This is a genomic window from Psychrobacillus sp. NPDC096389, from assembly GCF_044762855.1.
Classification (GTDB): domain Bacteria; phylum Bacillota; class Bacilli; order Bacillales_A; family Planococcaceae; genus Psychrobacillus.
Genome location: NZ_JBIWFB010000004.1, coordinates 115,344 through 173,014, shown reverse-complemented (window position 1 = coordinate 173,014; position 57,671 = coordinate 115,344). Strand labels below are relative to the sequence as shown.

The following is a 57,671-nucleotide window of genomic DNA, read 5'->3' as shown; positions in this document are numbered from 1 at the left end:
TTTTTACTCACAAATGTTTCTACCACATCGAAGCCAAATTTAATATTTAGCAATAACATTGCGCGCCTTTTGTTTCGGGAAATAGTCCGGACTTTTGGATAGCCAAGAGATTTTATTTTCTCATGTTGCCGGTGCATAAGTTCAGATGCAATGCCTTTTCCACGATAATCTGAATGTACCCCACCTAGCCAGCTATAAAACGTGTGATCATTAAACTCATATCCCATTTTAAAACCTATAACACGTTTACTGTCTATTGCTACAAATATTAATAAATTCTTCTTCTCGGTTAGCTCTTCTAACTTTAGCTCTGCACCTTCAAAAACATGCTTAGGAAGCTCCATGATGCCGTTCAGCACATCAGTCTCTGGCGTCTCTTGATAATAAGTATATTCCATCTATTCGTTCTCCTTTAAAATGGGTGCTATATTTTCTTTTCTGCTATTTTCTTTAATTCGTTAGCTCTGGAAATAATAAAATTCTTCATGTATCTTTCTAAAAATAAGTGATCGGCTACCTTTCCTAGTATTCCAAAGGGGGCTCTATACGTAAATGTATCTTTCATCATTGTTCCGCCACTATTTTCAGTGAATGTATGGATATGTGTAAAAGAATGAAAAGCTCCTCGAATCATTACGTCCGTAAACGTATGTGGTGCTTCCATGGCTATAATTTTTGCGGTTAGTTTTTGTGTCACACCAAAATGTGTTGCTTCCCACGTAACACTATCTCCCAGCTGCAATAATCCAGTTGTTACACCTGCAACTGCTCTTTCGTTTGTATGTGAAGTTGTTTCCATATGCTTTTCCACGTTTCGGGCAAGGTCAAAACATTTTGCTATCGGGGCTTCTATATATGTTTCGTGAGTTATCTTAGGCATCTCCCTTGTCCCCCTTTTATTATTTTTTCTTCATGTCCCTCTTGTCCGTCTTGATGTGTATCCAATCAATTATTTCCCCAGATTGCTTTAATTTCATTCCAGTTAACTGATTACCAAATACGGCGGCTGTGTCAATATTCCAAGAATTACTTTGTTTATCGTATATAGGCCAATCACAAGGTGTATGACCAATAATTTGTAGTTTTTGTATATCTCTCAATGGGCTTCTGTTCCATAAAATACCGTATTCGCTTGTTTCATGGAATGGTTTATTTGCTTTTTCAGATATACCCGCATGGCTGATAAAGATGTGATCATTTCCCCAATATAAAGGCATAGTTTGCAACCATCTTACGTCATCTTTTATATCTCGACCAGCCGCTAAGTATTGATGCATTGTTTCTGAACCACCTTGTTTTAACCAATTATTATTTGGTGGGTTTGTTATATGTTCTATCATCTCATATTCATGGTTACCTTTTATAAAAAATGCTTGGTCCGCATATGCTTTCTTTAAGTGCCTTGCTAATTTTACAACTTCTGGCGATCCGTTTCCTCGATCTATTAAATCTCCTAGCTGAATCAGAATTTCCGTTTTTCTATCCCATCGATCTATCATCTTCAAAAATGTTGCGTAACAGCCATGCACATCCCCAATGACAAATAAATTCAATTCACTGTCTCCTCATCCTCGCATTTTTAACACTTTCTAACTTGTATGAGACGCTCTTATTTTCTATTCTTTTTCATTAATGAAAAAGAGCCATCATTTAGACAGCTCTTTGTGTTCTGTTTTCATCTTATCTAATAATGCTTGGCAACCTTCTAATACCAGATCATACGTTTCTTGAAAATCAGCTGTATAGTAAGGATCCGGCACGTCTTTTCGATGTTCAGTTAAATCTAAGAAACGTATAACTTTTGAATGATCTGGCTGTCCAAGTATTGCTCGAATATTGATCACATTACTCTGATCCATTCCAATAATATACTCAAATTTCTCGAAGTCCTCTTTTTGCAACTGCCTTCCAGCCATTCCTTTCGTAGAAATATTATATTCCGCAAGCTTCATAATTGTTCCGCGGTGAGGTGGTTCCCCTATATGCCAAGCACTTGTTGCTGCAGAGTCTACTTTAATTTGATCACTTAATTTCTCTTTCTCTACTAAATTTCTAAAAACTGCTTCTGCCATAGGGGAGCGACAAATGTTCCCTAGACAAACAAATAATACGTTGATCATTCTAATACTCATATCTTGTTTGATCGCTTTTGCGTTTCCAAGGTTACATAAAAAAAGTTCAGGTCTTTGTTGGATTTCCACTATCTCCATATTAACTCTTATCCTTTAGTTTGATATATAATCATACTAGTATGAGTTAGAATGTTCTGTCTACTATTATTAGATTGGAAGGTGTATTTATATAAGAAACAGAGGAGCAACTGTCATCATTGAAAACGGTCGAATCGCCTTAATCAAACGAACGAAGCCCCATAAGACCTACTATGTCTTTCCAGGTGGAGGGATTGAGGATGGGGAAACGCCAGAGCAAGCGGCAATTCGAGAAACGTATGAAGAACTAGGTGTTCATGTACGAATTCAGCGTCCTTTAAAAGTATTAGAGTATAACGGAAGACAACATTTTTTCTTTGCTGATATTATCGGTGGCAAATTCGGAACTGGGACAGGAGAAGAATACTTTCATACTTCCGTTCAACGAGGGAGCTATGAACCTGTATGGATTAATATGGATGATCTTTCTTCATTAGATGTTCGCCCGAAAGTAATTGTGGAACTTCTTTTAACCGAATAAAAAACAGTCCAAAGTGAGCAGATAATGACAGGATTCAGTAATAGTTAAAGTTTATGATGTATAAGGGGTGAGGGTCATAGGATGGGTTGAGTCGATTCAAAAAACAATTAATTATATAGAAGCAAACCTACTGGATGAGTTGACGATGGATCAAATCGCAAAAGTGGCAAATTCGTCGGTATTTCATTTCCAACGAACGTTTTCCATATTAACAGATATGTCCATCGCCGATTATATTCGTCGTAGAAGATTGACATTAGCAGCGCAGGAATTAATAAATAGCGATATCAAGATAATCGACCTTTCCTACAAGTATGGCTATGACACGCCTGAATCTTTTACGAAGGCATTTCGCAAGCAACATGGCGTGACGCCCAGTGATGCACGAAAGAATCTAGGTAAACTACAATCGTACAACCGCCTAGTAATACAGGTGAATTTGAAAGGAGCCGAACCAATGAACTATAAAATTGTAGAGAAAGAAAGTTTTCAAGTAGTGGGGATAAAAAGAACGTACAATTGTAAAACAGGTGAAAATTTGAAAAACATCCCACTATTTTGGGATGAAGTGAATGCGAATGGTACAGATGATTTGCTATTCCAATTAAACAATGGAGAAGTTGAAGGTGTATTAGGCGTTTGTGTGGTAGATGAAAGCCAGAAAGATAGTGGCTTAATGGACTACTGGATCGCTTCTGCGCATGTTGGAGATGTTCCGGAAAACCTATCTTCACTAGAAGTCCCAGCTTCGAAATGGGTTATTTTTGAAGTACATGGTGCAATGCCACAAGCCATGCAAGATACATGGAAACTAATTTATTCCGAATGGTTCCCTTCAAATCCGTATGTTCCAGCGGGAACTCCTGAGTTAGAAGTGTATTCTAGTGGGAATGCTTCTAAAGATGATTACTATTCTGAAATCTGGATACCGATCAAGTAAAAGACAACCCGAAGAGCAATTTAGTTGCTCCTCGGGTTGTCTTTTAGATACTTTAATTAGCTAGATTTAATTGCCATGAAACTCCAAACTTATCTTGCACCCAGCCGAACTTTTTGCTGAAGCCGTAATTGTTAATAGGCATTAAAGCTTGTCCACCTTCCAAAAGCTGTGCATATGCTTCATCAAGTTCCCCTTCAGAATCACATTCCACGAACATTGAAATCGATGGTGTAAAAGTGAATGCATGTTGGATGGAGCTATCATGACATAGAAATTCTTGTCCATTAATGGAAAATACCGCTTGCGATACTTCCCCTTCTTTCCCTGGTCCTTCCGCTCCGTAACGAGCTAAACGAATGATCTCCGATTCTTTAAAGATAGATGTGTAAAAATTAATAGCTTCTTCTGCTCGTCCTTCGAACATTAAAAATGGCGTAAGTTTAGACATATAGTTTCATACCTCCAGTTTTTACTTTTCTATTACCACTATAGCTTATTTAAACAGACATATGAAAACTTTCTGTTTTTATGTTACTGTCTTCTTATGAAAAAAATTATTCCTTTACTCTTTTTACTCGTCATTGTTTTTATTTCGTCTGGCCAAACAGCCGAACAGCAATCTCTTATACCAGTGCTTGAAAAGTGGCTCCCGAATAAGCCGCTGGAATCTTTCCTTTCCTATTTTCAAATTCCTTACTGGGGCATTCTAGTTTCTATTGAAGAACGGGGATACTATGCATTCGTCGAGTTTTTGATTCGAAAAGGGACACATTTCTTTTATTTTGGAATAATCTCCCTTGCCATCTACGCTGCTTTGCCTAAATTTAAATATCGAACAATTACAGCTGTTGTTCTCACTATGCTTTTTGCAGTAGCGGATGAAATCCATCAATCATTTACAAGTGGACGCACAGCTTCTGCTCAAGATGTAACACTGGATACTGCTGGTGCTATAACTGCGCTTACTTTATTGACTTGTATACGAGTATTAAAACAAAGAAAATCCGCTAAGGAGCAGTCCTAGAGCGGATTTTCTTCTATTCAAATATTCCTTACACGCAATGCATACTTAACGATTTTGAAGATAATGGAAATCGGTATAAGTGAACTAAGCAATAACATTCCTAAAAAAACTTGATCCACGGTACTTCTTTCATTTACATAGAAATTCGAAAGATTAATCCACCAAGCATAAGATAGAATCACTAATAGATATCCAACAAAACTAGCATTCACTAACATTACTTTGCGAACTTGTCTTTTTTTCTCCGCAGAATCATATGTAAAGCGTGGTTGCTCCTCACCGATTTCATACTCTTTTTGCCATATAGAATACTTAGCAAACCAAGAGGAAGAAGTGAATACTAACTTCCATCCTGCATTTTTATGAATATCATAGTAATTCGGAGAAGCTTTTAATTGATAGTCATAGACGTAAGATACAAGTTTCGGAGTACTCTTCTGAAAAACAAATTCTGATCCTAATTTACTTACACGGACGAGGCGATTTCCTTGCATCGCCATGTCTGAAAGCCAGTTTTCCAGTAGATCTGGTGCATGCATCCAGCCAAATCTCCATTTAGAAAATGTATTCCCAACAGACGGTAATGTGTCAATAGATGCCCTAAAAAACTTAACATTGAATGCTCGTAATTTTTGGGTCATATATATCGTCAGAACAATCACTGCGATTACTTGTAAAAAATAAAGAATAGTAATAGACCATAATGGACTCGGCACAAAGGTAGATTCTTCCGGAAAGAATAACAGGGACAACATCGCTACAATAAATGATGTCAGCTGAATTCCATACAATATAGCAATACATGACAACACGAGAGAATGAATTCTATTCCTTTTCAAGACTCCTTCACGAGATGGGTACATATGAATTGCCTGATTACTATTTTTAACGAATTTCCATTTCTTCTGGGTCACGGAGTTTTCCCATCCGGCACCTTCAAGCCTTCCTGCCAATTTGCTTTTGGAAGCATCATATATGATTTGGTATTCTACTTCTTCCTTTTCTGCTTCTTCAAATAAAAACTTACGTGAAAGTAAATTGACACCGACTAGTTTTTTTCCTTCTAATGCATATGAGGATAAAAAGCTTTCCGTCTTTTCCAAATCATAACTCCAAAAAGGCCTCCATTTTTTAATCATAGAATCCCTCCTCAAACTTTAAAGCATTCGCGTGTAACTCTTTCAATCTGCTTATTTCGTTCCTCATTAGTTCTTTCCCAATAGGCGAAACTTCGTAAATTATTTTTCTGCTTTCATCTGCATACACGGTAACAATCTCATCTCGTTGCATTTTCTTCAAAGTTCCATAAATGGTTCCGGATCCAAGGATAATTCGTCCGCCCGTTAACTCTTCCACATGCTTAATAATTCCATAGCCATGTCGGGGCGTGGTCAGCGACAATAAAATATAAAATGCCGTCTCTGTCATTGGAATATAGGATTTAATCACTTTATCGATTTTCAATCAGATCACACTCGCTCTAGTTATTCACTATGTCGTACCGCTACTGTATCACGTCGCGACATATCATGTCAATATTGCTCTTATGTTTGGGAAGAAGACTTAGAGCAGTAAGGGAACACCACTGCGGGCCTATACTAGACTCGCTGCTTATAGCATCATTGCTTACATATTCAGAATGGACTCACTAAAGATAAAACTTTATATAGCATTTCTGATTGCTTGTATCCAATAAACGTCTTAGAGCAACAAACCAATGTTCTAAAGCAACTAATTCAATAACGAAAGCAATCAAAATAAGCACGAGAGCAACTAAATTGCCGATGAAAGCAACTAATTCTCATAACAACTCTTTACTTGGAGAGAGACGACAAAGACTACGACGCACTTTCCCTATAGTACGTACAAAATCAAAAAGAAAATCCGCTAAGTCTCAGTTCTTCAGCGGATTTTCTATCTATTATTTATTTTCGAGATCTCTTCAATAAAAAACCAAGTCCAAGCGTAACCATACTAAAAACCGTTAAAATGAAATAAATATTAATAACCGGTTTAAACTTCACTTTTTCAGATGTGATTTCAAAGACACCTACTGGTTTAATTGCAAAATGGCCCCCTCCACCTTCACCTTGGGCAGCAGAGGTTTTTTCATTCGCATCTGAATAACCACCGCCACCCCCAACATAATAATTTACTTTTGCAACGGGGAGCACTCGTTTATTTTCAAGTTCAATAGGTTCTCCATAAACTAATGAAGCATCTTTTGCACGAGAAAATTTATCGAATATAGACCGAATAGGAGAATGGTAAATCGCGTGCTTTTCGCTCATATTTGAGCTATCCACTAACTTTTCTGTTCCTATAACCCTCTACCTCCTTTGAATAATTCGATAACTACTTCGACATTTTTCATATAAACCCTTCTATTTCAACCTAAGTGCCATATGGTTTTCATCGTAATATGTATTGGCCACTTTTAATGCTTTTTCCTCTACACCAAAAACTTTAAATCCTAATTGGCTATATAAGTTCTTTGCTTTCTCATTTGTTGATACGACAGACAAATTTATCTGTTCGATTTCTTCTATTGATTTAGCTTTATTAACCGCTTCTATAAGCAATGCTTTACCAGCTCCTAGTCCACGAGCCTGTGGGCTTACATACATGGCAAAAATATTTGCACGATGCTTCATTTTAAGATAGCTTTCCTGAGTCAATGTAACCATTCCAACAAGCTTGTTTTGATGGAATGCTCCGAACGTGTAGTTTCCGACTGTTTGAAGATTTTTTTCTACTTGTTCGATAGGATTGGCTCTTTTTATAGCTTCCTCGTAGCTTGTTGCAAATGCTTCCGGGCTTTGCTGTAATGCTTCTAGCCTTAAATCCCAGTATGCACTTGCATCAGTTGGTGTTAATAGTTTGATCTCCATTTCTTACTCCTTTTTTACAGAAAACTTTGTTCATCTATATTCTTCTTTTAATATGGAACATATAGCTGCGTCACAAAAACGTCCTTTTTCAAAGGATGACTTTCGTAATACACCTTCGTATATAAATCCAGCTTTTTCAAGCGTCTTTTTGGAAGCTGTATTTTCCGGGTCATAAAGGGCTTCAATGCGGAAGAGTCCCATTTTCTCAAAGCCGTATTCCAATACATGCTTTAATACTTCCGTCATAACTCCTTTTTGCCAATATGCTGGTGTCACTTCAAATCCTACTTCTGCTTTGAAATGCTCTTTTTCCCAACTATGATAACCACAGCTACCGATTATTTTATTGTTATCCTTTGTCGCAATTCCCCAGCGAATGCCCTCATTAACTTCAAAGCGTTTTTGCCAGTTTTCAATTAATTGAATGGCTTCACTCTTACTCGTAAACGTGTCCAAATCGTAATACTTTGTCACTTCATCTTGTGAAAAGTAATGGAATACTTCATCAGCATCGTCCACTTCTATTGGTCGCAATAGAAAACGCTCTGTTTCTAAACGCGGAAAATTATTAAAAGTTTTCATAGAATCCCCTCCTACAAAGATTATTCGTGAAGAATATGCGAAAATCCTTTGTAGGAGAAGATTCCTTTTTAAATTTAGCGCTCGCTTTTTAAATGCCCCAGCAATTCATCCATGCCCATTTCACCAATAACTCCAACTTTATGTTTTCTCACGGAAAGCTTGCCATGCTCCATTTCTAAATCTCCTACAATGAGCATATACGGATGCTTTTGTAATGCTGCTTCTCGAATTTTCAATCCAATTTTCTCTACACGATCATCGACTTCCACACGATAGCCTTCTTGTTCAAGTTGTTGCTTCACCTTTTCTGCATAGGAAACATGTGCGTCTGCTATCGGTATAATCTTCACTTGAACAGGAGCTAACCAAAGTGGGAAACTTCCTTGAAAATGCTCCAGAAGAATTGCCATAAAGCGCTCGATGGAACCATAAATCGCTCGGTGAATCATAATTGGTTGTCTGAGCTGATTGTTTTCATCTATATACTGACATTCAAACTTTTCTGGCATTTGAAAATCAAGTTGTACTGTTCCACATTGCCAGCTACGGCCAAGAGAGTCTAAAATATGAAAATCGATTTTCGGACCGTAAAATGCCCCGTCTCCTTCATTTACTTGATAATCTAGCCCCTTATTCTTTAGCACAGATTCAAGTGCATGTTCCGCTTGGTCCCACGCCTCCTCAGATCCCATAAAATCTTCCGGTCGAGTAGAAAGTTCTATTTTATAACTAAAGCCAAACTCAGAGTAAAATTCATCCACTAAGTCGAGTACTTTATCGATTTCACTTTCAATCTGATCTTCTCGCACAAAAAGATGCGCATCATCTTGTGTGAATGCCCGAACTCGTAAAAGTCCATTTAACGATCCGGATAACTCATGACGGTGAACTAATCCGAGCTCAGCGTAACGAATCGGAAGCTCTCTATAACTTCTCTTTTTGCTGTTGAAGATAAGTACTGCCCCCGGACAACTCATCGGTTTTATAGCATATCTTTGATCATCCACATTAGCAAAATACATATTTTCATGATAATGATCCCAGTGACCTGACTGCTCCCAAAGCTCTTGCTTCATCATAATAGGTGTTTTAATCTCCTGGTAACCCGCTCTTTGATGCTTTACTTTCCAAAGGTTCTCCAGTTCATTTCTTAACACCATACCTTTTGGTAAATAAAGCGGCATTCCTGGTGCTTCTTCACTGGACATAAATAACTCTAATTGTTGACCTAACTTTTGATGGCTTACTCTTTCTTCTGCTTTAATTGACATGTAAATTCCTCCTATAAGTTAAAAATCAAATTTGCCTCGAGGTATATGTGCCTAGATTTTTTAAAGCTTGCTCGATAGATTCCAGTAAAAATATCTGGCATCCATTTTATTCAGCTAGGCTTTTCTTCCTCTCCAAAAAAAATAAAAAAGACCACACCCATCCCTGGTAAGGGACGAGTGTGGTCGTGGTTCCACCCTAATTTTGTAGCACAAAATTTGTACTACGCTCATAAAAAGATAACGGTTCTCCCGATTAAGGTTAATTGCAAATATTGCTTTCCCCTTAATAGCTCCAAGGTGGTAAATCATTCATTTTTCTTTAAGGGCTCCCAGCCAATGACCCTTTTCTCTGATAAGAATATACCGAATAATTCATGTCCTTTTCACAGCTTTACTATTTAATTTTGGATACAAAAAGACCACACCCATCCCTGGTAAAGGGACGAGTGTGGTCGTGGTTCCACCCTAATTTTGCAACACAAAGAATTGCATTGCGCTCATACAAGATAACGGTTTTCCCGAATGTGGATAATCGCAAAGTTCACTTTCCCCACAATAGCTCCAAGGTGGTAAATCATTCGTTTTTCTTGAAGGGCTCCCAGCCTATGACCCTTTTCTCTAATAAGAAAATGAAAATGATTCATGTCCTTTTCTTCGCTTGTTTATGCTTTATAAATTATTTTGTTTAGTATATGCAATAAATTTTAAATAGTCAACGCAAATTATTCATTTTAATTTATAATGACAGTAGAATCTTTCCAAAAGAGGTGTTGTATTGAATTTTATTGCATGGACAATTATCGCTTGTGAAGTAGGATTTTGGGTTGTTATTTTACTAGGTCTCGTGACTAGATACATTTTTAAAAAAGAACGTCTCGGATTATTCTTTCTTGCGTTAACACCAGTCATTGATCTAATTTTACTTGCCATTACATCTATCGATTTATATAACGGAGCGACCGCAACCTTAGCACATGCGATTGCAGCTGTATATCTTGGTTCTTCAATCGCCTTCGGTAAAAGTATGATTCGCTGGGCAGATGAAAACTTTCGGTACTATGTACAAAAGGAAGGCACAAAACCAGCACGCAAAACAGGGATGGATTATGCGCGACATTCTTTAAAAGGAACCTTTCAACATCTACTTGCATTTATCATTGGCGGTGGGCTGCTTCTCCTTTTAATTTATTTCATTGATGACCCTTCCAGATCAGAAGTATTGTGGGGTACATTGAAACTTTGGGGTCTAGTTCTGGGCATTGACTTTGTCATTTCCATTTCCTACTTTATATGGCCAAGGATTTCCAAAACAAAATAAAAGGCATGTCCCTAGTTTAGGGGCATGCCTTTAAAGTTTTCTATACAGCTCGTTTCCAAAAACGATGCTCAGCAATCGCTTGGATAAAACTTTCTACAAAGTTATTTTCCTGTTCTCCAGTAATTACACCAGCCTGACCTTTTAAACCGAGCTCATCGAGCAGTTGGTCTCCATGAAACGAGGCAGCAATCGGTTTGAAATGAGCATATGCTTCCTTCACAAAGTATGCGGCTTCTTTTTGGTATGCCGGTGTTATACCTTGTGGACTTGCGACAAACACTGCATCAAATAATACGGAATCTGCAGTAGCAAAAGTATGATTTGCCTCCAGTGAAGATCCATCTGCTCCTTGAATCGTCCCCTGATGGTCACTGACTGTTTCAATCAGAGTCCCATTCGCTTTTAAGTTATCTAAAATCGAAGGCAATTGCTCATCAAACCCTTCTGAAACTAATACAGCAATTTTTCTTGTATCTGGTTTTTTTGCCGAATTGGATTGACTTAAGGCTGGAGAAGTTTTGCTATTGTTAGTCAGTGCATTAGTCGTCTGTACAGTCAGTCCCAAATTTTTGGCAACTTGAGATGCCAAGTCTACATCCACATTTACAAGCATCTCTACAACTTGCTCGCGAACAGTCTTTTCTTTACACATGCCAAGCTCGAAACTAAATGCATTTACAATGTGAAGCTTTTCCGGTTCACTCATACTGTTCCAAAACATCGTTGCTTGGGAGAAATGATCCTTAAAGCTTTCGCTTCGAGCACGAACTTTATGACCATCGACTTTTTCCTGATAATGTGTGTAACCCCCGTCTTCCTTGCTAACCGGAGTCGGTGTATTACCTGCAAGTGAGTTATTATGATAGCTGACCTGTCCAACATTTATCGTTTGTCTGCCATATCCATCACGCTGATTATTGTGAAAAGGACAAACGGGTCGGTTAATCGGTAGCTCATGGAAGTTCGGACCTCCAAGTCGGATCAATTGTGTATCTGTATACGAGAATAATCTTCCTTGTAAAAGCGGATCATTAGTAAAATCAATACCAGGCACTACATTTCCAGGATGAAATGCCACTTGCTCCGTTTCCGCAAAAACATTATCTACATTACGATTCAAAGTCATTTTACCAATAATATTTACCGGCACATCTTCTTCTGGCCATAACTTCGTTGGATCTAAAATATCGAAATCAAATTGGAATTCATCTTTTTCTTCGATTATTTGCACACCTAATTCAAATTCCGGATAATTTCCACTGTCTATTGCATCGTATAAATCCTGTCTATGGAAATCTGGATTTTTACCATTCAATTTTTGCGCCTCATCCCACACGACTGAGTGCACTCCTAAAACCGGCTTCCAATGGAACTTTACAAAATGAGATGTCCCTTGATCGTTAACGAAACGGAATGTATGTACACCGAATCCTTCCATCATCCGAAAACTTCTAGGAATTGCACGATCAGACATTGTCCACATGACCATATGAGCGGTTTCCTGATTGTTAGCTACGAAGTCCCAAAATGTATCATGTGCGGTTGCCGCTTGTGGAATTTCATTATGTGGCTCTGGCTTAACCGCATGAATTAAATCTGGAAACTTAATGGCATCTTGAATAAAAAAAACTGGAATATTATTTCCTACTAAATCGTAATTGCCTTCTTCTGTGTAAAACTTTGTTGCAAATCCACGAGCGTCTCGTGCTAGTTCACCAGATCCACGGGAACCTGCAACTGTTGAAAACCTTACAAAAACTGGTGTTTTCGTTCCCGGCGTTTGCAAAAATTTCGCTTTTGTATAGGCATGCATCGATTCATATAATTCAAATTCTCCATGAGCACCATATCCTCGTGCATGTACTACCCGTTCAGGAATTCGTTCATGATCAAAATGGGTCATTTTCTCACGGAAATGGAAATCTTCTAAAAGAGTAGGTCCTCGTTCACCGATTTTTAAAGAGAATTCATCCTCTGAAACTTTTAGTCCCTGGTTCGTAGTCATCGCTTTGTTTTGATCATCCGCACGAAACTGTTCTAACTGTTCATTTTTGCTGTTTCCATTCACTTTATTATCCAAACTAGTTCCTCCTTCATCATTTATGCCCTCCATTACTTGCATACCCTATTTTTCTATGAAAAAACTTTTTTAATTAAACCATATTAATTTAGTAGGATTTATTATTGACTTCAACTAGTTAGAGTAGTAAGATAATTTCAATAACTGGCTTCAAAATTTTTTATTTACCTACAATTCCAAGCATTCCTATATGCTTTTATTAATTGATTTGAAGGAGACGAATATTTGTGCCTAATTTATTTATCAAAAATGAAAAACAGCAAGAATGGCTCCATCATTTAGCTGGATTAGAAGAAAAATTTAAAAGTAAATCTGCTGAAATTGATGAGCTTTCTATTTTTCCGAAAGAAAATATAGAAGATTTAGTGAAGCTTGGCTATACGAGTATTACATTACCTAAGGAATATGGAGGCGAGGGACTTTCCGTTTATGATATGGTGCTTCTACAAGAGACAATAGCGAGCTACGATGCAAACACTGCATTATCGGTCGGCTGGAGTTTAGGTGTAGTCGGTGACCTTTTTGAGAAGAAGCTTTGGACTAAAGAGAAATTGGATTTCTTTTCTAAAGAAGTTTTGAATGGTGCACTGATAAACCGATCTGTTAGTGAAGCGCAAACAGGAAGCCCAACACGTGGTGGACGTCCAGGAACGTCAGCAGTAAAAAATGGAGACACTTGGATACTGAATGGGCGAAAAATTTTCACGACAGCTTCTCCTGTACTCACTTACTTTTTAACTTCTGCATGGATAGCAGAAAAAGAAAAGGTTGGGTTTTTCCTTATTCACCGTGATACAGAAGGAGTTTCCATAGAAGAAACATGGGATGTTGTTTCTATGCGTGGCACTAGTAGTAATGATTTAGTACTTACAAATGTCGTGGTCGACCAAACTGACTTAGTGGAACTTCCTGAATTAGTAAGCGGTGGTAAAGTGAACGGATGGTTACTCCATATTCCTGCTACTTATTTAGGGGTCGCTCAAGCTGCTCGTGATTATGCTGTTCATTTTGCTAACACGCATTCTCCCAATAGTTTAAATGGAACAATTGCACAGCTACCAAATGTCCAACAGCTAATTGGTGAAATTGACTTGGAGCTAACGAAAGCACGTTTTGTCATTTACGGAGCTGCCTCTGCTTATGACAACGAAGCCTCCAGAGATTTACTAGCAAATGAAGTATCAGTTGCCAAGCATGTCGTAACGAATTCAGCTATTACGATTGTTGATAAAGCAATGCGCTTAGTCGGCGCAAAAAGCTTACAACGAACAAATCCATTGCAACGCTATTACCGAGACGTTCGTGCAGGCCTACACAATCCGCCAATGGACGATATGACGATTAAAAAATTAGCGCAGTCTGCATTAGAAGAAGATAAAAATAAAAGTCTTATGAAACACCAGGAGGAACATACACGATGAAAAGGTATTTACAACTAGCTGCTGTAGGTTTAGCTTCTATAACAATTTTAGCCGCATGCGGTTCAGATGAAGCTTCCCCTTCTAGCGAAAATAATGATGTTCGAAAAGTAAAAATAGCATATGACCAAGCTACCAAACCAATTTCTTGGTCAGACGAAAAAGGAAATGCAACCGGCTATGACGTAGAAGTAATGAAATTAGTTGATGAGTTATTACCGGAGTATGAATTTGAATATATAGGAACGACAAGCGATGATTTGTTAATAGGAGTTGAACAAGGTAAATATCAGGCTGGGGTTAAAAATGCATTTTGGACAGAAGAGCGTACAGCGAAATTCATCTTCCCAGAAGAATTCCTTGGGTTAAGTAGCACAGGTCTTGTCTTGAAAAAAGAAAATGAGAATATCAAGACTTTGGAAGATTTTGCTTCCAATGACTTGTCTCTTGCTCCTATTGCAGCAAACAATGCACAATATACCATTATTGATGAGTACAATAAAGCAAATCCCGAAAATCCAGTAAAACTACAAGCTGGCGATGCCTTCTCTGTAGACGTAGTCCAATGGGTAAACGAAGGGCGTGTAGATGGTGGTATCACACTTGAAGGCGTATTTGAAAAGCAAGTACTGGCAGAAGATGGACCATATTACAATTTAAAAGATGAAGTTGTCTACAATGAATTCGCAGTAATAAAAACATGGCCGTTATTTAACAAAAAAGAGCAAGAATTTGCAGACGCATATGACAAAGCTATTAAACAATTAAAAGAAGAAAAGAAAACAAATGAGCTCAGCACAGAGTTTTATGGCCGTGACCTATTTGAAGTTTTAGATAGTGTAAATCGATAAAGTGAAACTTCAATCAGTGGGGGATTTCTTCATCCCCCACTGATTGTTAGTTGAACCATTCGGGCTTTTACGGGCATTTGATCTCCCACTTATCTTTTCGCTTTTCTTAAATCTTGAAGCGGGAGTCTTACTGCCCGTTAATGCGGGATAATCTGCAAATTGCCGAGAGAGGCTGCCTACGCGTCGGATACGCCGGTAGCCTTTCATCATTTTAGAAAGGGGAAAAATCTTTTATATGGAAAAGTATTTTGATGCATCCTACATCTGGAGTTCACTTCCGGCATTGCTCCCATTTTTAAAAGTAACCTTCTTCGTTGCGGGGCTTTCCATTGTTTTCGGTACATTTTTTGGATTAATACTAGCTGCAATGAAACTTGGAAAAAATCAACTAGCAAAGAAGCTTGCAAACTTCTATACGACGATTTTAAGATGTACGCCTTCCATCGTCTTATTATTTTTGGTCTATTATGGTGTTCCTGCACTTGCCGATAATGTTGGTCTTTATTTACATGATATCGATACAGCCATATTCGTCATCATCACCTTTACTTTGCAATTTGCTGCCATCATGTCGGAAGTTATTCGCTCCGCTTATGAATCCATTGAAAAAGGTCAATATGAAGCCGCAGTTAGTGTTGGCTTAAGCCCTTTTCAAGCATATCGACGTATTATTTTCCCACAAGCCCTTGTTGTAGCACTTCCTAACTTTGGAAATGGCATGATTGCATTACTCCAAGAAGGCTCATTAGCATACACCATTGGATTAATCGATGTCGTCGGGAAAGCAAATTTAATTATTGCAACAAATTATAATACACATGCCCTAGAAATATTTATTGCATTAGCGATCATTTATTGGATCTTGTCTATCCTGATTGAGAAAGCTTTTAAAATGCTAGAAAAAATGTTCAGTAAAGGTAAGCAAACGATTAAAACGTCTTGAGGAGTGTAAAGAATGTCGGAAGGTTTAAATTTCCAATTTTTAGTGGATACATTTTTTGTTGCATTATCCGGTGTACCAATCACTCTTTTCGTCACTGCTGTAGCTTTGCTTGTCGCATTGCCGTTAGGATTCTTATTGGCACTAACGAGGATCAACCAAATACCAATATTAAATAGATTTTCACAAGTGTATGTTTCTTTTGTCAGAGGTACACCGATCATTATCCAAATTTTCATCGTTTATGCAAGTGTTCCGTTAATCTTAACTGCTATGACCGAAAAATATAATTGGAATTTCAAAATATACGAGATTAATCCAATCTGGTATGCCTTTATCGTCTTTTCTTTTAGTACTACAGCCATTTTAATCGAAGTATTTCGATCTGCGCTAAGTACAGTAAATAAAGGTCAATTAGAAGCAGCGCAATCTGTGGGTTTAACTAATTTTCAAGCTTATCGACGCATTATAATTCCGCAAGCATTAGTAGTAGCATTACCTAATATTTGTACAGCAACGGTGAACTTGATAAAAGCAACGTCTCTAGGCTACGCCATGTCATTACAAGAAATTACCTTAAAAGCGAAAGTTGCAGCAAATGTCGGTTATAACTACGTGGAAGCGTATCTTGATATCTTCCTTGTTTATATTATCTTGTGCAGCTTAGTAGAGTATGGATTTAAATTGTATGAAAAGCGACTACGAAAATACCAATATGCAAGTAGCTAATGAGGAGGTTTGACCATGTTAGAAATTAAAGATATTCATAAGTCGTTTGGGAAAAATGAAATATTAAAAGGCGTCGACTTAACAATAGATAAAGGCGATGTAGTAGTCATTCTTGGTCCAAGTGGTTCCGGTAAAACTACTTTACTACGCTGTATAAATTTTTTAGAAAAAGCGGATAGCGGAAAAGCAACTTTTGGCGAACTAAAAGTAGATTTACATAATGCTTCCAAAAAAGACATTCATGCTATCCGTCAAAAAACGGCTTTCGTATTTCAAAGTTATAACTTGTTCAACAATAAAACGGCTCTAGAAAATGTAACAGAAGGCTTGATTATCGGGCGTAAAGTACCAAAAGCAGAAGCAAATGAAATTGGAAAAAAAGCACTAGATAAAGTAGGATTATCCGATAAATATGATTCTTACCCTAGTCAGCTATCCGGTGGACAACAACAACGTGTTGGAATCGCTCGTGCAGTAGCACTGAATCCAGATATTATCTTATTCGACGAACCGACCTCAGCTCTCGATCCAGAATTAGTAGGTGAAGTACTAACCGTAATGAAGAATATTGCAAATGAGGGTACTACTATGCTTGTCGTCACGCACGAAATGTCCTTTGCAAAAGACGTGGCAAAACGTGTTATCTTCATGAACGGTGGGGTTGTCGTAGAAGAAGGAACTCCTCATGAAATATTTGTGAGCCCTAAAGAAGAGCGAACAAAGAAATTCTTGAAGCGTGTATTACCGGAGGATTATACGTTTTATATTTAGGAGGCATTGCATGGGACACTGGACTAAAAAAGACCGATTTAATGCAATTCTTTCAGGGGAACGAGCCGATCGACCAATCGTTATTGGTTGGCGGCATTTCATCGAAGTGGAAAACCAACCTTTATTGTCGGCTAAAGCACAAGTCGATTTTACGAATAAATTCGATTGGGACATCGTCAAATTCACTCCTCGAGCAACTTATTATAGTGAAGTTTGGGAAAACGAATATGATTATAATGATTACCAAGCAATTGTACCAAAGATGATAAAACCAACCATTCAGTCCATAGAAGATCTGTGGAAAATTGATGAGCGGAATAGTTCTGCTAGTCCATTAGCTGAACAGGTAGAGGCAATTCGTCGAATAAAAGAGCTCGAGCCGGAGCGCCCAATCGTGCAGACCGTTTTCTCTCCCCTTTCCGTCCTATTCTTTTTGGCTGGGCACCTGCCTTTTGCCAATGGTTCCTTATATGGAAGTACAAATCCGCTTCCGGTAAAAGAGTTATTAAACGGAAAAGGTCTACATCATGCATTACGAGCAATTTCCTTGTCCCTTGCAGACTATGTTATGGCACTCGGACGAGCGGGTGTTGATGGAATTTTCTATTCTACAATGGGAACTGCCCATCCAGCTATATTAGATGACTTTTCCTTTCACGAACTTTCACAACAATATGACCTAATTGTTTTGGAAGCACATGAAACAAAGAAAACAATTCTCCATACTTGCGGAGCGCACTCACAACCAAATAGATTTCTCCAATATCCAATTCAGGGGTTAAGTTGGGATACCAATGCCCAAGGGAATCCTGATTTATCCACGCCATTTAACAAAGTTAAAGTTTGTGGATTAAATCAACAATTATTTGCAGAAAATAATGTAGAAGAAATAAAAGAGCAAGCAAAAAGCGCATTAATCTTAATGCAAAACACACCATTTATTTTAGCGCCTAACTGCTCCATTCCTAATAATGCAACAGAGGAAGCGCTGTATGCATTTCGAAATAGTATACATGACTAAAAGCTTAATCCCAAGCCACTATAAATTTTATAATGTCCTCTAGCAAAAATAAAACCGGATGAAGATTTCCTGATCTTCGTCCGGTTTTATTTCTGTATATGCTGCAAATGACTGCTCGTTTTAGTACGGGCTATGATTTACTGGCTCATTTCTCCCCCTTTTAATTCACAATATTCCAAAAAACATATTGACAAAAGAAACCGTTTGCAATATTCTGAATAACAATTAGAGAAAACGTTTTCGTAAAACGTTTTCCTAACAAGTAGGAACAGGTGATTATAGATGGAAAAGTTAACAATCAAGGATATAGCTAGGGAGGCAGGTGTTTCGATCACAACAGTTTCACGAGTATTAAACAATAAGGAAGATGGAATGACCCAAAAAACGCGGGAGAAAGTCCTGAGAGTAATGGAAGAGCTAAATTACCAACCAAATAAGTTAGCTCGCGGTTTAGTAACAAAACGCTCCAATATGCTCGGATTAATAGTCCCAAATATTACTAATCCCTACTTTCCTGAACTTTGTAGGGGTGTAGAAGATGAAGCAAACAATAGGCAATATAGTCTCATTATTTGTAATTCAGACGATCAATCCGGGAAAGAAGAAAATTATATACGTTTGTTAAAAGAGCAACAAGTAGATGGCATATTACTTTCTAGTAAGGATCGTTTATCAAAGACTAGTAAAAATCAGTTACAAAACGGCAAAATTCCTTATGTACTATTTGACCGTGGAGAAGATGGAACCGACTATTCAGGTGTCTTTTTAGACAATGAAAAAGGTGGTTATCTAGCAGGGAAACACCTGACAGATTTAGGTCACTTTCAAATTGCCTGTATGACGGGACCAAGTGAAATTCAAAATTCCAAACAAAGACTTTCTGGGTTTCAACGAGCACTAAAGGAAGCTACTGTAGAACTTCCTACCTCCTCCATCTTGGTTGGTGACTTTCAAATGGATACCGCTTATCGAGTAGCTAAAAAGTTTCTACAGGATAATATGGTAACCGCTATATTTGCCAGTAACGACTTAATGGCCTGTGGTATTTACCAAGCTGCACATGAATTAGGAATTCAAATACCTGATCAACTATCCATCGTTGGTTTTGATGATATTCCATTAGTAACCGCATTAATCCCCAAATTAACTACTGTTCGACAAGATACATACGAAATGGGGAGAAAAGCAACAGAACTACTTATTAACAAAATAGAAAATAAGACTTCAGAAAGTGTAATATTTGAACCTACTTTAATAATCAGAGAAAGTACAAAAAAATTATAATGAGGTGGAAACAAATGACAATACCAGTAATTATCGATTGTGATCCAGGAATAGATGACGTAATGGCGCTAACACTCGCTTTTGCTCATCCCGAACTAGACATCAAACTCATCACAACAGAACCAGGAAACCAAACACAAGCAAAAACAATTTACAACGCACTTGCTTTTACTAGTTATATGAAAAAAGATATCGAGATTGCTAGAGGTTTAGATAATCCTTTTTTCCGTCAGCTTGAAATCGCCGATGAAGTACATGGAGACAATGGACTTGGGGATGTCCATTTTCCAGAACCAACTATCCAATTAAGTAATAGAACAGCTATAGAAGCAATGAAAGAAACACTTTTATCTAGTGATGAACAAATCGTTCTCATTGCGACAGGACCTTTGACAAATGTCGGTGCCCTACTCCTAGCACATCCAGAAGTAAAATCAAAAATTAAATATATCTCTTATATGGGTGGAGCCGCAGTAGGTGGAAATATGACCCCTACTACAGAATTTAATGTGTACGTCGATCCACACGCTGCAGACATTGTCTTCCGTTCAGGCATTCCAATTATTATGAGTGGATTAGACGTAACCCATAAAGCATACGTTACAAAAGAAGAACTCAATCGAATCGAAGCAATTGGCTCTGATTTTGCACAAAAAGTTGTTCAGATGCTTCGTTTTTATGTACACGCAGCTAAACAGACTGCCTTTCATGAGGAGGGCTTTGAAGATCATATACGTTTACATGATCTATGTGCAGTATCTTACGTCTTGACACCTGAATTATTTGAAGGGGATGACTGTTATGTAGCAGTTGAACTGGAAGGCAAGTTGACAGCTGGAACAACTGTCGTAGACTATGCACAACGAACTGGGCTTCCGCATAATGTGAAAGTATTACATACGGTTCACAGAGAGAAGTTTGTTGAACAATTTCTGAGTGCCGTTCAAACAATGAGCCGACAAATCGGTTAAAAAAAGCAAAGGGGGAAAAATTCATGAAACGTAGCTTTAAAGATGATTTTAATATGATGGCAATGCTGTTAATTCCGATTGCAGTAGCAGTGAACCTAGTAGGATTTCAGTTAGCCAATGTACTTCGCTTACCAATATTCTTAGATACGATTGGCACAATTATAGTTGGGGTTATTGCAGGCCCTTGGGTTGCCCTACTTACAGGACTTATTACAAATTTAATTAACGGTATTTTTAATCCTGTTTATTTTCCTTACGCATTAACTTCTATAGCAATTGGGGTTGGCGCAGGTTACCTTTCTAAATACGGTTTTTTCAAAAGTGTACCAAAAACAATTATTTCTGGAGTCATTATTACTTTTATAGCAGTTATTGTTTCAGCACCTATCACGGTGTTTGTCTTTGGTGGAGTAACAGGAAATACTTCATCCCTTATTACTGCAGCTTTCTTAGCTTCAGGACAGGAATTATGGTCCGCAGTCTTCTCTTCTAGCTTTATCACAGAGGTTGCAGACAAAGTTGTTTCTGTTTTAATCGTTTACTTTATCGTAAAAGCCATGTCAGATCGTTATTTATCCAAGATGAATTATGGGGACTTGTACATGAAACGAAATAACAGAAAATAATTCTTATTCTTCCCGTTTAACTATTCATTTCTTGAACGGGAAGAAATTATTTTTATAAGGGGCGTATGTAACTTGAAACAAAATATATTACTTCAACTTCATCCTATGACAAAGTTCTATTTCACTCTCTTTATCTTTGCGGTAGTGCTCATATCGCCTGGATATATATTTTCTTTTGCCATCTTCCCTATTTTAATACTAATAGCAATGCTTGCCGGTGTTGCAAAAGAGTTCCTCAATATCGTTATTAAAGCTTTGGTTACTGTTTTAATCTTCATCTTCATTATGCAAATGTTTTTCTATCCTGGGGAAAATGTGCTTTGGGAATGGGGCATCTTTGAAATAAAACAAGAAGGAATAAAATATGGTCTATTACTCACATCCCGGATTCTTGCAATTGGATCTGCTTTTATTCTATTTTTCCGCATGACAGAAGTACGTGATTTCGTGAAATCATTAGAAGATATAGGATTGCCACCAATGGGAGCATATGTCGTATTATCAACCCTTCAAATCATTCCAGAAATGCGTCGCCAGGCAAATACCATTATGGAAGCGCAAAAAACACGTGGTGTCGAAACGGAAGGTTCCATATTTGTACGTGCTAAAGCGTTTATACCAACGCTAACTCCGCTTATCTTATCTTCTATCGCAGGAACAGAAGAGAGAGCAATTACATTGGAATCTAGGGCATTTTCTGCTCCCGTTAAAAAAACAAGCTTACACCAACTATCGAAAAGTAACATGGACCGAGCTCTTCCAGTTGTCTTTGCATTGGTTGTTATTGGTCTAATTGTATGGAGGTTTTTCTTATGACAGCTATGATTGATTTAAAAAATGTATTTTACCGCTATCCAGTCAGCGATGACTCCGTGTTAAAAAGTATTTCATTTTCAATTGAAAAAGGAAAATTCACTGCAATTATCGGCAATAATGGCTCTGGAAAAACAACATTATGTAATACAATACGAGGCTTTGTCCCCCATTTTTATAAAGGAGATTTGGACGGAGAAGTAATAATCGATCATACAAAAATAACAGATTACCAGTTAGGGCAACTTGGAGAAAAAGTAGGATATGTATTTCAAAATCCATTCATTCAAGTATCGGGAGTAAAAGACAATGTATTTGAAGAAGTAGCCTACGGTTTAGAAAACCTAGGTATTCCGGTCGAAGAAATTAAAACTCGAGTAGAAGAAGTACTAAAACTTGTCAAAATCGAATATTTACGAGACAAAAATCCATTTGAACTTTCAGGTGGACAAAGGCAAAGAGTAGCCCTTGCGTCTATTATTGTAATGGATCCAGAAATTTTAGTAATAGATGAACCAACTTCTCAACTCGATCCTATTGGTACACAACAAATATTTGAAATTATACGGCTGATGAAAGAGCGTGGAAAGACAATTGTTTTAGTAGAACATAAGATGGATCTGATCGCAGAATATGCGGATGATCTGCTTGTCATGCACAAAGGAGAACTTGTAATGCAAGGTCCTGTTCGTGAAGTATTTGCAGATCCTGAGTTTGAAAAATATCAAATTCAATATCCACATGTTACAGAAATTGCTCTTCAATTACAGAAATCAGGTATCCCCCTTTCTTTCCTACCGATTCGTGATGAAGAACTAGCCGATGCTTTAAATAGAACGGAGGTAGCTGCACATGACTGAACTTCATCTAACTAATGTGAGCTTTTCATATCCAGATGGAACAAAGGCGCTAGAAAACCTTACACTCTCTGTCACATCTGGAGAACGTGTAGCCATTGTAGGACAAAATGGGGCAGGAAAAACGACAGCAGTCAAGTTAATGAATGGATTATTAAAACCTACAGAAGGCTCTGTTCTAGTAGGAGATTGGGATACAAAAAATCACACAACAGCACAAGTTTCGAGAAAAGTAGGCTATGTTTTCCAAAATCCGGATGATCAAATATTCCATAATGATGTAGAATCTGAAGTTCGTTTTGGTCCTAAAAACATGGGATTTGAACCTGAACGAGTAAATGAACTTACTGATTGGGCGATGAAATTATGTGGAATCTCTGAGTTCGCAGAAGAAAATCCTTATAACTTACCCTACTCTGTTAGAAAGTTTGTAACAATAGCATCGGTATTAGCTATGGATTCAGATATTATCATTTTGGATGAACCTACTGCTGGACAAGATAAAATTGGTTTACAAGTTTTAGGGAATCTACTTCAAGCGTTAGATGAAAAGCAGAAATCTGTTATTACAATTACGCACGATATGGAGTTTGTAACAGACTATTTTACACGCATTATTGTAATGGCAAACCGACAATTAGTAGCCGATGACAATGCACAAAAAGTCTTTTATAATACGGAAGTTTTAGAAAAAAGTATGTTAAAACCTCCCGCTGTTGCCCAAATGGCAAAATTACTTGATTTCTCTCCAGGCATTTTATCAAAGCAGCAATTAATCGAAGCAATTTTAGCACAGCGCAGTTTATGAAAGGAGCGAAATAATACGTGAACATTACTGTTGTAGGCAGTACAAATATAGACCTTGTATACACGGTACCACATATCGTGAAAGCCGGAGAAACATTACACAGCACAGAACATGAACTGTTTTTCGGAGGAAAAGGTGCCAATCAAGCGGTAACTGCTAGTCAATTAGGGGCTAATGTCGAATTTATAGGTAACGTCGGAGCAGATGATTTTGGGGAACAAGTAAAGCAAAACTTACAAGTAAAAGGGGTAAAGACCGAAGCTGTACAAAAAATCGGATTAACTGGTCAAGCCATTATTCAAGTAGCCGATTCGGGAGAAAATTCTATCGTACTATTTCCTGGTGCAAATTTTCTTGTTACAAGAGAACAAATATCTGCAGCAAAACACAAAATAGAAGCAAGTGACGTTCTTCTCTTACAATTGGAAATCCCTATACCTGTGGTCGAGGCTGCTGCAGACATCGCTTCACAAAAAGGGATACATATTATTTTAAATCCAGCACCTGCCCAACAAATAAGTGATTCATTACTAGGTAAAATTTCCATACTAACACCAAATGAAACCGAGTTAGAGATGCTAACTGGGTTAAAAACTAACACAGAAGAGGGTCTGTTCCAAGCTTGTTCTCTATTGATTCAAAAAGGAGTAGGGGCAGTTGTAGTGACATTAGGTGAAAAAGGTTCCTATTATATGAATAACAATGAACATGGATATGTACAAGCAAATCAAGTAGAAGTAAAAGATACAACAGGCGCGGGTGATGCGTTTAACGGTGCATTAGCAGTAGGTTTACGTCAAGGAAACTCATTACGTGAAAGCATTTTATACGCATCAAAAGTTGCAGGATTTGTTGTTACACAAATGGGGGCACAGCCTACTATCCCTCCTTCTTTTCGAGTAAACAAATAATGAAATCGATCATTTATTTAATCGTTCTCAGTTTTTTATGGGGGTCTGCATTCATGTGGACAAAAGAGCTTTTAGATGTTTTTAAGCCCCCTACTATTGTTTTTTTTCGTTGCTTATTTGGTTTAGTTGCTCTTTTACCGTTTGTATTACTCAAAAAAAATCGAATGCATCTGAAAATTCGTCCATTTTTTGTATTCGTGCTAGCTTTAGGCGCTGCCATCCCTTGGAATATTATGGCCTTCTCTCTTCAAGGAATTGATACAAGTTTAAGCGGAATATTAAACGCCACTACACCTTTATTTGCTTTATTGTTTTCCATAATTATTTTGAAAACAAAGCCTTCTTGGAACCAAACAACTAGCCTGTTAATAGGATTTGTGGCAGTTACCGTGTTAATACTTTTTTCTAGTCAATCTACTGGCGTTCAGTTTTCCATTTTCCACGCTTTTCTTATGTTCGCTGTTACAATGGCATACGCATTAAATTCTATATGGATAAAAAAGTATTATACAAATATCCCTACTATTCTCTTAGGTTTCTGGACACTACTTATCTCGGCAATATTAAATGGTGTTATCAGTGTCTTTATGGAACCGTATGCATTTAAACACTTAGGAACTTGGGAAATAATCTTACCACTTCTTGTATTAGGTTGCCTGTGCGCTGGGCTTGGCTATGTTATTTTTTATCAAATCATTTCCATTGGAGGACCTATTCTAGCATCAATGGTTACCTTTATCAGTCCTTTTGTCACAATCGTTCTAGGTATTTTCTTTTTACAGGAACCATTCCATTTAGGAATAGTAATTGGGATGCCATTGATGATTTTAAGCTTACTGCTCATGAATATACATATATTTAAAAGAAATGTTCCATTGATAGAATAGGATATATCCGACCAAAAATAATAAATGAGAACAATACACGTAATAGGGATACTGCGTCTTAAATTATCCGCTAAGATTTTTGCTACGGGGTGGACGCTTTCCGTGGGGTGAGTGATAAGCCATCACTGGAGACGTCACCCCTACGCAAAAATCAATAGAATTGCTAACTTTGGGAGTGACGATATTAACAATAGATGGTTGAACGAGTCAATATAATCTGCCAATACGACGAATAACACTGTTGAATACGACAAACCTGTCTAGAGATGCCCACAAGCGAGTTTAGAGGGCTTGTAGGCATATTATTCCTATAATATGCCTAAATCATAGTCGTCTCACTTCAAGTAAAGAGCTATTGTAAGAATTAGTTGCTTTCATTTGTGGTTTAGTTGCTCTCGCATCCATTATAGTTGCTTTCAGACTAAAAATAGTTGCTCTCAATAGCTGTTTGATTGCCCTTAGCCATTCTTTGTAATCTCATACGATGACACGAGATCTTCAGGAGCGTTAGCGACTTAGTGGCTCTTTGCTCTTTCGGTGGATTTCGTTGCTTCTAACCAGTTACCCTCAGAAAAAAAGCTATCTCCGAGAATATATTCCCGAAGAAAGCTTCCATTTGTTTTAGGTTAACCCATAATATTGTAGCCAGAGTCCACGTAAACGACTTCCCCTGTTACTCCACGAGATAAGTTTCCTAGAAGTCCAACTGTCATGTCGCCGACTTCTTCCGCCGTTACATTTCGTTTTAGTGGAGAAGTTTCTTCGATCTTATGCAGGATTGTGTTAAAAGAAGAAACTCCTTTTGCTGCTAGTGTGCGTACTGCTCCCGCTGAAACAGCATTCACGCGAATATTATGTTTCCCTAGATCAAGAGCCAAATATCTAACAGATGCTTCTAACGATGCTTTCGCAATTCCCATTACGTTATAGCCTTCTAATACGCGCTCTGCTCCTAAGTACGTCATCGTTACAATAGAACCGCCTTCAGTCATAAATGGAGCTGCTTCACGAGCTGCTGCGATTAGAGAGTAAGCACTTGTATCTTGTGCAAATGCATAACCATCTCTCGTTGTTTGAAGGAAATCATTTTTCAAATCTTCAGCATGTGCAAATGCTACGGAATGCACAACTCCGTGAATTACCCCTACTTCGCTTCCAATTTTTTCGAAAGCAGTTTTAATGCTTTCATCGCTATTAACATCGCATTCCACGATTAATTTTGCTTCAAAGTCATTACTCGCTAATGCTTTTTCAAGTTTTCCTAAAGAACGTTCTTTACGGTAGGTGAAAATAACATTTGCGCCTACATCGAATAATGATTTTGCTACTCCCCATGCAAGACTACGCTCGTTCGCCACACCCATTACTACGATATTCTTATCTTTTAATTGGATTAAATCTTTCATATGAACCTCCATTTTATTATGCTAATATACTATACCTATTATTAGTACCTGTTACTAATTTTATCATACCATATTTCTCCCCTTTTGCACTATTCTCTCTTAATTTCAGTTTTGGTTTTTCAAATGATTGATGTTTTATAATGTAAATTAATAAAGTAGATATGAAGAAAGAAGGCTACGGAATATCGTTAGCCTTCTTTTCGTAGTAGCAATTCAAAGCATGTGCCTTCATCTGTACTCTCAACTAAATATAAGTCACCTTTCATCGATTGTGCCATCATTTTACTCAAAGGCAATCCTAAACCAAGCCCCCGAATACCATACTTTTTATTTTCTCCTCTAAAGAACCGCTCGAAGATAAAAGCTTGCTCTCCAATTCGTATTCCTGAGCCTGAATCTTTAACGAGTACAGATACATACTGCTCTTTTTCAGAAAGCGATATTGTAATCTCACCTATTCCCGTTATTGCTTGTTCTGCGTTTTTTAATAAATTGGTCATGATTTGTTGTAAACGAACTGTATCAGCAGAGATCATTACTTTTTTATGAAGTAATTGTTGTTTCACCACTACATTTGTTTGCTCCTGTATCGCTTTCCACTGTGTAGTAAAATCTTTCATAAAGTTATCAATATCTAGCCGAGAAATTTTCACGGGCACCGCATCTACTGCAAAGGAGTTGAATGCTAGTAAATCACCAACCATTGTTTTCATCTTGGTCGTTTCAACAAGCGCCATTCGAATAAACTCTTCTGCTTCTTGTCCAGTAACCACATCATCATTTACTGCTTGCAATAATCCACTAATCGACGTTACTGGCGTTTTCAGTTCATGTGTCACACCTGCTAATAATTCAGTTCTTGTTTTTTCTAATTGCTCTAACCGCCCTGCCATTTGTTTAAATGAAGAAACAAGCTCGTATACTTCTTTCTCCTTAATATGGTCAGATAAATTGATTTCATAGTTACCACTTTGCACTTGCTTAGCTGCTTCTGCTACTTGTTTTATCGGATGCGCTAATTTTCTTGACAGAAAATATATAGCCCACCAGCCAAGCAATGCAAGTCCAACTATTAGTATAGCTAGCTGACCATACTCTTGTTTAACCATCGTTAATTTTTCTTTTGACTCAACCATCAATATCCAGCCAACAAGCTCATCATCTATCTCAATTTTCTTTTTTACCGAATAATATTTTTTGTTGTTTTCGGGAGAAATAAAGGTTTCAATTTCATCTTTTCCACTTATTAACTGACTAAATGTCCTTTGCTCCCCTTGTTTTAATGGCAAACTACTTGATATTACTTTTCCATCCGTATTAACTATGTACATGGATGGGTTAATATTTTGTATCCTAAACCGATCTTCAGCAAAGTTTGGCACTCTTTCATTTGGAGGAATTCCAGGCATATTTACATCTGTAATCCGATTCACCATCTCTTCTGCCATAAACTCCATCATTTCTAAACGATTTTCGAGTGTCGTATGTCTTATCCATAATGCTGAAATAAAAGAGATTATTAACAATCCTATTATTAATGTTAATAAATATCTACTTGTCCAATACGACAACAGAGTCACTCTCTTATTTTTGTCTAACATTGAATTGATACCCCAATCCTCGTAATGTCCTAATCTCACCTTCATCTCCCGACCAATCAGCTAGCGCTTTTCTGAGACGCTTTATAGATAAATCAACTGCTCGATCACTTCCGTCGTAATCCCATCCCCAAATATGTTCAATTAACTGATCTCTAGTAAATGTTTGGTTCGGTTGCTTAGCCAAAAAAAGCAATACTGACAAATCCCTTGGTGTGAGAAATATTTCTTTCCCATCCAGCATTACAGAATGACCAGTAAAATCTATATGAAGCTTACCAAAGTTGATAGTTGATGGTTCTTCACCAGATATCCTTCGCAATACTGCCTTCACTCTTGCGACAACTTCATCAGCAATAAATGGCTTTGTAATATAATCATCTGCCCCTTCGCCAAAACCTTCTAGGCGATAGTTAACATCTCCTAATGCAGTTAACATAATAACTGGGCAACTCCCTAGAGAACGAATTTCTTTTAAAATAACCCAGCCGTTTTTTCCAGGTAGCATTATATCTAACAGTACTAAATCAGGATCTTCCTTTTCAAATACCTCGATTGCTTCACTGCCAGTGTAACACTGCACTACTTCATAATTTTGATTCGTTAAATACGCTTTCAACACTTGGCTAATGGCAAATTCATCTTCGACTATTAATATTTTTTTCATCCGCCTAGCACACCCTTAACTGAGAGTTTCTAAATTTCTTACATTATACCACCTCTTTAAGTCAGAAAAATGTCGGCCAGAATCTCACCCATTTAAATTATTTACATACATTGAATTCCTCAAGTTGGCAGCTTATCTACTAAAAAGAAAAGCTCCCAAATCGAAATTTTCGACTTGGAAGGCTGTTTTTTCATGAAATCATTCTTATACTTCATTGAGTTTACATAATTGAAACTACATTGAACTACTCATTTGTAGCATCCTCAGTTTTATCAGGTTGTTGCCGCTCTTGGCCCCTACCAAAACCACCTCCACCTTGCATATTACCTCTCATTCCACCACCCATCATAGATGAGCCTTCTTCTGTCACTCCACTACTATTTAAATAAGTCATAACTGTTGTGGCTGAATAGGTCACACTATTTGTTGGATCTGTTGTAGTTGCATTCGTATAGACCCCATTAACAACTTCACCTGTTAAAGTACCTCCATGACTTAAAGTTGTTTCTTCATTTATCTCTAAGTCTGGAGAGCTAATTACTATCATTTGATAATTTTTTTCAGGTGCTACCGTGATAATTTGTTCACCATCACTATTTGTTACAGTAACAGGCGTGTTTGCTTCAAGTGTCTCATCAAACGTCATCATAATCGTATTTTGTGTTGATCCATCAGATACACCTAACGGCATTCCAGCACTACCAGAAGCTATTAATGTTCCGCCTTGCATTAAAAATGTTCCATCATAATCTAATGTCCCATTCATATTCTCAGTTGGACCATAAACGATAGCGGTACCACCCGTCATCGTAATATTCGTATTGGAATCTAATCCATCACCATCTGCATCGACATATAGATATCCTCCAGAAATCGTAAGCTGGCCATCTTCTATTGTAGAGTCATCTTCTTCTATTTCCTCAGTCTCCGTTGTAGTTAAGGCTCGATCGAAAGCCCCAAACATCTCATTCATACTACTACCACCATTTACATTGACACCATCATCTGTTGCTTTAAGATGAATGGTACCATCTGAAATTTCAATATTAGTACCTTCTATACCCTCAAGGCTTTTTAGTATCTTAATATTACCACCAGCAATAAATACATTACTATCCGCATGTATACCATCATCACCCGTTGAAAGAGTTACTTCTCCACCTTGAATGGTCAAATCTCCATTACTATGCAGTGCATCATCTACTGTATCAACTGTGATTGTGCCACCTATGATATGTAAATTTGTTCCTGCTTTTATTCCCTTTTGACTTGTAGTATTAACATTTGAAGCATTAGTGTTATTATCTTCTGTATTTTTTTCTACTGGAGTATTTTGGTCAGCACTTACACCAGGAAATTTTCCACCTTCAGGTAATTCACGATCCTCCGGCATTCCACGATCCTTTCCACCACCACCTTGAGGCATCATAGATTCCAAAGTCGTTGTTAAATACTCTCGAATTTCTTCTGTTGTCATGCCTTCAATTTCAGTTGAAATATCAATCGGGAAATTCATACTTTCCATATTCTCAACAAATGCTTCTACTTCGTCATCTGTCATTGAACTGAAATCCATCCCCATCCCTGCACCCATATCCGGCATCGTTCCTGCACCTAGTCCTCCGCCCATTCCCATGCCTGATTCTGATGAAGTCACAACTTCTGGACTTCCATCACCTGTTTTAATGGAATACTCTCCATCGATTACTATAATTTCCTTTTCGGCTTGTATGCCGTCACCCTGTGCTACAACTGTTAAATAGCCACTTTCGAGAACAATATTTCCTCGACCTTCATCCTCATCATGGGATGATTTTACACCATCGCCATCTGCAGTTATATTAACTGTCGCATTAGACATTGCAAACACATCGCGACCGACAACACCATCATCGACTGCAGTTACATTTATAGTACCACCTGTAATAATCAAATCATCACGGCTCGTTATCCCGTCTTTGAACTGACCATTAACCGTCAATATACCGCTACCATTGATGACTAAATCATCCTTGCTAAAAACAGCTGCTCCGACTTCTGTGTTTGCTTCGTCTTCATAAACATAGGATGTTGCATCAGTTAAATTATTTTCTGTATCTTCTTCAAGTGAGATAATCGTTTTATCTGATTGCTCGATATTAATTGTTGCACTAGTGGATGAAGCAATATCTACACCATTTAATATTAAGCGTACATTTCCAGTATCCTCTGTATTAACCTTAATTTGACCATCAGAGAGGGTTCCTTCTAATACATAAGTACCTGATGTATGAATCTCTACATTTTGCCCATTTATAATAACGCCACCAGAGCCGTCAAATGTTGTTGCCTCATCATTTAAAGTTATTTTGGTAAATATATCATCTTCCCAGGGAGTGTAGTAATCTTCTGAATCATAATCTACATATTGAGAAATTAGTGCTTCCTTATCCACTGATGTCTCTGTATTACTCTTTTCATTACATCCGCTAGCAATTAAAACTACTGATAATATTAGCGATATTGCTATTTTTTTCTTCATCCTATTACCTCCTATAAAACAAAGGTCTGTAAATTTACAGACCTTTTTCAACTATGCTGTAAAATTACCATCGTAGCTTAGCATTACTGCTGAAGATACACCCTTTACTTGTGAAATATCTGAAACTATTTTTGTATCATTTTCTTTCACACGTATTTCATACGTTACTTCCGTTTCATAATCCAAAATATGAGATTTCGATTTTAATGCATATTTCTTCGTTGAATTTCTTAATAGTTGATTAATAGAATCTGCTGCTTCACCATTCGAAAATTTCACAACTAATAAATATGGATTTTCCACTACAATTTTATTTGCAAATATGATAATGACCAAACTTATTAAGATTGTGCCGACGATTCCCAACAAGATAAAACCTGCACCACATAAAATCCCTACAATTATTGACCAAAATAAGTAAACTAAATCCATTGGATCCTTAATCGGCGTACGGAAACGAACGATAGATAACGCTCCAACCATACCAAGTGATAATAGAACATTTTGACTGATACCCATGATGACTAGCGATGTTGCCATTGTCATAATCATCAGTGAGATATTAAATGTATGAGAGTAAATTACTCCATTAAATGTTTTCTTATAAACTACATAAATAACTATCCCCAATAGAAATGCTGAAATAAGACCTATTAGTGAATCAGTTAAAGAAAATGTAGTTGTTTTTTCTATAAAGCTTGATTTGAAAATATCTGTAAAAGTTGTTGATGTTGCCATTTTATTTCCTCCTAATTTTATCTAGCTGGGGATAAAGAATCCCCAATCAGTTGAATTTTCACTTTATATATACATGCGGCTTAACTGATATTTGGAATAAGCCTCATGTTTGGTATTAATACCTTGAAGCATCATTTTCACAACATCTGGTAAATACTCGTCAAACTTTACCTCTAAAATGACCTCTGTCGGATCAAGCACATCTACCATCGGTAAATGCTTATTGAACATATCTGTGTTGCGTATGCTTGTTTGCACTTTACTATCAAACGTCACTCTTACATTCCCATATAAATAAACGTAAGCCTCTCTTTCGTAATCTACTACTGCCATTGGTTTAATTAAGTTTCCTGTCATTTCTGAGTACAAGTCACAAATTAACGAGCGGTCATCTTTTTCCATCCACTGAATATCACCGATACGAATTTTTTCAAATTCTGACTTCGTCATAATACACTTAGATTTAAAAGTTAGATTATTACGCTTACTTTTCCGTTCAAGATTAATAATCCCATCACTTTTTCCATAAATACGAACACGGTATTTATCTCTACTTAAATAGCCTTCCTTTTTTTCGTTCATTACTTTGTTTTCAAAGTTATCAAAGTAACACGAACGAATTAAATATTTCCCGGTTGGACCAGAATGGGTATCTAAACTCATCACATATTTCAGTCTATTTTTTAATAACATATAATCTATATATGTGATACCGTATTTCAGTTCTTGTCTACCATTGGGATTAAATGATGTATGAATAGGCATGAATACACTCCTTTTTTTAGATTTGCAACGCTTTGGAAAAGATCAACTAACTTGCTGATAAACATACTTTAACTAAGGAATATGTCAGCAATGCGTCAAGTAAATATTTTGTAAATTTTATTAGTAGTACAGAATTCAGCTTTTGGCATAGTATTTCTAGTTATTTTAAATTTCTCGTGATTATATTTAATTGAAAAATTTAAAAGGATGGGAGTGACTAACATCGCTTCCATCCTCTTTTTTGATTAATAAAAGTATCCAACCAACTATATACTCCAAAGCAGTAAGCGTAGTTTTGTTACTATTGTCCATCTTTGGAGATAGCCTATTTAAACGGCGTAAAGCATAACAATCCTACTAGTAAGACTAATCAGCCATAACCTAAGACATGATAAAAAAACAGAAAAAATCATCATTGATTGGTCTGTTTTCAATTATGTAGGCAAAATACTCGAAAATAAATTGACAAACGGAATCACCTGCAATACTCTAAATCTTTAGGAAAGCGCTTGTCTGACTTAGGTTTTTCTCAAATCGCAGGCATGATCAGAGCATCAGAAAATTAAGAGGTGTATATAAATGACAGTACCGGTAATTATTGATTGTGATCCAGGAATAGATGATGTAATGGCGTTAACACTTGCTTTTGCACATCCGGAACTAGATATCAAACTAATCACCACTGAAGCAGGTAACCAAACGCAAGAAATAACCGTCCACAATGCACGCACATTTACGAGTTATATGAAAAAAAATATAGAAATTGCCAGAGGCCTAGATCAACCGTTTTTCCGAAAACTTGAAACTGCTGATGACGTACACGGTGAGAATGGACTTGGCAATGTAGAGTTTCCAGAACCAACTATTCAAGTAAGTAATCGTCCAGCAATTGAAGCGATGAAAGAAATTCTGTTATCTAGTGATGAACAAATAATACTTATCGCGACTGGTCCCCTTACAAACGTCGGGGCTCTTCTACTTGCGCATCCAGAAGTAAAATCAAAAATTAAATATATCTCTTATATGGGCGGAGCTGCAGTTGGAGGAAATATGTCTCCTACAGCAGAATTTAATGTATATGTAGATCCACACGCAGCAGATATTGTGTTTCGTTCAGGCGTTCCCATTGTCATGAGCGGGCTGGATGTTACGCATAAAGCATACGTTACATTAGAAGAGATAAAAGAAATTGAAGCAATAGGCTCTGATTTTGCTTCTAAAGTTGCCAATATGCTTCGCTTCTACATATATTCAGCTAAGCAAACCGCTTTTCACGCACCTGGCTTTGAAGACCAAATACATTTACATGATTTATGTGCAGTGTCTTATGTATTAACCCCGGAGCTGTTTGAAGGCGATGACTGTTATGTTGCAGTAGAATTAGAAGGAAAATTCACTGCCGGAACTACGGTTGTAGATTATGCGCAACAAACAGGGCTTCCACATAATGCGAAAGTATTGCACACAATCAATAGAGAAAAGTTCGTGGAACAATTTATAGATGCAGTCCAAAAAATGAGTCTTTAAATAGGCTAGCAACAGCCAATTCTAGTAAAATGTAATTATAAGGAGCGGAACAATACATGAACATCACAGTTGTAGGTAGCACCAATATGGACCTTGTATACTTGGTTCCGCATATTGTAAAAGCGGGCGAAACGTTACATAGCACCAAACACGAGCTATTTTTCGGCGGTAAAGGAGCAAACCAAGCAGTAACTGCTGGTCAATTAGGTGCAAATGTTCATTTCATAGGTAATGTGGGAGCAGATGATTTTGGAGAGCAGATAATACAAAATTTGCAAAACAAAAACGTAAATACTGCCGCAGTACAAAAAGTTGGAATGACGGGGCAAGCCATTATCCAGTTGGCAGATTCGGGCGAAAACTCGATTGTTCTTTTTCCAGGGGCAAACTTTCTTGTCTCAACAAAACAAGTAGAAGAAAATACTGAAAGAATAGTATCAAGCAATGTCCTTCTCCTACAATTGGAGATTCCAATGCCTGCAGTCGAAACCGCTGCTACTATTGCTTCACAAAAAGATGTAAAAATCATTTTAAATCCAGCCCCCGCACATCAAATTAGTGATACATTATTGAGTAAAATATCTATATTAACACCAAACGAAACAGAATTAGCAATACTAACAGGTTTGAAAACAGAAACGGAAGAGGACCTGTTTCAATCATGTTCCCTCCTCCTCCAAAAAGGCGTTGGAGCGGTAGTAGTAACATTAGGCGCAAAAGGCGCTTATTATATGGATCACTATGAGCATGGGCATGTTCAAGCCAACAATGTAGGTGTAAAAGATACAACTGGTGCGGGAGATGCTTTTAATGGTGCTTTAGCAGTAGGATTATGCCACGGAAACACGCTAAAAGACAGTATACTTTACGCGTCGAAAGTAGCCGGATTCGTTGTCACTCAAATGGGAGCACAACCATCGATCCCCTCTTCCTTCCAAGTAAATAATGTATAAATATAAACTTGCAAAATGGAAATACGCTAGATTCTCCCTACTTATTTCACTATCATTGCATATAAAAAAGCCAACTATTTCCCATATAATAGTTGGCTTTTCATATTAGATTTTCTTTTTAGCTTCTGTTTCTTTGTCATCTAATTTAAATTCTTCTGTTACATCGTCTACAATATCTTTTGTTGAGTTTTTGAACTCTTTTAATGTTTGTCCAACCGCTCTACCTAATTGAGGCAATTTTTTTGGACCAAATACAATTAAAGCGATAATTAAAATGATGATCAAACCTGGTATCCCGATATTTGGCATGTTATTTCCTCCTAGCAAGTTTATATAAATTAATCATGCGACATATAAGCAATAGTTGTTTTTATTACGAAAAATCATTGTTGTTTTGTATCAATTACACATTATACTCTTTCATTTCAAATTGTAAATACATAAAGGCGGAAAATTGCTAGGTAATGATTATATTCAAGTAGAAACTTTAATAGTGTATTCCTTTAATTAGTCTAACTTACCGTCCTGAAAAAAATTAATTTGTACTAAAAAATTGTTTAGGATATGAAAATCCTATTCTTACGGTACTGCTAAAGAAATTCTTAAGTATACGGAAAAAAGCGGATCACTTATTTAATTAATCATTACAACTTTTCATAGAATTAGCCAAAACTAAATGCTACTCGCTTCTTTATATTAAAGATGCGAATAGCTTTTTAATTTTATTATAAATACTAAAACTTATTATAATTCTTAGATACAAGTTGCAAATATAAGTATTTAAGATATATTTTCAGAAAAATAAAACAGTAAAAAGATACTAAAAAATTGTGGACTTTTTATGAACAATAGGAGTAAAATTGGTTCTGTTGTTTTTTATCACTATTTTTAAATATTTTTTTAAGATATTAAGTTGATTATTTGAATTAGAAAGGAGATCTGATGTGACTCAATATAATTTAGAAGAACTCAAAATGTTAAATCAAGTACTCTTTGCGTTATTTTTAGTGGCTGACTTTGCATTATTTCTTTTTTTCACTAATAACATATTTCCTTGGTTCGCATTATTAGGGACTGGAATTGGGCTAGCCATCATTGTTCTTTGCTGGACGGAAAAAAAATATACATACTTTATAGCAACTTTATTAGTCTTTACAGCTATATTTTCAATTGTGTATAACTGGCATTCAATCGTTCACTAAATATTGTTTCATTCCTACTTTAATATTTACCTAGGTAATATAACTATCTAATTATTCTATCATTTCACTCAGGAGGTTTTATTATGTCAGAACAAGATAAAAAGAGTCCTATTTTAGATAAACGCTCTTCTAGACGTACGTTTATCAAAAATTCTGGATTAACAGTTGGTGGAGTTGTTTTAGGTGGTGCACTTGGAAGTCTTTTAGGAAAAGATTCCACAACTCAAACTACTGAAACACATGTTCATTCTGAAGCAACTGTAGCGAACTTTAACCAAGCACTTATGTATTTCGACAAAGCACAATTCGATACGATTGAAGCTGCAACAGAACAAATATTTCCGAAAACAGATGTAGGTCCGGGGGCGAAAGAGTTACTTGTTGCTTATTTCATCGATCACCAACTTGCTGGTAACTGGGGGCTAAATGCAAAAGAATATATGACCGGGCCTTTCTTCCCTGCAGAAGCGACTTCTTTGTTTGGTCATCAAACACATTTAAATAGACAGCAAATCTTCAATTTGGGAATTGAGGCTTTAAATGCTGAAGCTCAAAAAAACTATGATGCCAATTTCGCTGGACTAAAGGAAGAAGAACAGATTGCTATATTAACTGCTTTCGAAGCTGACGAAGTAACTTTAAATGGTGCGGTAACATCTGGCTTCTTCTTCAGATTATTAAAAAGTGCCACTATTGAAGGTGTTTATGCTGACCCTCTTTATGGAGGCAATAAAAACATGGAAGGCTGGAAAATGAAAAACTTCCCTGGCCATCAAATGAGCTATACGAATATTATCGAAAAAGATGAGTTTGTAAAAATGGACCCAATGAGCTTAAATTCACAACACAAACATTAATCAACTCGAAAGGAAGCAAATAAATCATGGCAAAAAAATTACCGAAAACAGACATAGTTTTGGCAGGTGTGGGCTGGACAGGTGGCATTATCGCAGCTGAACTTACTCGAAAAGGATACAAAGTAGTAGGTTTAGAACGTGGGAAAGAAAGAAAAACAGAAGACTATTTAATGGTTCACGATGAGCTTAGATATCAACAAAGAAATGAAATGATGCAAGACCTTTCAAAAGAAACTTTAACAGTGCGTCATGACCGTTCTAAAAGAGCATTACCTTACCGTCAACACGGTTCATTCTTAATCGGCGATGGCGTTGGTGGTTCCGGAGAACACTGGAATGGTTTAACGTATCGCTTTTTTCCGTATGATTTTGAAATCTATACAAAAACTGTAGAACGTTACGGGAAAGACAAAATCCCAGCAGATATGCCTCTTCAAGATTGGGGAATCACTTACGATGAGTTAGTTCCATATTTCGAGAAATTTGAAGCAATGGCTGGTATTTCTGGGGAAACTAACCCCCATCCGGAAGTTCCAGAAGTTAAGTATCCTACAGCGCCTCTTAAAGAAACGCCTTCTATGAAGATGTTCCGAGAAGCTTCTAAAAACTTAGGGTACCATCCTTACATTGCTCCGGCAGCGACACTTTCGGAAAGCTATACAAATCCGGACGGGATTTCACGCGGAGCATGTCAATATTGTGGATTCTGTGAACGCTTTGGCTGTGAGTACGGTGCAAAAGCATCACCAGTAGTAACAGTTCTACCAGTAGCAAAAGAAACAGGCAATTTCGAAGTAAGAACTCACTGTGTCGTTCGTAAAGTATTACATACAAACGGAAAAGCTACAGGTGTTTTATATGTTGATACACGTACTGGGGAAGAATATATCCAAGAAGCAGACGTTGTCGTTGTATCTGCCTATATACTTAACAATATTAGAATCCTATTAAACTCACAACTGGGCCGTCCATATGATCCAGAAACGGGAACCGGTGTAATCGGTAAGAACTACGCTTATCAATTGACATCAGCTGCATCTACTGGTTTCTTTAAAGATAAAGAATTCAATTTATATGCTGGTACAGGTGCACTTGCGGGAGTATTGGATGATTTTAACGGAGACAATTTTGACCACACGGATTTGAACTTTATTCATGGTGGTAATATTGCGCTTGGTCATTACGGAAAACGTCCAATCTCGAACAATTCTGTGCCTAAAGGAACACCAGGCTGGGGTAAAGAATTTAAAGATGAGTCTATATATTGGGCGAATCGAAACTTGTCTGTAGGCTCTCAAGGTTCCGTTATGCCAAATAAGGAAAACTATATCGATCTAGATCCTACATACAAAGATCAGTTCGGTGATCCATTAATTCGTATGACATTTAACTATAAAGAGAATGAAAGAAATCAACAAAAATTTATAAGTCAAATAACTACGAAGATTTTAGAAGAAATGGGTGCCGATATTATTAACTCACCTGGAGAACAAGGCGATTGGGATACGACCAAATATCAAACTACCCATAATACAGGTGGAATAATCATGGGTGCCGATCCTGAAACAAGTGCATTAAATAACTATCTTCAAATGTGGGATTGTGAAAATGTATTTGTACCTGGTGCTAATGCATTTCCTCATAACTCAGGTATGAATCCTACAGGAACGGTTGGAGCACTTGCCTATCGTGCTGCGGAAGGTATTGAAAAATATCTAAAAAATGGTGGACCTTTAGTTTAATAAATTAACAAACATCTTTTCATAGAATTAGCCAACAACTAAAAGCTATTAGTTCTCTCAATCGAGAGTACTAATAGCTTTTTAAAATTGTATAAATGAGCTACCCTTTGCCTTTCTACTAAAACTATATTCACATAATAGTCGAAATAGGTAGTATTTACATATAATTTTTTCGCAATATTGATGTAACTTGTGATACAATGAATGATAAAATTATTTACATATGCGAGGAGTGCTTTTAATTGAATATCGAACCATCTAGAAAAATGTCCATATTTGAACCTGCTATTTTCGGTGATTTAAAAGCAGCCGCCGCAACAAAACAAGCAGCTGGTTATGAAGTGTACGATTTAAGTTTAGGTAGTCCGGACTTACCTCCAGATGAAGAAGTAAGAAAAGTCCTATCTGAACAAAGTTTCTCTGAACATTCCTATGGCTACATGCTTAGTGGAACAAAACGTTTTAACCAAGCGGTAGCGGATTATTATAAACGACGTGTAAACGTTACACTGAACCCAGAAACCGAAGTTTTACAAACAATGGGTTCCCAAGAAGGTCTTGTTCATCTTCCAATAGCATTTTGCAACGAAGGAGACATTGTACTTACAACGAACCCTGGATACGTTGCCTATGACGCTGGTATTAAGCTTGCAGGTGCGGTTCCTTACTATATGAATCTATCTGCTACGAATGGCTATTTACCTAATTTAGATGCAATTCCAGAAGAAATCGCATACAAAGCGAAGCTAATGATATTGAATCTTCCAGGAAACCCTGTTCCAGCAATGCCTGATGAAGCCTTCTTTGAAAAAGTTGTAGCTTTTGCCAATAAATACAATGTGATTATTTTACATGATGCCGCTTATTCTGAATTTTATTTTTCTGGGGATGCACCAACTAGTTTTCTAACTACCCCTGGAGCAATGGAAGTTGGTATGGAGATTAACTCATTATCTAAAAGTTTCAGCTTAGCTGGTACACGTATTGCATATCTCGTAGGAAATGCAAAAATGATTAGTATTATGAAACAATTGAAATCTAATCTGGACTTCGGTATTTTCGGTCCTATTCAAGAAGCAGCAATTACGGCATTGAATAATGCAGAAGAAATTACTGATCGCCTGCGCAAACTATTTGCAGAGCGCCACAAAGTATTGATGCAAGGCTTAAAAGATTTAGGATGGACTGTTGCACCTTCTAATGGCGGTATGTTCGTATGGGCTAAATATCCTTATGATATGGATGATAAAGAATTTGCTTTTGAAGTCATCCAACAAACCGGCGTCGTTATGGTACCTGGTACAGTATTTGGATCAGCAGGTGCTGGCTTCATACGGGTTGCGCTTGTCCAAGACGTGGAAACACTAAAAAATGCAGTTGAGCAGTTGAAAACATTAAATCTCGAAACTTGTGCTACGTTAGTGAGTAATTGACAAAAAAGACCAAGGAAAGCATCTACTTAGCTTTCACTTGGTCTTTCTTTTTCTTCTATTGGTTTTACGAGGGCAAACTTTTCCCATCTTCTACCCTTCCATCTAAAATACATTATGATGGCTCTTGTCCATTCATCGGCTGTTATTGCTAACCAAATTCCCGGCAAGCCTAAATCCAATACAAAAACTAAAAAGTATCCTAATGGTAAACTCATCATGACCATAGATAATGCACCCATAGCTACTGGAAACTTTGCATCTCCTGCCGCTCGTAATGAGTTAATAATAACAATGTTCATCGTACGACCTGTCTCTAGCAAAATGCTTAAGATTAATACAGATGCACCGATTTTGATAACTTGTTCGTTACTCGTAAACAAACTCATCAGCGGAATCCGGAATAGCATGACAATCGCAACCATCACGAGCGTGAACAATAATGCCCACTTGACACTTGTCCAAACAGACTTATACGCTTCGTCTTTTTCATTCGCACCAACGAGTCTACCGACAATGATTGCCGTCCCCATTCCGATTGCTATTGCAAATAAATACGTGAACATTGATATATTCACTGCATATTGTCTTGCTGCTAAAGACTCTGCTCCTAAATATGTTACATAATAAAGGAATACAATTTGGCATCCTTGATACAAAATCTGTTCGAAAGCAGATGGTAATCCGATTTGTAAAATTTTACGAATATACTCTTTGGACATAGTAAAGTAATAAGCTACTTTCACCCGGTATTCCATTACCTGGTACAACAACCAGAAGAACACAAGCATAGCAACAAGTCGGCTTGCTACTGAAGAAATTGCAGCACCTTGCACACCCAATTCTGGGAATCCAAATTTACCGAAAATCAATGCATAATTACCGACAACGTGAATGATATTCATCCCTAAAGACACAAGCATCGTCTGCTTCGTATATCCATGCACTCGAATAATTGCTGCCAAAGCATTAATGACAGCTTGTAGGAAAATTGCTCCTCCAACTATCGATAAATATTGATTGGCATAAACAAGGACATCCCCTTGCAAATTCATCGCAATCATTATTTTCTTAGAGAAAAGTATAAAGCCTATACTCAATACTATCCCAACGCCTAAATTCAATGTCACTGCAAGCCCAGATATCTTAGAAGCTTCGATGAATCGTTTCGACCCTAGATATTGCGACACTACGATTGCTGCCCCGTTACCTACTACTTCTAGGACTAAAATAGCAATTTGTATATATTGGTTTGCCGCTCCAACTCCAGACACCGCATTATCTGAAAGTGCACTTAGCATAAATGTATCGGCAATTCCCATTAGCATAAACAAAAATACTTCTAAAAAAATGGGCCAAGTTAAATGAAATAGATTTAACTTCTCCCCTAGACCTTTCTTCTTTCTTATCACCATTTTCTAATTCCTTCTTTACCTAGTCATTTTTTTCATAAGAAGAATCTTACCATACACATAGGTACGATGCTAGTTAAAGTTTCACAATTGTTCCATAACAAATACAGCGTGAACAATTTCGTTCACGCTGTAAGTTCAAATATTATTTTTTTAATGCATCATATCCAGTACTGTTTGTACAATAAGGAATACATTCAAAATGATAATAACAATTGCAATGGCCCATGCAAAAAAGCTTGTGATTTTATGATTTACTAATGATCCCATAACTTTCTTGCTACTCGTAAAGACGATTAATGGAACTAAAGCAAATGGTATACCAAATGATAAAATCACCTGACTTAAGATAAGTGCTGTTGTGGCATTTACTCCCATTGCAATGACGATAATAGGCGGAATAATCGTTATCGCTCTTCTCAAATATAGAGGGATACGCCGCTTAATATACCCCTGCATAATGACATCTCCCGCTAGAGTGCCTACAGAGGAACTAGCTAACCCTGATGCCAACAATGCTATACCGAATAATATCGCTGCGAATGGTCCAATCATATCTCCAAATAATTGAAAGGCTACATCCAAGCTTTCGACATGCAATCTTTCTTGAAAAAACAATGCAGCCGCAACAATTAGCATACTGGCATTTACAGTACCAGCAATCACCATAGCTATTAAAATGTCTACAAATTCAAAGCGAAAGATTCTTTTTTTCTCAGATTCTGTTCTACCAATAATTCTTTTCTTAGTTAAAGCGGAATGCAGATAGATTGCGTGCGGCATTACAGTTGCCCCTAGTATCCCAGCAGCTAACATTACACTGTCAACTCCATCAAATTTTGGAGTAAAAAGGCCAGCAATAACAGAACTAGCGTCAGGTTTCGCTAAAAAGACTTGCAGACCAAACGCAATAGCTACTATAAAGAGCATTCCGGTTATTCCTGCTTCAAATGAACGTACACCTCTACGTTGTAATTCAAGAATTATGAAAGATCCTACCGCCGCAATTAATGCGGAAGGTAATAATGGGATGCCAAACAATAAATACAATCCCAGTGCTGCACCGATAAATTCGGCAAGATCCGTAGCAATTATTATGAGCTCTCCTTGAATCCATAAACCAATCGATACTGCCTTCGGAAATTTCTCACGAGATACTTCTGGAAGGTTTTTACCTGTTGCTATTCCCAACTTGGCAGATAATGATTGTATAAGAATTGCCATTAAATTAGAAACAAGCACTACCCAAAGCAGTAAATATCCGTGTTCAGAACCTGCACTAATATTAGTTGCGAAATTTCCAGGATCAATATATGCTACTCCTGCGATGAAAGCAGGACCTAGAAAAGGTAATAATCTACTTATTTTATTGGGAGTAGACCCTAACTCTTCGTATTTTTTATATTCACTATGTTCTTGTTTATTCTCCATTAGACTCACCCCTACTATTCTTAAGGAGATTTAAGGGTTTTTAATTTCCTTTTATCCAAAAAGTTTCCCTGAGGAAAATATAAACCCGTATTACAAAAAAAGCAACAGATACACTCCATTTTTTTGAGTGTATCTGTTGCTTGCTCTTTATGCATTTTTTAGCTCTAGTCTTTTTGCAACTAAAGATAGTCCGTAGTTTACAACGAAGTACATAAGTGCGATTAAGATGAAAATCGGAATCACATAGCTTGTTTGTTGCGCTTGAATGATTTTCGCATGATGCAGTAATTCAGGAAGTGCTATTACAACTGCTAGCGATGTATCTTTGAGTAGTGAAATAAATTGACTCACAAGATTCGGCACCATTCTTCGCAGCGCTTGCGGTAAAATGATAAGTCTTAAAGCTTGCACATAGGACAAGCCAGATGAACGAGCTGCTTCCATTTGTCCTTTTGGAATGGAATTTAAACCACCACGAACAATTTCTGCAAGCATAGCTGATTCAAAAACAGTTAATGCCACAATGGCAGAAGCAGTAATACTCATATTAATACCGATCTCGGGTAGAGCAAAGTAAACAAACAGGATGATTAATAAAAGTGGTAAGTTTCGAATAGCTTCGACTAATACTACTAATACTTTTGATAGAACAGGAATTTTAGCAAATCGTAATGTTCCAACTAATCCCCCTATAATAAAGCTAAGAATGATGGAAATAAACGCTACTTTAAGCGTTACATAAAATCCTTCTAATAGAAATAGCAAATTAGTGGAAGAAAATGCACCTAAAAAATCCATTATGACACCTCCTTAGTGGCTTCTTGCAAGACGTTTTTCAAGGTATCCTACACCTGTACTTAATGGAATTGTAAGCACTAAATAAAATAGAGCAACAAATATGTATACATCAAAAACTACATATGTCTTAGCTGAGATAAGATCTGCTTGATACATAAGATCCGTACCAGCTATAAGCGCTAATATAGATGAGTTTTTTACTAAGTTGATAAACTGATTACCGATTGGGGGAATTACAATTTTAACAGCTTGAGGTAATATGATTATCCTCATCGTCTGAATATAGCTTAATCCTGATGATCTTCCTGCCTCCATTTGCCCTTTAGGAACTGACAATATACCAGAGCGGATAGCCTCTGCAATGAAAGCAGACGTATAAATTGCGAGTGCGATAGTCCCTGCCGTTAATCCCGAAAATTCAAGTCCGAGCACCGGAGTACCAATATAAAAGAAAAAAGCAATAACAACTAGTGGGATATTACGGAAGAACTCTACATATGCGGTCCCAAACCATCGTAATGGTGCGATTGGTGTAATTCTCATAACAGCAATAATTGCACCTATTATGAAACTGGCAACTAGGGCAACTAAACTAGCAATAATCGTAATTTTAAATCCATACATAAACATATCGAAATAATTGACTAATATAGAGAAATCCAACATCTCTCTCACCTCACTTAACATAATCAGGATGAACAATAATGCTCATCCTGAATGAAAAAACATTTAGAAACCTACTGAAATCATTAGTAATTCATACCCTCAAACCATTTATCATGCACTTTATCGAATTCGCCATTTGAATGAATTGTTTCAAGTGCTTTGTTAAGTTTATCTAATAACTCTGTATTTCCTTTTTTAACGGCAATTCCGTATGGCTCATCCGTGAACTTTCCACCAACTAATTCAAAAGAATCATCTTCAGAAGCCATTCCCATAAGAATAGAGTTATCTGTTGTTAAAGCGTCACCTTTACCAGCTTTTAGTGCTGTAAATGCCTCTGCATAGTTTTCAAATTCTAAAACTGGTGCATCTGGAGCAGCTGCACGGATATTATCTGTAGATGTAGATCCTTTTACTGCAAGTACTGTTGTATCTTTTGTTAAATCATCAATGCTTTGTACTGGGCTTCCTTTTTTTACAAGTAAAGATTGACCTGCTTCAAAATAAACTTCAGTAAAGTCTACTTCTTTTTTACGATCTTCTGTGATTGTCATTGTAGCGATAATTGCATCGATGTCGCCTTTGTTCAATAATGGAATTCTTGTTTTGGATGTTACTTCTACAAATTCAACTTTGGTTTCATCACCAAGAATCTCTTTAGCCAATTGCTTTGCAATATCGATATCGAACCCTTCTACTTCACCGGAAGTTGGGTTTTTTAATCCAAATAATTTTGTATCATATTTTACACCGAAAACAAGTTTGTCACTATCCCCACTAGTTGCACCCTTACTTCCCTCATCATCAGTACCACAAGCTGCTAAAAAGAATACTGACATAAGCGCTAACACTGCAAATTTAAAAAACTTTTTTTTCTTAAACATTCATACATCCCCTTTAATTGATTAGTGATTTAAAATACGGCTGAGAAATACTTTCGCCCGTTCTTCCTTCGGGTTTTCGAAAAACTCTACCGGCATTTCCTCTTCTAAAATTTTCCCTTGATCCATAAACACAATTCGATCGCCCACTTCTTTTGCGAATCCCATTTCATGCGTCACGACGACCATCGTCATCCCCTCTTTTGCGAGCGCTTTCATTACATCGAGTACTTCTCCAACCATTTCTGGGTCAAGTGCGGATGTCGGCTCATCAAAAAGCATAATTTCAGGTTTCATCGCAAGCCCTCTAGCTATAGCAACACGTTGCTGTTGACCTCCTGATAATTGAGAAGGAAAAGAGGATGCTTTATCTGGAATCCCTACTTTTTCTAAATAATACATCGCGGTTTTTTTGGCTTCTTCAGCTGATTGTTTTAGAACATTTATAGGGGCAAGTGTAATATTTTCTAAGACTGTTTTGTGAGGATATAAATTGAAATGTTGAAATACCATTCCAATATTTCGTCGAAGTTTATTAATATCCGTTTTCTTTTCATTTACTTGAATATTATTCACTTTAAGAATTCCATCGCTAGTTGTTTCGAGCCCATTTATACATCTTAATAGCGTACTTTTACCAGATCCGGATGGTCCAATTACTACAACAACTTCTCCATTCTGAATGGTAAGATTAATATCTTTTAGTACATGAAAATCCCCATAATACTTATTTACTTGCTCAAATGAAATCATGTAATGCCCCTTTCTAACTTGCCTCTCTTTTAAATAATCAAAACTTTTAACCTTTTCGGTTTTTTCTAAATAATAATGTAATTATATATGTATCATATTGGAAAGTCTACCTAATTTATTATTAATCTATTAATAATGTACACTAACCATTGTGGCTAATGCGTTTCACTTTAAAACTCCCCTCATAAAGGATTAGTTTTGCACTATAGGGAAAGTGCATCTTAGTGAGCTTAATAAGGAGGTCGCTATATTTCCGCTGGACGAGTGACAAGCCACGACGTCGCTATCGCTTTTGCAGATTCTCACATAGTCATTCAAAATTATGTTGTTATTAATTAATAAATTCCAAAGAATGGCTAAGGGCAATCAAAGAGCTATTGAAAGCAACTAGTTTCAGTACGAAAGCAATTAAAATCTGTATGAGAGCAACTAAACTGCCGATGAAAGCAACTAATTTCTCACAATAGCAAGTTTACTTGGATTGAGGCAACGATAATTCCCCTGAACTCTCCTAGCCGGCATTTGCTCGACGAGTTTGTCTCATTCAACCATTTATTGTTAATTACGGACACTGATAAGTCAGTGTTTTATCATTGGATTTTCGCAGCAGGGAGGCGACTCCAGTAGGATCAAGTGAGTAAAATGAGACTTCACAACGTACGCGCATAGGCGCGGCGGTGAAGGCTCATCGCTCACCCTACGGAAAGCGTCCGCCCTGCTGCGAAAATCCCTGCGTATACTTTATACAACTCACTACGACGCACTATCCCTATATTGCGTTTAACTATATTGTTTAGAAAAACTTATCCATACCCAATAGAACTTATCATTTTCTTAAACGCAAAAAAACGTTTGAATAGACTGGCTAGTCAAACGTTTTTGCGTAACTATCTAGTTATCCTCATCGATAATGCCTACATGCTTATAGACATACGCTTTTAACTTATCCTCTGTAAATGCTATCTCATAGATCAGAAGGTTATCTTTCACATATGCTAATTTGTTTCCGTCTGTTGATTCTGATTGAATGTGCAGGATATTATCTATATATAATACCCCTTCATTCGTAATTCGTTGTTTCTTATCTTCTTTTGTACTGTCGACTAAGCCTTCCTGTTTAAGCTCTTCTAAAGCATTTGCATGGTTTTCCTGAAGACTATCTTGCAAGACTTGTTCCAATTCCATCATCGATTGTTCATTGTCCTCTATGAAATTGTAAATATAATAGGCAAGTAAAACTTGTTCTTTTAGCGTTAGTTTTCCCATCTGTTTTCCTCCTCAAGTTACTCTGTATAGTCATTATTCCTTTTCTCGCTCATTTTCAAACTTCTATTTTCCGATTTATATTTGGTTGGACTAAAGTGTAAATAATACCCCCAAAAATAAATAAAATACCAATAGATTGCAAAAACGATGGGCGGAAATCTAAAATAATTGTATCGAGTAAAATAGCAACAACTGGATCTACAAAAACTAGAGCAGATATAACCACTGTTGATAATTTGCGAAGGCTATCAAAAAATAAGTAATATACAAATCCCGTATGTATCAAGCCAGTTCCCAATATGTAAAGCCAATTTGAACTATTTAAACCATGAAATACATCGAAATTCATGAAAGGACATAATATCAAAATACCTATCGCCGTCTGTACAAATGTCATGGCATACGCACTTAAACCATTAATCCCTTTTCCAAGCAACATCGTCAACGCGTAGCACAATGCTGACAACAAAGCCCACACAAAACCTGAACTCATGAAATCGGTTAGCGAAGTGAAATTTTGAATACCGATAATAAAGATACTGCCGAGAAAACAAACGATAATTGCTAGCAAAGAAGTAAGTGTCATCTTCTCTTTTAAGAACAAGCTGCCTAATATCAATACAAAAATAGGAGCTAAATTATAAATAGAAATGGCTACTGTAATCGACATTTCCTCAAATGCTTTAAATAAAAACACCCAATTTAACACTAGAAAGATACCACAAATGAGCGTTTGTATAACTTCACGTTTCTTCCAAACTTCCACTTTGTGTTGTCCGGTAATGAACCAACAAAAGCCTAAAAAAAGTGTAGCACAAATACAGCGTACAAAAACTAACTCTACTGCTGGTATACCAGTTTTCACTGTAAAAAAACCAATTGATCCGAAAATCGCCATTGATAGCGTCATCTTGAACATTGCCGCTCCGTTCATCACACGTCCCCCTCCCCTTTTAGATGGGTGTCTTCTTCATCTATAATAGCTGATGTTCCTGTGCTTTCAGTACAGCTTCCATTCGTGATTCAACTCCCAGTTTGGAGAAAATTTTCGTTAAGTGATGCTCTACCGTCCGTTGACTCATAATTAAATTTCTCGCTATGATTTTATTCGTATAACCTTTTTCTATTTCTCTTAAAATAGTTTGTTCTTTTTCTGTTAAACGAATATTCACTAAAGGAGTTTCATTATCAAGTGCATCTGTTGTGGGCATCTCTATTCTTTTAAGTTGACGGAATAGGCATAATGGAAGCACGACCTCTTCTCGTAGCGCGCATCGAATCGCCGTAATAATTTGATCTCCTGTTGCGGTTTTACTTAAGAAGCCGGAAACTTTAGCTTCTATCAACACATTGTAATGAGTTTCGATGTCAAATCCAGTATAAATTAAGATAATAGAATCCGGTTCTTTCTCTCTAATTAGCTTCATCAATTCCAAACCATTTAATTCGGGCATATATAAATCGATTAAATACACATCGTAGGTTGCTCGCTCTAAGTGTTTCATAACCTCTAGACTGTTTGTCAGTACAGTAACATTCATATCCTTTTGTTGGTTAATAATAACCTTTGTCCCTTCGCTTACAGACGGATGATCGTCGACAATTAGCACCTCAATCATTTCAAATCATCTCCTTTTCTACTTCAATTCTGATCTTCATCCCTTGGCCTATAGATGTAATTATTTCTATCCGACCATCGATACTTCTAATTCGTTCTTTTATCCCCACTAGACCCATGGAGCTAAATGAGCTGCCCCCATTTGTTAGATCAACTCCGACTCCATCATCTTCATATTGCAAAATGATGGAATGATCAATTTGATAAAAATCGATGCTTACTTTTTTGGCTTGGGAATGTTTCATTGCATTATTAAGTAACTCTTGAAAAATGCGATAGAAAATAAGCTCCTCCTCCTTGCTTTGGTGAATATTCTCCCCTATTGATACATACAGAAGAAAGTTACAACGAAGTTTGGTTTGGCGGATCAACCTGCGTAGTGATTCCTTCAATCCTTGTTCACTCAGTAATGGCGGTCTTAGCTCCATGCATGTTTCTCTAATCAGATGTACATTATCCAACATTTGTTCTTTCATCTCGCTCAATTTACCTTTTATCACTGGATCATCCAACATTTCATACACGCTATCCACTTCTCTTAGCAGCTGCAATTGTTCTTGCAATATGGAGTCATGCAAATCATTGGATAAATTTGCCCGCTCTTTTTCCGAAAGTGCAAATAATAATTTAGATAGCCATTTCGGATGCTCGTCTGTTTCTCTCAATTTCAGTTCGTCAATTTGTTCTACTAATCCTTCAATTAGTTTCATATTTTCCACGACTACATTTGCAAAATAAGCCATCATTTCAATCCATATTTTCTCATGGACTTCCAATTTCATTCCCGATTTTTTATCATCACATAAAATAAGTTTTTTAATACCAGTATAACTACCAACGACTACAGCAAAACCTTTTGAAAAAGTGTAAATATCCCCTATCGATTTGTTCTCCCATTCCACTGTCTCTAATTCCGTTTGATTTATAAAAGTAGCGGACGATAAACATTGAACTTTCCAGGTCTTTGTCAATTCTTCTTGATACATTTCTACAAAAGTTACACTTTTTAGGTTCAGCGTGTTTTCCATCTCTTTCAAAATCCGATTCACAACCATTTGTACTTGGTGCTCGTCTTTCGTTTTTTGGTAAAAGGTATACATATTTGTTTGTAAATTGCCTCTCGTTGAAAACATATACTTTCTATTTGTGTAATCCAATCGTTCTTTAACGTATAAAAAGAGAATGATTCCGCTAAAAAGTACGATAAACAGAAAGAGAATTTGTTCGAAGGATATACTTTCTTTCAAAGATAAGCCAATAATTCCACAAATGATGATTGAGAATGGAAAAGCTAGTACAGTGTAATACTTAAACCGGTTTAATATATAGTCTATATCAAACAGCCTTTCTGTCAGTTGTAAATAAATAAAGCCGATAGGAATGAAAACTAAAAACATAACGGCCCATTCAGCATTCACTATGTAACTTGAAAAAAAGACTGCCGGGATTGCATATAAAAACGTAAATGGACTAAAGGCTAATATAAAGATGAAAACAAGTAACTTAACCGCTTGAATACCAGGTTGACCCTTATACTTAGAGTAGTTTCTAATAAATAGAGCTAAAATAAATAGTAGCAATAAGCTAAATATACCCAATTCCAATATCAATTCGATCCACTTCAATGAGGGAATTAATAAAATAACGACATTAGTCAATAAAATAAATATCGGAAGGAAAAGTAATTTTCTAAGGGTTGACTGACTGATAAATGTTACTTGGAAATTCTCCAAAAAAACTTTTAAAAACTGGATATAAAGAACAAGACATCCGACAAGCGTTACCCCATTTACTATTCGAGCTATAAGATCTCCACGACTCGAAGCACCTGCACTTCCATAAGCTACAGCGATACACAATAAAAATTGGATTAAAACGAACGCAGAAAATTCTTCCTTTTGTTTTCGGTAAATATAGATAGCTATATATATAGTTAATATCAAATATAGTAAGGGAAAGAGAAAATGTGAGAAAAGCTGATCAGTTAACGATGCGTAAGAAGGAAAGAAGTTTTTCTCTTCGCCATTTTCACTTAAAAAAGAAAGACTCTCTGCCGTTCTAATCATCTGCTCTTTTATAATCTGATTGTTTTTATCCGGGCTCTCACTGTCTATTTTTAACAAAACATCTCCGATTTCAATGTCTTGTTTATATGCCCACCCGTTGTCATATATATAATCGACTTTCCAAGTGTCGTTTTGATGTTTAACATCAATGCCAACAAGTGGTGATTGCAACGTAACATAAGATCCATAAATTATATAAATAAGGACGGCCACTATAGGAAATAGTATTTTTTTGTCTAAATGTCTCATGACTTAACCATCTTTCTCCTTATGTAATGTCACCCGCCGATAAACAGCACGCACTGACTAATCCCAATAAAAAATGCGGCATGTTGAATCGGTGAATCTTCTGCTATTTCCAACTGAATGATAAATTCCTCTTCTACATCTGCTTTCCATCTCGCAATTTCTTTGTCATTCCAGATGTATCGTGACCAGCCTTCCATTTCTTTCTGTATGCTTATTTGCATATCACCATTGGTAATGATTAAATCTGGAATTAGCTCTTTCCATTTATCATAAGCAACTGTATACTTCTGTTGCTGCAAATAGTCGTAAGCTTCATAATAGACCCTGCCTTTTCTCGTCACCTTCTTGCATGTAAACACGAGTTGGTCATCCAAGTCATATACATCATATTGTAAAAAATAGCGATAATCCATTAGCTTGTCTATATATTTTTTGATTCCATTAGAGTAATGCCTTTGAAATTTGTACGTAGCGATATTTTCTTCATTGTATACGGGTGTAAATGGTGTTGTTTCAATAGAAATTGGTTGTGCATATGTATATTTGTACATAATTTGTACTCCTTTTTCTTTAACCATAACACAAATAGAACCTCCTTTAGATAGTGAATTCTAAAAGAGGTTCTCTCTTGGATGATTTAATATGTCTTCTCATCAACGCTGATGAGGACAAGTTTTACAATACTTGCTGCTATTTGTTAAATGTGAATAACAACAAGTACTTCTTCTAACTACTGTTCCTTGCACTTCGCGATAAAATCTGTTTAACGGGTTTGTATCATAATCTCCGAATAAGTGGCCAGGAGCTCGATTCATAATAAATTGAAAATCTTCCTTTGAACGATTAACTATCTCTATTGGTTCAGCCACTAATACTGTTTCATACAACCAAGATATGTAAACCGCTATATTTTCCCATAAAATTAGTTTAGAAACTTTTGTTGTTTGCGACAGTAGATTCAGTATTGGGGAAATATGCTCTTTAAATAGTAATTCTATACAATTTGAACGCCACTCGTCTCTATCAGCTTGTAAAGTTTCCAACTCTAAATGATGAAAGTGGAAATTTGGCAACCAAAGTTTGTCACTTTCATCCGATTCTAACGATACATTTTCATAAGAAATATTTAACTTTTCATTCCATGCTGTCATTGTATACAAATAAAGAACGGTTATAAATGAATAACGTTTCACAAATAATGATGCCGCAACCTTAGTATTAGAAGCACCTATATGAGCACTAAGGATGTCTAAGTAGTTACTTATTGATTGTTCATCTATTATTTCACTAATTTCAATAGAAAGTGGCGATTCTATTTTTTCAGTTGTAAGACGTAGCTCACGGAGCTTATCCAGCTTAGAGTCCAATTACAACACTACTTCCTTTAAAATACATCGTCCTTTTCCAAATGGAATACATAGTGGAGTTCCAAATAATGGATCCACAGTTATCTGACAATCCATTCCAAATACACTCTTCACTAAAGGACAACTTATAATATGTTCAGGTTTCCCTTGTGCGTATATTTTCCGATCTTTTATCGCAACAATATTATCCGCATAGCGGCACGCCAAGTTTAAATCATGCAGCACCATTACAATTGTTCTCTGCTCTTTTTCATTTAATTCATAAAGTAAATCGAGAATTTCAATTTGATGCGTCATATCCAAATAAGTTGTAGGCTCATCCAAAAGAATGACGTCTGTATCTTGTGCTAAAGTCATAGCAATCCAAGCTCTTTGACGTTGACCCCCTGATAGGGAATCTACAGGACGATCCTTTAAATCTTCAATCCCAGTAGCTTTTAAAGCCTTTGTTACTTCTTCCTCATCTTTCTCTGTCCATTGCTTTAACCACGTTTGATAAGGGTATCTCCCCTGCTTTACTAGCTGGAGAACGGTAAGTCCCTCTGGCGCAATAGGCGATTGAGGAAGTATAGACATTTGTTTCGCAACATCCTTTGTAGACATTTTGGAAATTGCGTTTCCTTCTAACAAAACCGCTCCATTTTTTGGTTTTAATAATCGAGCAATAGAACGAAGAAGTGTGGATTTTCCGCAACCATTTCCACCAATAAAAACGGTAATTTCACCTTTTGGAATTTGAAGATCTAATTCATTAATAATAATGCTATCCCCATATGAAAGAGTTAAGTTTTTTGTCTCAATGGCTGTCTTCATTTCATTCACTCCTTTTCCGAAACCTCTATATGAATCATCTATGCGTTACGCGTTTTAAACAATAAATAAATAAAATATGGTGCTCCTATTCCCGCTGTAAACACACCTGCTGGAATTTCTAATGGAGAAAACATTGTTCTTCCAATTAGATCCGCTAGCATAACTAATATAGCACCGATGAATGCTGACACGGGTAATAATGCTCCAAACGAAGAACCAACTAATCTTCTTGCCATATGAGGAGCCATTAAACCGACAAATCCAATACCACCTGCAAATGCTACAGATCCTCCTACAAGTGCCGTACTAATCAATAACAATATAAAACGGTGACGCTGAATGTGACCACCTACACCAGTTGCAATATCGTCTCCAAGTTCTAAAATGTTTATATTCTTTACCATAAAAATGGCGATTAGAATAAAAATTATAGTCCATGGCACTAATATTGCTACATTTGCCCAACTTGATCCATATACAGTACCGGTAATCCAAATATTCGCCTGACTCGCTCTATATATAGGACCCATGATCATCATTAAAGTTGTTAGAGCTTGCATAAGAGCAGAAATACCTATCCCTATTAAAACAATTCTTATCGGTGATACTCCATTTTTCCATGCTAGGAAATAAACGAGCATTGCAATAAAACCTGCTCCAGCGAATGCAGCTAAAGGCATCCATTTAATACTTACTGTCAAAGCATTGTTCTGGTCACTAAAAAATGCTAAAAAACTTACTACCGCAACGGAAGCTCCACCAGTAAGCCCTAGAACATCAGGTGATGCTAAGGGGTTACGAATGATCCCTTGAAGTATCCCCCCTGCAACCGCTAGTGCCATTCCAACTATTAGTGCAACGATAATCCTTGGTAAACGAAACGACTGAACGACAAGTGTCTCCATTTCTGTTCCTCCACCAAAAAACACCTTTAGAACAGCAAGAGGGCTTATTTTCATATCGCCCATTCCTGTACTTATAACGAAAACAGCTCCTGCTACTATCATCAAGACTATTAATACAATAGTTGCTTTATAATCTAAAAGAAAAGATACTTTTCCTTTCATCGGTCTAAAATTTTTATATTGGTTCATCGCGCATTAAACCCCTTTCTTGCAATGTAGATAAAGAATGGAGTTCCCATAATCGCCGTCATTACACCAACGGGAACTTCCTGTGGCATGATAATATATCTCGCCATTATATCTGCAGCAAGTAAAAGAATGCCTCCTAAAATACCAGCAAAAGGGATGAGCCAACGATGATCAATTCCAACGATAGATCTTGTTACGTGAGGAATAACAATGCCAATAAAACCAATCGGACCCGCAATTGCTACTGAACCTCCTGCTAATAATATGACAATGATTGCGACCATTATCTTTAATAACCCTGTATTCAAACCTAATCCTTTTGCAACATCTTCTCCCATTGATAAAACGTTCATCTTGGAAGAGATAATGAGCGATCCTAGCCAACCTATCAATAAATAAGGTAAGACATTAGTTAGAATCTCCATTTTCCGTCCTTCTACAGACCCCGCTAACCAAAACAAAACTTGCTCGAAGGCAGCCTCATTAATAACTAGAAAACCTTGAGTAAAAGAAGCAAACATAGCTGAAATTGCTGCGCCAGCTAATGTTAATTTCATGGGTGTTAATCCTTCTCTACCTGTAGAACCAATTGTATATACGGCGATCGCTGCGACAGTTGCCCCTAAAAAGGATATCCATGTAAAAGCTTGAAGATTCCCTACAGAGAATAGAGTGACTGCTAGGACTACTGCGAACCCCGCCCCTGCATTTACTCCAAAAATTCCAGGTGATGCAAGCGGGTTTTTCGTCAAAGTTTGCATAAGAACTCCAGAAATAGCTAAACTGCTCCCAACGGCGGCGGCGATTAATGACCGTGGTAATCTAACTGTTTCAATTATTATATGTTCGTTTGAACCGTTATTATTTTGAAAAGCATCCAAGACCATTCTCCATGTTGTATCCGTATATCCGTAAACAATGCTTGCACACATTAATAGTAGTAATAAAAAAATGGCAATGAAAAGTCCAATTAACCTTTGTCCATTATTTTTTAACAACATAACAAAAACCCTTCCAACAACTTATTAGTAAAGAATTTTACACACTTTAGTCTATTCGATGTTAAATACACTGTCAATGAGCCTGAAAATCATTTTCAATTACATATTGACATGTTCATAGGATGGTCTTATTATAAAATTTGTTATGAAAACGATTATCATTAGCACCATACTTAGGGGGAACTATTTAGATGAAGTCTTTTAAATTCTTATTCATCCTTATTTCTATCGTGAGCATTTTATTTCTAGCTGCATGTGGAAGCACGGAAGAAAAAGCAGATGATACACAAGACACAGGAAATAAAACAGAAGATACTCGCTATACTATTGAACATGCAATGGGTTCAACTACTATTGATAAAACACCTGAAAGAGTAGTAATCCTTTCTAATGAGGGAACAGAAGCACTTCTTGCATTAGGAGTTACACCTGTAGGCGCTGTACAATCTTGGCTAGGCGATCCATGGTATGAGCATATTTCAGATAAAATGAAAGAAGTAGAAGTAGTAGGAACAGAATCAGAAGTAAATTTAGAGAAAATTGCAGCTCTAAAACCAGATTTAATCATTGGTACGAAAATACGTCAAGAAGCAATCTATGATCAATTAAGCGCTATTGCTCCAACTGTTTTTTCTGAGACTTTAAGAGGCGACTGGGAAGATAACTTTAAATTATATGCAAAAGCTCTAAACCTTGAAGAACAAGGAAATGAAGTATTAAGTCAATTTGATGCACACGTAGAAAAAGTAAAACAAAGCCTTGGCGATAAAGTCAATCAAGAAATATCCGTTGTTCGTTTTATGGCAGGAAAATCACGTATTTACTATACGGACTCTTTCTCAGGAGTTATTTTCGATAAATTAGGATTCCATCGTACTGCACCGCAAGCTGAGTTATTCGAAGCAGATACTAAACTAGGAAATCTGGCAATAGAAGTAGGGAAAGAAGTAATACCTAAAATGGATGGAGATATTCTATTCTACTTCACATATGCACCACAAGGTGACCAGGCTGCTCTTGACACAGCAAAAGAATGGACAAATGATCCACTTTGGAAAAATTTAAGTGCAGTGAAAAGCGGAAACGTTCACGAAGTTAGTGATGCAGTTTGGAATACAGCTGGTGGAGTTTTAGCTGCTAACTTAATGTTAGATGAAATTGAAGCT

General features: G+C 36.9%; 59 protein-coding genes and 2 other annotated features (2 of these 61 cut by a window edge). Of the genes, 25 read left to right on the top strand and 34 right to left on the bottom strand.

The features are described 5' to 3' along the window. The 4 genes from ACIQ38_RS12415 to ACIQ38_RS12400 all read right to left on the bottom strand — a co-directional run. Positions 1-398, bottom strand: partial view of a GNAT family N-acetyltransferase gene (locus ACIQ38_RS12415; protein WP_402823054.1) — the 5' portion only. It extends 37 nt beyond the left edge of the window; 398 of the gene's 435 nt are visible here — the first part of the coding sequence; the start codon lies at positions 396-398; its stop codon lies off the left edge, out of view. Between the two features lie 26 nt (positions 399-424). Further along, complete coding sequence (locus ACIQ38_RS12410) at positions 425-880, bottom strand: SRPBCC family protein (RefSeq protein ID WP_402823051.1); 456 nt, start codon at positions 878-880, stop codon at positions 425-427. Between the two features lie 19 nt (positions 881-899). Beyond that, complete coding sequence (locus ACIQ38_RS12405; protein WP_402823048.1) at positions 900-1,553, bottom strand: metallophosphoesterase family protein; 654 nt, start codon at positions 1,551-1,553, stop codon at positions 900-902. A 93-nt stretch (positions 1,554-1,646) separates the two neighbouring features. Further along, complete coding sequence (locus tag ACIQ38_RS12400) at positions 1,647-2,120, bottom strand: low molecular weight protein-tyrosine-phosphatase (RefSeq protein ID WP_402823558.1); 474 nt, start codon at positions 2,118-2,120, stop codon at positions 1,647-1,649. Between the two features lie 181 nt (positions 2,121-2,301). On the opposite strand from ACIQ38_RS12400, the gene ACIQ38_RS12395 reads away from it, so the two are divergent. Both ACIQ38_RS12395 and ACIQ38_RS12390 read left to right on the top strand, forming a co-directional pair. Next, entirely contained in the window at positions 2,302-2,691 is a 390-nt protein-coding gene (locus ACIQ38_RS12395; protein WP_402823555.1) for an NUDIX hydrolase, read from the top strand. A gap of 76 nt (positions 2,692-2,767) precedes the next feature. Further along, positions 2,768-3,631, top strand: coding sequence for an AraC family transcriptional regulator (locus tag ACIQ38_RS12390; protein WP_402823554.1), 864 nt, complete (start codon positions 2,768-2,770; stop codon positions 3,629-3,631). A gap of 52 nt (positions 3,632-3,683) precedes the next feature. Here the strand turns inward: ACIQ38_RS12390 and ACIQ38_RS12385 are convergent, their stop codons facing one another. Beyond that, complete coding sequence (locus ACIQ38_RS12385) at positions 3,684-4,079, bottom strand: VOC family protein (RefSeq protein WP_402823045.1); 396 nt, start codon at positions 4,077-4,079, stop codon at positions 3,684-3,686. A gap of 96 nt (positions 4,080-4,175) precedes the next feature. On the opposite strand from ACIQ38_RS12385, the gene ACIQ38_RS12380 reads away from it, so the two are divergent. Then, positions 4,176-4,655 (top strand): VanZ family protein, encoded by a 480-nt coding sequence (locus tag ACIQ38_RS12380; protein ID WP_402823042.1) that lies wholly within the window; start codon positions 4,176-4,178, stop codon positions 4,653-4,655. Between the two features lie 17 nt (positions 4,656-4,672). Here the strand turns inward: ACIQ38_RS12380 and ACIQ38_RS12375 are convergent, their stop codons facing one another. The 6 genes from ACIQ38_RS12375 to thrS all read right to left on the bottom strand — a co-directional run bounded on the left by ACIQ38_RS12375 (position 4,673) and on the right by thrS (position 9,399). Then, complete coding sequence (locus ACIQ38_RS12375; protein WP_402823040.1) at positions 4,673-5,794, bottom strand: DUF2812 domain-containing protein; 1,122 nt, start codon at positions 5,792-5,794, stop codon at positions 4,673-4,675. Further along, entirely contained in the window at positions 5,787-6,119 is a 333-nt protein-coding gene (locus tag ACIQ38_RS12370) for a PadR family transcriptional regulator (RefSeq protein ID WP_402823037.1), read from the bottom strand. The genes ACIQ38_RS12375 and ACIQ38_RS12370 overlap by 8 nt, the downstream gene beginning before the upstream one ends. A gap of 461 nt (positions 6,120-6,580) precedes the next feature. Continuing rightward, positions 6,581-6,946: a GerW family sporulation protein gene (locus tag ACIQ38_RS12365; protein WP_402823035.1), complete on the bottom strand. Its 366-nt coding sequence runs from the start codon at positions 6,944-6,946 to the stop codon at positions 6,581-6,583. A 93-nt stretch (positions 6,947-7,039) separates the two neighbouring features. Next, positions 7,040-7,546: a GNAT family N-acetyltransferase gene (locus ACIQ38_RS12360; RefSeq protein ID WP_402823032.1), complete on the bottom strand. Its 507-nt coding sequence runs from the start codon at positions 7,544-7,546 to the stop codon at positions 7,040-7,042. A gap of 30 nt (positions 7,547-7,576) precedes the next feature. After that, positions 7,577-8,128 (bottom strand): GNAT family N-acetyltransferase, encoded by a 552-nt coding sequence (locus ACIQ38_RS12355; protein ID WP_402823029.1) that lies wholly within the window; start codon positions 8,126-8,128, stop codon positions 7,577-7,579. A gap of 74 nt (positions 8,129-8,202) precedes the next feature. Further along, positions 8,203-9,399, bottom strand: coding sequence for a threonine--tRNA ligase (gene thrS / locus ACIQ38_RS12350; RefSeq protein ID WP_402823026.1), 1,197 nt, complete (start codon positions 9,397-9,399; stop codon positions 8,203-8,205). 166 nt (positions 9,400-9,565) lie between these two features. Beyond that, positions 9,566-9,795 (bottom strand) — a binding site (T-box leader). A 39-nt stretch (positions 9,796-9,834) separates the two neighbouring features. Beyond that, positions 9,835-10,063 (bottom strand) — a binding site (T-box leader). Positions 10,064-10,174: 111 nt separating this feature from the next. On the opposite strand from thrS, the gene ACIQ38_RS12345 reads away from it, so the two are divergent. Further along, positions 10,175-10,717, top strand: coding sequence for a hypothetical protein (locus ACIQ38_RS12345; RefSeq protein ID WP_402823023.1), 543 nt, complete (start codon positions 10,175-10,177; stop codon positions 10,715-10,717). A gap of 40 nt (positions 10,718-10,757) precedes the next feature. Here the strand turns inward: ACIQ38_RS12345 and ACIQ38_RS12340 are convergent, their stop codons facing one another. Beyond that, the gene (locus ACIQ38_RS12340) at positions 10,758-12,830 is read right to left on the bottom strand and encodes a catalase (RefSeq protein ID WP_402823020.1); all 2,073 of its coding nucleotides are present in this window, start codon (positions 12,828-12,830) and stop codon (positions 10,758-10,760) included. Positions 12,831-13,024: 194 nt separating this feature from the next. On the opposite strand from ACIQ38_RS12340, the gene ACIQ38_RS12335 reads away from it, so the two are divergent. The 14 genes from ACIQ38_RS12335 to ACIQ38_RS12270 all read left to right on the top strand — a co-directional run bounded on the left by ACIQ38_RS12335 (position 13,025) and on the right by ACIQ38_RS12270 (position 25,684). Beyond that, positions 13,025-14,218 carry an acyl-CoA dehydrogenase family protein gene (locus tag ACIQ38_RS12335; RefSeq protein ID WP_402823018.1) on the top strand — a complete coding sequence of 398 codons (1,194 nt, stop codon included), beginning with the start codon at positions 13,025-13,027 and terminating at the stop codon, positions 14,216-14,218. Beyond that, positions 14,215-15,066, top strand: coding sequence for a transporter substrate-binding domain-containing protein (locus ACIQ38_RS12330; protein WP_402823015.1), 852 nt, complete (start codon positions 14,215-14,217; stop codon positions 15,064-15,066). Before ACIQ38_RS12335 ends, ACIQ38_RS12330 begins: the two co-directional genes overlap by 4 nt. 235 nt (positions 15,067-15,301) lie before the next feature. Beyond that, entirely contained in the window at positions 15,302-16,009 is a 708-nt protein-coding gene (locus ACIQ38_RS12325) for an amino acid ABC transporter permease (protein ID WP_402823012.1), read from the top strand. A 12-nt stretch (positions 16,010-16,021) separates the two neighbouring features. Continuing rightward, the gene (locus tag ACIQ38_RS12320) at positions 16,022-16,735 is read left to right on the top strand and encodes an amino acid ABC transporter permease (RefSeq protein ID WP_402823009.1); all 714 of its coding nucleotides are present in this window, start codon (positions 16,022-16,024) and stop codon (positions 16,733-16,735) included. A gap of 15 nt (positions 16,736-16,750) precedes the next feature. Beyond that, positions 16,751-17,506, top strand: a complete 756-nt coding sequence (locus ACIQ38_RS12315; protein WP_402823007.1) for an amino acid ABC transporter ATP-binding protein — start codon at positions 16,751-16,753, stop codon at positions 17,504-17,506. A 10-nt stretch (positions 17,507-17,516) separates the two neighbouring features. Then, the gene (locus ACIQ38_RS12310) at positions 17,517-18,527 is read left to right on the top strand and encodes a uroporphyrinogen decarboxylase family protein (RefSeq protein ID WP_402823004.1); all 1,011 of its coding nucleotides are present in this window, start codon (positions 17,517-17,519) and stop codon (positions 18,525-18,527) included. Positions 18,528-18,809: 282 nt separating this feature from the next. Next, positions 18,810-19,811, top strand: a complete 1,002-nt coding sequence (locus ACIQ38_RS12305; protein WP_402823001.1) for a LacI family DNA-binding transcriptional regulator — start codon at positions 18,810-18,812, stop codon at positions 19,809-19,811. 14 nt (positions 19,812-19,825) lie between these two features. Then, positions 19,826-20,782: a nucleoside hydrolase gene (locus tag ACIQ38_RS12300; protein WP_402822999.1), complete on the top strand. Its 957-nt coding sequence runs from the start codon at positions 19,826-19,828 to the stop codon at positions 20,780-20,782. Positions 20,783-20,805: 23 nt separating this feature from the next. After that, positions 20,806-21,408 (top strand): ECF transporter S component, encoded by a 603-nt coding sequence (locus ACIQ38_RS12295; protein ID WP_402822996.1) that lies wholly within the window; start codon positions 20,806-20,808, stop codon positions 21,406-21,408. Between the two features lie 72 nt (positions 21,409-21,480). Then, positions 21,481-22,224 (top strand): energy-coupling factor transporter transmembrane component T family protein, encoded by a 744-nt coding sequence (locus ACIQ38_RS12290; protein ID WP_402822993.1) that lies wholly within the window; start codon positions 21,481-21,483, stop codon positions 22,222-22,224. Then, entirely contained in the window at positions 22,221-23,081 is an 861-nt protein-coding gene (locus tag ACIQ38_RS12285) for an energy-coupling factor ABC transporter ATP-binding protein (protein ID WP_402822991.1), read from the top strand. Before ACIQ38_RS12290 ends, ACIQ38_RS12285 begins: the two co-directional genes overlap by 4 nt. Continuing rightward, positions 23,074-23,886, top strand: coding sequence for an energy-coupling factor ABC transporter ATP-binding protein (locus ACIQ38_RS12280; protein ID WP_402822988.1), 813 nt, complete (start codon positions 23,074-23,076; stop codon positions 23,884-23,886). The genes ACIQ38_RS12285 and ACIQ38_RS12280 overlap by 8 nt, the downstream gene beginning before the upstream one ends. 17 nt (positions 23,887-23,903) lie before the next feature. Continuing rightward, positions 23,904-24,797, top strand: coding sequence for a ribokinase (gene rbsK / locus ACIQ38_RS12275; protein WP_402822986.1), 894 nt, complete (start codon positions 23,904-23,906; stop codon positions 24,795-24,797). Then, positions 24,797-25,684, top strand: a complete 888-nt coding sequence (locus tag ACIQ38_RS12270) for a DMT family transporter (RefSeq protein ID WP_402822983.1) — start codon at positions 24,797-24,799, stop codon at positions 25,682-25,684. The genes rbsK (ACIQ38_RS12275) and ACIQ38_RS12270 overlap by 1 nt, the downstream gene beginning before the upstream one ends. A gap of 626 nt (positions 25,685-26,310) precedes the next feature. Here ACIQ38_RS12270 and fabI read toward each other — a convergent pair. The 6 genes from fabI to ACIQ38_RS12240 form a co-directional block, all read right to left on the bottom strand. Next, positions 26,311-27,090: an enoyl-ACP reductase FabI gene (gene fabI, locus ACIQ38_RS12265; protein WP_402822980.1), complete on the bottom strand. Its 780-nt coding sequence runs from the start codon at positions 27,088-27,090 to the stop codon at positions 26,311-26,313. Between the two features lie 188 nt (positions 27,091-27,278). Continuing rightward, complete coding sequence (locus ACIQ38_RS12260; protein WP_402822978.1) at positions 27,279-28,691, bottom strand: HAMP domain-containing sensor histidine kinase; 1,413 nt, start codon at positions 28,689-28,691, stop codon at positions 27,279-27,281. Continuing rightward, positions 28,675-29,355: a response regulator transcription factor gene (locus tag ACIQ38_RS12255; RefSeq protein WP_402822975.1), complete on the bottom strand. Its 681-nt coding sequence runs from the start codon at positions 29,353-29,355 to the stop codon at positions 28,675-28,677. The genes ACIQ38_RS12260 and ACIQ38_RS12255 overlap by 17 nt, the downstream gene beginning before the upstream one ends. A 244-nt stretch (positions 29,356-29,599) precedes the next feature. Continuing rightward, a complete protein-coding gene (locus ACIQ38_RS12250) occupies positions 29,600-31,876 on the bottom strand; it encodes a carbohydrate-binding domain-containing protein (RefSeq protein ID WP_402822972.1) in 2,277 nt (758 codons plus the stop codon). 51 nt (positions 31,877-31,927) lie between these two features. Continuing rightward, on the bottom strand, positions 31,928-32,614 hold the full coding sequence (locus tag ACIQ38_RS12245) for a DUF4956 domain-containing protein (RefSeq protein ID WP_402822969.1): 687 nt from the start codon (positions 32,612-32,614) through the stop codon (positions 31,928-31,930). Between the two features lie 63 nt (positions 32,615-32,677). Beyond that, complete coding sequence (locus ACIQ38_RS12240; protein WP_402822966.1) at positions 32,678-33,379, bottom strand: polyphosphate polymerase domain-containing protein; 702 nt, start codon at positions 33,377-33,379, stop codon at positions 32,678-32,680. Positions 33,380-33,958: 579 nt separating this feature from the next. On the opposite strand from ACIQ38_RS12240, the gene ACIQ38_RS12235 reads away from it, so the two are divergent. Together ACIQ38_RS12235 and rbsK (ACIQ38_RS12230) are read left to right on the top strand one after the other, a co-directional pair. After that, a complete protein-coding gene (locus ACIQ38_RS12235; RefSeq protein ID WP_402822963.1) occupies positions 33,959-34,906 on the top strand; it encodes a nucleoside hydrolase in 948 nt (315 codons plus the stop codon). A 56-nt stretch (positions 34,907-34,962) separates the two neighbouring features. Continuing rightward, a complete protein-coding gene (gene rbsK, locus ACIQ38_RS12230; RefSeq protein ID WP_402822960.1) occupies positions 34,963-35,859 on the top strand; it encodes a ribokinase in 897 nt (298 codons plus the stop codon). Between the two features lie 105 nt (positions 35,860-35,964). On the opposite strand, the gene tatA is transcribed toward rbsK (ACIQ38_RS12230), so the two are convergent. Beyond that, entirely contained in the window at positions 35,965-36,168 is a 204-nt protein-coding gene (gene tatA / locus ACIQ38_RS12225) for a twin-arginine translocase TatA/TatE family subunit (RefSeq protein ID WP_402822957.1), read from the bottom strand. A gap of 635 nt (positions 36,169-36,803) precedes the next feature. On the opposite strand from tatA, the gene ACIQ38_RS12220 reads away from it, so the two are divergent. The 4 genes from ACIQ38_RS12220 to ACIQ38_RS12205 all read left to right on the top strand — a co-directional run bounded on the left by ACIQ38_RS12220 (position 36,804) and on the right by ACIQ38_RS12205 (position 41,093). Beyond that, on the top strand, positions 36,804-37,061 hold the full coding sequence (locus tag ACIQ38_RS12220) for a hypothetical protein (protein WP_402822954.1): 258 nt from the start codon (positions 36,804-36,806) through the stop codon (positions 37,059-37,061). 83 nt (positions 37,062-37,144) lie between these two features. After that, positions 37,145-37,918, top strand: coding sequence for a gluconate 2-dehydrogenase subunit 3 family protein (locus ACIQ38_RS12215; protein ID WP_402822951.1), 774 nt, complete (start codon positions 37,145-37,147; stop codon positions 37,916-37,918). Between the two features lie 26 nt (positions 37,919-37,944). Next, positions 37,945-39,660 carry a GMC family oxidoreductase gene (locus tag ACIQ38_RS12210; RefSeq protein WP_402822948.1) on the top strand — a complete coding sequence of 572 codons (1,716 nt, stop codon included), beginning with the start codon at positions 37,945-37,947 and terminating at the stop codon, positions 39,658-39,660. Positions 39,661-39,902: 242 nt separating this feature from the next. Continuing rightward, positions 39,903-41,093, top strand: coding sequence for an aminotransferase class I/II-fold pyridoxal phosphate-dependent enzyme (locus ACIQ38_RS12205; protein ID WP_402822945.1), 1,191 nt, complete (start codon positions 39,903-39,905; stop codon positions 41,091-41,093). 26 nt (positions 41,094-41,119) lie between these two features. On the opposite strand, the gene ACIQ38_RS12200 is transcribed toward ACIQ38_RS12205, so the two are convergent. The 15 genes from ACIQ38_RS12200 to ACIQ38_RS12130 form a co-directional block, all read right to left on the bottom strand. Continuing rightward, a complete protein-coding gene (locus ACIQ38_RS12200) occupies positions 41,120-42,505 on the bottom strand; it encodes an MATE family efflux transporter (protein ID WP_402822942.1) in 1,386 nt (461 codons plus the stop codon). Positions 42,506-42,655: 150 nt separating this feature from the next. Then, positions 42,656-43,933, bottom strand: a complete 1,278-nt coding sequence (locus ACIQ38_RS12195; RefSeq protein ID WP_402822939.1) for an Nramp family divalent metal transporter — start codon at positions 43,931-43,933, stop codon at positions 42,656-42,658. 147 nt (positions 43,934-44,080) lie between these two features. Next, entirely contained in the window at positions 44,081-44,731 is a 651-nt protein-coding gene (locus ACIQ38_RS12190) for an amino acid ABC transporter permease (RefSeq protein ID WP_402822937.1), read from the bottom strand. Between the two features lie 12 nt (positions 44,732-44,743). Then, complete coding sequence (locus ACIQ38_RS12185; RefSeq protein ID WP_402823551.1) at positions 44,744-45,397, bottom strand: amino acid ABC transporter permease; 654 nt, start codon at positions 45,395-45,397, stop codon at positions 44,744-44,746. An 83-nt stretch (positions 45,398-45,480) separates the two neighbouring features. Next, a complete protein-coding gene (locus ACIQ38_RS12180; protein WP_402822934.1) occupies positions 45,481-46,281 on the bottom strand; it encodes a transporter substrate-binding domain-containing protein in 801 nt (266 codons plus the stop codon). Positions 46,282-46,302: 21 nt separating this feature from the next. Further along, a complete protein-coding gene (locus ACIQ38_RS12175) occupies positions 46,303-47,031 on the bottom strand; it encodes an amino acid ABC transporter ATP-binding protein (protein ID WP_402822931.1) in 729 nt (242 codons plus the stop codon). A gap of 891 nt (positions 47,032-47,922) precedes the next feature. Continuing rightward, positions 47,923-48,297: a hypothetical protein gene (locus tag ACIQ38_RS12170; protein WP_402822928.1), complete on the bottom strand. Its 375-nt coding sequence runs from the start codon at positions 48,295-48,297 to the stop codon at positions 47,923-47,925. A 55-nt stretch (positions 48,298-48,352) separates the two neighbouring features. Then, on the bottom strand, positions 48,353-49,231 hold the full coding sequence (locus ACIQ38_RS12165) for a DMT family transporter (RefSeq protein ID WP_402823548.1): 879 nt from the start codon (positions 49,229-49,231) through the stop codon (positions 48,353-48,355). Positions 49,232-49,271: 40 nt separating this feature from the next. Further along, complete coding sequence (locus ACIQ38_RS12160; RefSeq protein WP_402822925.1) at positions 49,272-49,916, bottom strand: response regulator; 645 nt, start codon at positions 49,914-49,916, stop codon at positions 49,272-49,274. Between the two features lies 1 nt (position 49,917). Then, a complete protein-coding gene (locus ACIQ38_RS12155; protein WP_402822922.1) occupies positions 49,918-52,230 on the bottom strand; it encodes a sensor histidine kinase in 2,313 nt (770 codons plus the stop codon). Between the two features lie 29 nt (positions 52,231-52,259). Then, complete coding sequence (locus tag ACIQ38_RS12150) at positions 52,260-52,808, bottom strand: tubby C-terminal domain-like protein (RefSeq protein WP_402822919.1); 549 nt, start codon at positions 52,806-52,808, stop codon at positions 52,260-52,262. A 75-nt stretch (positions 52,809-52,883) separates the two neighbouring features. After that, entirely contained in the window at positions 52,884-53,597 is a 714-nt protein-coding gene (locus ACIQ38_RS12145; protein ID WP_402822916.1) for an IucA/IucC family C-terminal-domain containing protein, read from the bottom strand. Then, positions 53,598-54,410, bottom strand: coding sequence for an ABC transporter ATP-binding protein (locus ACIQ38_RS12140; protein ID WP_402822913.1), 813 nt, complete (start codon positions 54,408-54,410; stop codon positions 53,598-53,600). A 38-nt stretch (positions 54,411-54,448) separates the two neighbouring features. Further along, positions 54,449-55,504: a FecCD family ABC transporter permease gene (locus ACIQ38_RS12135; RefSeq protein WP_402822910.1), complete on the bottom strand. Its 1,056-nt coding sequence runs from the start codon at positions 55,502-55,504 to the stop codon at positions 54,449-54,451. Beyond that, on the bottom strand, positions 55,501-56,505 hold the full coding sequence (locus tag ACIQ38_RS12130; protein ID WP_402822907.1) for a FecCD family ABC transporter permease: 1,005 nt from the start codon (positions 56,503-56,505) through the stop codon (positions 55,501-55,503). The genes ACIQ38_RS12135 and ACIQ38_RS12130 overlap by 4 nt, the downstream gene beginning before the upstream one ends. Positions 56,506-56,696: 191 nt before the next feature. Here ACIQ38_RS12130 and ACIQ38_RS12125 point away from each other — a divergent pair, with 191 nt between their 5' ends. Beyond that, positions 56,697-57,671: the 5' portion of an ABC transporter substrate-binding protein gene (locus tag ACIQ38_RS12125; RefSeq protein ID WP_402822904.1), read on the top strand. 18 nt of this gene lie beyond the right edge of the window; only the first 975 of its 993 coding nucleotides appear in the window; its start codon is at positions 56,697-56,699; its stop codon lies off the right edge, out of view.

Coding starts and splice junctions, on each gene's coding strand:
- ACIQ38_RS12200 (WP_402822942.1), bottom strand. CDS start 42,505: ATGGTGATAAGAAAGAAGAAAGGTCTAGGGGAGAAGTTAAATCTATTT.
- ACIQ38_RS12400 (WP_402823558.1), bottom strand. CDS start 2,120: ATGATCAACGTATTATTTGTTTGTCTAGGGAACATTTGTCGCTCCCCT.
- ACIQ38_RS12295 (WP_402822996.1), top strand. CDS start 20,806: ATGAAACGTAGCTTTAAAGATGATTTTAATATGATGGCAATGCTGTTA.
- ACIQ38_RS12250 (WP_402822972.1), bottom strand. CDS start 31,876: ATGAAGAAAAAAATAGCAATATCGCTAATATTATCAGTAGTTTTAATT.
- fabI (WP_402822980.1), bottom strand. CDS start 27,090: ATGAAAGATTTAATCCAATTAAAAGATAAGAATATCGTAGTAATGGGT.
- ACIQ38_RS12340 (WP_402823020.1), bottom strand. CDS start 12,830: ATGGAGGGCATAAATGATGAAGGAGGAACTAGTTTGGATAATAAAGTG.
- ACIQ38_RS12325 (WP_402823012.1), top strand. CDS start 15,302: ATGGAAAAGTATTTTGATGCATCCTACATCTGGAGTTCACTTCCGGCA.
- ACIQ38_RS12300 (WP_402822999.1), top strand. CDS start 19,826: ATGACAATACCAGTAATTATCGATTGTGATCCAGGAATAGATGACGTA.
- ACIQ38_RS12240 (WP_402822966.1), bottom strand. CDS start 33,379: ATGCCTATTCATACATCATTTAATCCCAATGGTAGACAAGAACTGAAA.
- ACIQ38_RS12160 (WP_402822925.1), bottom strand. CDS start 49,916: ATGATTGAGGTGCTAATTGTCGACGATCATCCGTCTGTAAGCGAAGGG.
- ACIQ38_RS12355 (WP_402823029.1), bottom strand. CDS start 8,128: ATGAAAACTTTTAATAATTTTCCGCGTTTAGAAACAGAGCGTTTTCTA.
- ACIQ38_RS12135 (WP_402822910.1), bottom strand. CDS start 55,504: ATGAACCAATATAAAAATTTTAGACCGATGAAAGGAAAAGTATCTTTT.
- ACIQ38_RS12375 (WP_402823040.1), bottom strand. CDS start 5,794: ATGATTAAAAAATGGAGGCCTTTTTGGAGTTATGATTTGGAAAAGACG.
- ACIQ38_RS12320 (WP_402823009.1), top strand. CDS start 16,022: ATGTCGGAAGGTTTAAATTTCCAATTTTTAGTGGATACATTTTTTGTT.
- ACIQ38_RS12175 (WP_402822931.1), bottom strand. CDS start 47,031: ATGATTTCATTTGAGCAAGTAAATAAGTATTATGGGGATTTTCATGTA.
- ACIQ38_RS12305 (WP_402823001.1), top strand. CDS start 18,810: ATGGAAAAGTTAACAATCAAGGATATAGCTAGGGAGGCAGGTGTTTCG.
- ACIQ38_RS12360 (WP_402823032.1), bottom strand. CDS start 7,546: ATGGAGATCAAACTATTAACACCAACTGATGCAAGTGCATACTGGGAT.
- ACIQ38_RS12140 (WP_402822913.1), bottom strand. CDS start 54,410: ATGAAGACAGCCATTGAGACAAAAAACTTAACTCTTTCATATGGGGAT.
- ACIQ38_RS12380 (WP_402823042.1), top strand. CDS start 4,176: ATGAAAAAAATTATTCCTTTACTCTTTTTACTCGTCATTGTTTTTATT.
- thrS (WP_402823026.1), bottom strand. CDS start 9,399: ATGTCAATTAAAGCAGAAGAAAGAGTAAGCCATCAAAAGTTAGGTCAA.
- ACIQ38_RS12185 (WP_402823551.1), bottom strand. CDS start 45,397: ATGTTGGATTTCTCTATATTAGTCAATTATTTCGATATGTTTATGTAT.
- ACIQ38_RS12330 (WP_402823015.1), top strand. CDS start 14,215: ATGAAAAGGTATTTACAACTAGCTGCTGTAGGTTTAGCTTCTATAACA.
- ACIQ38_RS12210 (WP_402822948.1), top strand. CDS start 37,945: ATGGCAAAAAAATTACCGAAAACAGACATAGTTTTGGCAGGTGTGGGC.
- ACIQ38_RS12150 (WP_402822919.1), bottom strand. CDS start 52,808: ATGGTTAAAGAAAAAGGAGTACAAATTATGTACAAATATACATATGCA.
- ACIQ38_RS12155 (WP_402822922.1), bottom strand. CDS start 52,230: ATGAGACATTTAGACAAAAAAATACTATTTCCTATAGTGGCCGTCCTT.
- ACIQ38_RS12365 (WP_402823035.1), bottom strand. CDS start 6,946: ATGAGCGAAAAGCACGCGATTTACCATTCTCCTATTCGGTCTATATTC.
- ACIQ38_RS12280 (WP_402822988.1), top strand. CDS start 23,074: ATGACTGAACTTCATCTAACTAATGTGAGCTTTTCATATCCAGATGGA.
- ACIQ38_RS12245 (WP_402822969.1), bottom strand. CDS start 32,614: ATGGCAACATCAACAACTTTTACAGATATTTTCAAATCAAGCTTTATA.
- ACIQ38_RS12235 (WP_402822963.1), top strand. CDS start 33,959: ATGACAGTACCGGTAATTATTGATTGTGATCCAGGAATAGATGATGTA.
- ACIQ38_RS12260 (WP_402822978.1), bottom strand. CDS start 28,691: ATGTTAGACAAAAATAAGAGAGTGACTCTGTTGTCGTATTGGACAAGT.
- ACIQ38_RS12315 (WP_402823007.1), top strand. CDS start 16,751: ATGTTAGAAATTAAAGATATTCATAAGTCGTTTGGGAAAAATGAAATA.
- ACIQ38_RS12285 (WP_402822991.1), top strand. CDS start 22,221: ATGACAGCTATGATTGATTTAAAAAATGTATTTTACCGCTATCCAGTC.
- ACIQ38_RS12385 (WP_402823045.1), bottom strand. CDS start 4,079: ATGTCTAAACTTACGCCATTTTTAATGTTCGAAGGACGAGCAGAAGAA.
- ACIQ38_RS12270 (WP_402822983.1), top strand. CDS start 24,797: ATGAAATCGATCATTTATTTAATCGTTCTCAGTTTTTTATGGGGGTCT.
- ACIQ38_RS12180 (WP_402822934.1), bottom strand. CDS start 46,281: ATGTTTAAGAAAAAAAAGTTTTTTAAATTTGCAGTGTTAGCGCTTATG.
- ACIQ38_RS12215 (WP_402822951.1), top strand. CDS start 37,145: ATGTCAGAACAAGATAAAAAGAGTCCTATTTTAGATAAACGCTCTTCT.
- ACIQ38_RS12190 (WP_402822937.1), bottom strand. CDS start 44,731: ATGGATTTTTTAGGTGCATTTTCTTCCACTAATTTGCTATTTCTATTA.
- ACIQ38_RS12130 (WP_402822907.1), bottom strand. CDS start 56,505: ATGTTGTTAAAAAATAATGGACAAAGGTTAATTGGACTTTTCATTGCC.
- ACIQ38_RS12195 (WP_402822939.1), bottom strand. CDS start 43,933: ATGGAGAATAAACAAGAACATAGTGAATATAAAAAATACGAAGAGTTA.
- ACIQ38_RS12170 (WP_402822928.1), bottom strand. CDS start 48,297: ATGGGAAAACTAACGCTAAAAGAACAAGTTTTACTTGCCTATTATATT.
- rbsK (WP_402822960.1), top strand. CDS start 34,963: ATGAACATCACAGTTGTAGGTAGCACCAATATGGACCTTGTATACTTG.
- tatA (WP_402822957.1), bottom strand. CDS start 36,168: ATGCCAAATATCGGGATACCAGGTTTGATCATCATTTTAATTATCGCT.
- ACIQ38_RS12310 (WP_402823004.1), top strand. CDS start 17,517: ATGGGACACTGGACTAAAAAAGACCGATTTAATGCAATTCTTTCAGGG.
- ACIQ38_RS12410 (WP_402823051.1), bottom strand. CDS start 880: ATGCCTAAGATAACTCACGAAACATATATAGAAGCCCCGATAGCAAAA.
- ACIQ38_RS12165 (WP_402823548.1), bottom strand. CDS start 49,231: ATGAACGGAGCGGCAATGTTCAAGATGACGCTATCAATGGCGATTTTC.
- ACIQ38_RS12255 (WP_402822975.1), bottom strand. CDS start 29,355: ATGAAAAAAATATTAATAGTCGAAGATGAATTTGCCATTAGCCAAGTG.